The organism is Paenibacillus puldeungensis (genome assembly GCF_042678945.1).
Lineage (GTDB): Bacteria > Bacillota > Bacilli > Paenibacillales > Paenibacillaceae > Fontibacillus > Fontibacillus puldeungensis.
Genome location: NZ_JBHTLM010000011.1, coordinates 115,344 through 173,014 on the forward strand (window position 1 = coordinate 115,344; position 57,671 = coordinate 173,014).

Consider the following 57,671-nt stretch of genomic DNA (forward strand, 5'->3'; position numbering starts at 1 on the left):
CGACATTGACGAGGATGATGTCTGCAGCAGCAACAGGTTCAGGGATTCAGGTGCGTATCGGCACGGAAAATGATCATGAAGCATTCGCCAACTGCAGCCTAATCACTGCGACATATTCACTTGAAGGAGAAGCGGTAGGCACGATCGGCATTTTAGGGCCGACTCGTATGGAATATGCACGGGTTATCCGGATTTTGGAAATTTTATCGAAAGACCTCAGCAAGTTTTTAACCCGATTGAAGTGATAACATGCTTGCCTTCGTGCGTCCGCATGTCAAGGAGGTGAACATCTTGAAGGAATCACAGCCGATTCAAGACAACATCAATCATAGTGTAGAGGAAGATTCTGAGATGAATGATAGTGTAAATCAAGAGCAGAGCCTAGAGCAAGATAACAGGCAGGATGAAGCGCTGCAGCAGGACCCGCAGGATGCGGCTGCTGAAGATAGCACTCCGAAGTCTAGCAGCGAAGACGACGCGTCTATCGGACTGGAGAAGCTCCGGGCCGAGTCGGAGGAATACCATCAGAGGCTGCTTCGGACACAAGCAGATTTCGATAATTTCCGTCGCCGTACGGTGAAGGAAAAGGAAGAATTAGGGAAGTACGCTTCCGCTAAACTGATTACCGAGCTGCTGCCAATCATTGATAACTTCGAACGAGCTCTGAGCTCGGCGGGAGAAAGCACGGACAACTCCTCTTATACCAAAGGAGTGGAAATGATTTTTCGTCAGCTTGAGGGCGTACTGAAGGCAGAAGGGCTGACCCCCATGGAAGTCGTAGGGACGCCGTTTAATCCGGAATACCACCAAGCGATCATGCAGGTGGAAACGGATGAATATGAGGAAGGCATTGTTGTGGAGGTAGTGCAAAAGGGATACCTTTTGAAGGATAAAGTACTACGTCCGGCAATGGTTAAAGTTAGCGGTTAACACACACATAATACGAACACTTATTTAAGGAGGACATATGCAATGAGTAAAGTAATCGGTATTGACCTTGGAACGACCAACTCTTGCGTTGCTGTTATGGAAGGCGGCGAAGCGGTCGTAATTCCAAATCCGGAGGGAGCGCGTACAACACCTTCCGTTGTAGGTTTTAAAAAAGATGGTGAACGGATCGTTGGCGAAACCGCAAAACGTCAAGCCATCACCAATCCGGATCGTACGATCATCTCGATCAAAAGACATATGGGTTCGAATCACAAGGAAACGATTGACGGAAAAGAGTTCACCCCTCAAGAAATTTCCGCAATTATTTTGCAAAAGTTGAAATCCGATGCAGAAGCTTACCTCGGTCAACCGGTAACCCAAGCGGTTATTACGGTTCCAGCTTACTTCAATGACAGCCAGCGCCAAGCTACAAAAGATGCCGGTAAAATCGCCGGTCTGGAAGTGCTGCGGATCGTCAACGAACCGACTGCAGCTGCACTTGCTTATGGTCTTGAAAAAGCAGAGGATCAAACGATTCTAGTGTATGACCTCGGTGGTGGTACGTTTGACGTATCGATTCTTGAACTGGGCGACGGCTTCTTCGAAGTTAAAGCAACTAGTGGTGACAATCGTTTGGGCGGCGATGATTTCGACCAAAAGATCATTGATTATTTGGTAGATCAATTCAAAAAAGAACAAGGCATCGACCTTAGCAAGGATAAAGCAGCTGTTCAACGTTTGAAGGATGCTGCTGAAAAAGCGAAGAAAGAATTGTCCGGCGTACTGACAACGACGATCTCGCTTCCATTCATCACCGTAGTTGACGGCGTACCGCAACACTTGGAAGTAAACTTGACTCGTGCGAAATTTGAAGAATTGACTGCAGATCTCGTGGAACGTACTTTGGGTCCGACTCGTCGTGCACTCAGCGATGCGAACATGACTCCTGCGGATATCGATAAAATCGTTCTTGTCGGCGGATCTACACGGATTCCTGCTGTACAGGAAGCTATCAAGAAATTGACAGGTAAAGAGCCGCATAAAGGCGTAAACCCTGACGAAGTGGTTGCCCTCGGCGCTGCCGTACAAGCGGGCGTGCTGACTGGGGACGTAAAAGACGTCGTTCTGCTCGACGTAACTCCGCTGTCCCTTGGTATCGAAACGGCAGGTGGCGTATTTACTAAAATGATCGATCGTAACACGACGATCCCAACAAGTAAATCGCAAGTTTTCTCCACTTATGCGGATAACCAACCGAGCGTTGAAATCCACGTTCTTCAAGGGGAACGTGAAATGGCTGCAGGCAACAAAACGTTGGGCCGCTTTATGCTCGGTGACATTCCGCTGGCTCCACGCGGTGTACCGCAAATCGAAGTTTCTTTCGATATCGACGCGAACGGGATCGTAAACGTATCGGCTACCGATAAAGGTACCGGTAAGAGTCAAAAAATTACGATCACTTCCTCCAGCGGCTTGAGCGATGACGAAGTGGAACGTATGATGAAGGACGCCGAGCTCCATGCGGAAGAAGACAAGAAGCGCAAAGAGCTTGTTGAAGCTAAGAACAATGGCGACCAACTCATTTACAGCGTAGATAAAACACTGAAAGATTTGGGCGACAAAGTTGACGCTGCTGAAACCGATAAAGCGAACGCAGCGAAAGACGAGCTGAAGAAAGCGCTCGAAAGCGACGATCTGGAACAAATTACAGCCGCTTCGGAAAAACTGACGGAAATCGTGCAACAGCTTTCCGTGAAACTGTATGAACAAGCATCTCAAGCTGCTGACGCGGCTGGTGCAGCTGGTCAAGAAGGTCAAGCTGCCGGCGGAGCAGGGCGCGAAAATGTAGTAGATGCTGACTACGAAGTCGTTGACGAAGACAAAAAGCAAAACTAAGCGATCACAGATCGGCAGAGGTTTGAATAGACTTTGGTGAACTGGGAAGGTCAAAGCGCGGGCTGTCTCCGCCTTTGACTTTCCTTTTGCCGGATTAAGGGATTGGCGGATTGTGCTGATCCATGATGTCTGACGGGGGTGGAAGTGTGGCAGAGAAACGTGATTATTATGAGGTGCTCGGCGTTGGCAAAGACGCGTCCGATGAGGAAATCAAAAAAGCTTATCGCAAGCTGGCTCGACAATATCACCCGGACGTAAACAAAGCGGACGACGCAGAAGCGAAGTTCAAAGAGGTAAAAGAAGCCTACGATGTGCTGAGTGATGCAGGAAAACGCTCGCGCTATGACCAATACGGCCATGTGGATCCGAACCAAGGCATGGGTGGAGGATTTTCCGGCGGCGATTTCGGCGGCTTTGGGGATATTTTTGATATGTTTTTCGGCGGTGGCGGCGGGGGAAGACGCGATCCAAACGCGCCGCAGCGCGGTAATGATTTGCAATATACGATGACGATTGAATTCAAGGAAGCGGTTTTCGGAAAAGAGACCGATATCACCATTCCGCGTACAGAGAACTGTGATACCTGCTTTGGTACCGGCGCTAAGCCGGGGACGAAGCCGCAAACCTGCTCGGTCTGCCATGGCACCGGACAGCAGGAGGTCGTACAAAATACGCCATTCGGCCGTATGGTAAACCGCCGGGCATGCTCGGCTTGCGGTGGTAAAGGACAGATTATTAAGGAAAAATGTTCAACCTGCTCGGGTAGCGGTAAAGTTAAAAAGCAACGCAAAATCCATGTTCGCATCCCGGCCGGGGTCGACGACGGGGCTCAATTGCGGATGGCCGGCGAAGGCGAAGGCGGCTTGCGCGGCGGCCCAGCCGGGGATCTGTATATCGTCATTCGCGTAAAATCTCATGATTTCTTCGAGCGCGAAGGCGATGACATTTATTGCGAGGTGCCGTTAACTTTTGCACAGGCCGCACTTGGCGATGAAATCGAAATCCCGACGTTGACCGAGAAAGTGAAGCTCAAAATTCCTGCGGGAACGCAAACAGGAACGTATTTCCGCCTTAAAGGCAAAGGGGTACCGCGGCTGCGCGGCGTAGGACAGGGCGATCAGCATGTTAAGGTCGTCGTGGTTACTCCTAGTAAGCTGAGCGATGAGCAGAAGGAACTGCTTCGTCAAATCGCTTCCTTGGACGGAGAGCAAACTCACGAGCATGAGCAATCGTTCTTCGATCGTATGAAGCGAGCGTTTCGGGGCGATTAACGGGGATGGTATTTTTAGAGGCGTTAGGACAGCCTCTTTGGCTTGAGGTATACATTTTGGTATGCTAAGATAAAAATAACTAAGGAGCCGGTTCCAGCCGGCCCCTCTGCACAACGTCCGCAATAAGAGCGGTCGGCTTCGGAAAAGCGATCAGAAATAGACCGATTCCAACCAGGGCGGTCTATTTCCTTTTATGGAACGAAAGTATTAACACAACCAATGTCGCAAATGAAATCATTAGCGTCAAAGTTTGGTACACTTCCATGGCATCACCTCCCTTCAGGGAGACTAGCCGACCGCCCTTAAAGCCTTTTAGTTGTACAAACTAAATTATAACAGAAAAAGGACCTATTAGGTCCTTTTCTACTTATCAGAAAGCAACAATTACCTGGGTGTATTAAAGCGTATGTTTAGCACAAAATGAAGAGTTATCGTAGACATGGTCCTCTCTTCAGACCTTGCAGACAATCAGCATAAGCGTTACATGGCGGGTGAAAAATGGGTATCGGCCGGGATGAGTTGACCTTCTCGTAGTCTTTTTCGGGCCTCCTCGCACGGAGTAATTGCATTTTGTATATTTAAACTTTGCCATTGTGGCAGTCTGAGAAATCTAAATGTAAAAAGTGCAGTTAAAAGTGGGGGAGTCGCATCCTCTGCCCGGTTTGGTCCATTTTAGTTGTAGGTTTTGCAATTAAACTCCAGAAATCTGCAATTTGCCCGAAAATAGATGTATTAAATGCATTTAGTGGTGTGGATTTCACACCATATCAGTAATTAGTTGCACTCCAAAAGACCTGACGGTAAATCACCGCCAGGTCTTTGTTAGGTCAATATAAGAGAATCAATACCCTTCTTCCCGGATCACAGCAATAATCTCCTCGTCCAGCTCTAAGGTGATATCCTCTCGAAATACACGCATGCCGTATTCTTTATGAACGTATTGCATGATTGCTTCCATAATGTTCGATTCAACTAAATAGCGACTCCGTCCGTTAACCCAAACTTCCCCGGTGTAACCCGTATCCTCATCCCAGCTTAACTCCACCTGAACCTCCGACAAACGGACGCCAGTCCGGTCAGCGGTATGAAGGCAGATGGCGTTAATAATTTCATCCATACTAAGAACCATCGTTTAATTTCTTCCTCCGCGGCGATAATCGTCATGGCGCGGCTGTCTTTTAAAGCGGCGATACAATGCCATAACGGCAATAACAATAAGATAAATGACGATTAAATTTACTGCGAGTCCTAGCAGATTTCCAAAGAAGCCCATGTTACCGAAGAGACCGCCAAATAACAAACCGGCAAAACCGCCGATCATCAGTCCGCGCATGAAACTTCCACCACTAAAAAATCCACGTTTTGTATTTGTTCCCGTAGTCGCCCCTGGTGATTTGTTTGTCGCAGGGTCTGTTTTTCGATAGTCGGTCGTTGGTTTCTTCGGCGAAGGATTATATGTCCTAGGTCCGGATTTAAAACCTCCTCCACGTTTTGCATCGACTAATTCCGGGGCTGTGAAGGCAATAAGTAAGGTAAATGCCATCACGATCATCATCATTTTCTTCATCATTTTAAAAGGAACCCCTCCTATGAATGTAAGTATGTTCTATTCCTTGGAAAGTAATACGGATGAGCCTGCAGAAGCGTTTCAAATTTTAAATGACAATATTCGTATTCGGCATTCAGCGTTTATCATAATCGCCATCATCGCTTGAATAAAGATTTGGGCAAAATTGCATCCTACTTTTTAATGAACTGCATTAAGTGCTGCTTCATGTATGCTGAACTAAAGGCAGGGATGACGATGGGTGAAAAAAATATTTTGGCCTATTTCAAAAGCCCCGAGGAAGCCGAAGGTGTCGCAATGAAACTAAACGCTTTACGGGCTATTGATGTGTCGATCGATCGTTTCAGTCGTTATCCGGGCGAAGGTTATGATCCCATGAACCCGGTAACAGGAAAAGTGAGCAGCCTAGCTTCGATCACCCAGGATGCCGATATCACAAACCGTTCGGCGGGGATTTTGGCTGCGGCCGATCCGGCGGCCAGCGGACTAAGCCATGGCGGTCAGGGGGGACCGACTGGACATGATATTTTGCTAACTGCGGTCGTAGATGAAGGTGTGCATCATCAGGCTTTACGGATCGTAGAGGAAGCGGGCGGATTGGTGTAAGCCCTATTGCTTATAATTGCGATTTTCACATGGAAAGGAGTTGTAAATGGATGAGTCAACAGGAACGCGGATCGAAAAAAGTCCCGGTTCAAAAAAGTAAGATGCCGATTGGACATAGCAAGGATGTGGAATTTTCCGAGGATATGGCCGATCAGGAGGACTGGGAAGCCCTTGAACGCAGTGAACGAGCGGATGCCCGCCAGCAGGGGCAATTTAAGCTATAGTATGATAATTGAGCAGGGTGGAGAGAACTTACCAAAAAGTTCTCTCCACCCTGTTTTGTCTCAATTTACATTCTATAGTACAATAAAACTTATGCATGAAAGCCAAGGAGGAAAACATACGATGATCTGGAAAGAAATTACTATACATACAACTGAAGAAGCGGTTGAGATGATATCCAACTTCCTGCATGAGGCGGGCGCAGGGGGAGTAACAATTGAGGAGCATGTAGATAATGACAAACCGCGGGACACTTCACTCGGACAGTGGTTTGAAATTCCACCGAATGATATCCCGGAAGGGGAGGCAAAAATCAGCGGCTATTTTCCGGAAGAACTCAACATTGAAGCCGTGATTGAAGAAGTAAAAGGGCGTATTGAGGAGCTCAGAGGGTATGATATCGATCCTGGGAAAGCGGAGCTTTCTGTCAGGGACGTTAGCGAAGACGACTGGGCGAACAACTGGAAACAGTATTTTAAGCCGCTCCGGGTTTCGGACCGTTTAACTATTAAACCGACCTGGGAGGAATATACGCCTCATTCAGCGGATGAGCATATCATCGAGCTCGACCCTGGTATGGCTTTTGGAACGGGAACACACCCTACGACATCCCTTTGCTTACGTACGTTAGAGGGAGTCATTCGCGAGGGCGATGAAGTCATTGATGTCGGGACCGGCTCTGGCATTTTGGCCATTGGAGCTTGCCGTCTGGGCGCTTCACGAGTACTGGCACTCGACCTCGATCCGATAGCAGTGACTAGTGCTACGGAGAATACTCGGCTCAATGGACTGCAGAAGCAGATTCAAGTTGTAGAAAGTGATTTATTGTCCGTACTCAAAAACAATAGCGGAACCGACCTTCAAGTGAAATTGCCGGTGCGCGTCGTAGTTGCGAATATTTTAGCTGAAATCATTATGCTGTTTATCGATGATGTATATCAAGCGTTGCAGCCTGATGGCTACTATATAGCTTCAGGTATTTATAAAAACAAAGAACAAGCCGTTGAGGAAGCGCTGGTTGCCGCGGGATTTGAAATCGAGCAAACAGCCCGGGAAGAAGATTGGGTGGCTTTCGTGGCGAGAAAGAGGTAACTTGAATGGATGTAGTTAATTTTCTAGATAGTATTTTGCGTTATCCGTTAGAGCAGCTCCCGTTCTATTTGATTACTTTGGTAATCGCATTTACGGTTCATGAGTTCTCTCATGCTTATTTTGCAAATAAATTCGGCGACCCTACGGCCAAGTTGCTTGGCCGTGTAACGCTGAACCCGGCCGTTCATTTTGATCTGCTGGGTACGATCCTCCTTGTGATCGCGGGCTTCGGATGGGCGAGACCGGTTCCGGTTAATCGGGACAATTTCAGCAAGCCAAGGCTGATGGGTGTTATCGTTTCGATAGCGGGTCCCCTGAGCAATTTGCTGCTTGGCGTAGTAGGTACTTTAATTTATGTGATGCTGGCACAGCTCGGCGCGCTTGATTCGATCACAAACGATAAGCTGCTGGAAGCCATTTTTCTCTTCTTCAACCTATTTAACATCATGAACTTCTTTTTATTTTTATTTAACCTGATTCCGCTTCCTCCGCTTGACGGGTATCGGATCTTGGAGGATATTGTACCTCGGCGTATGCTGGGCAAGCTGCAGCAAATTGAGCATTGGTCTTTTCTGATTTTTGTTCTTATTTTGATTATTCCCGGTCTGCAAAACTACACGATCAATCCGCTCTATCGCGCAGCTCAAGCCATGTATTATCAGTTTGCTGAATTATTCCTTATGCTTTTTGGAGCTTAGGAAGCAAGAAGTAGTGGAAAGCCAAATTTAAAAGTTGTATGATGTAAAATGGTGATTTTTTGAGCGAGGATGATGTACATGCAACGGTATTTTGTAGAACCGTCTCAGTTCGGGGAACGAGAGGTGACAATATCGGGGGAGGATGCCCGCCATATCGGCAAGGTGATGCGTTCGAAGCCGGGTGACAAGCTAATCGTTAGCGATGGAATTTCTCGTGAAGTTCTCGCTGAAATAACGAAAATTGAGCCGCAGGAAGTAACTGCGGCTATTATAGACGCATTAGTGGATTCCGCAGAGCCATGGCTACAGGTGACAGTGGCCCAAAGCTTGCCGAAAGGCGACAAAATGGAAATTGTTATCCAAAAGTGCACTGAAATCGGCGCGGCGTCTTTTGTTCCTTTTTTATCTGAGCGCACGGTCGTGCAATACGATCAGAAAAAGGAAGAGAAACGTCTTAGTCGCTGGCGAAAAATCGCGAAGGAAGCGGCGGAGCAGGCTCACCGCAGCAAAATACCGACGTTAGAAATACCGAAGACTTGGGACGAGCTATTGTCATCTTTGTCTTCTTATGATTTTGTCTGCTTCTGCTATGAGAAGGAGAATGGTCAGCAACTGAGGGATGCCCTTAAGCCGTTTGTCCAAAATTTAGTGTCTGGAAAACCATATAGGGTAGCTGTTATCGTAGGTCCTGAAGGTGGTTTTACGGAGGAAGAGGTCCATGAAGCCGAAGCCGCCGGTGCGGTATCCGTCGGTTTAGGACGGAGAATATTGCGGACGGAGACGGCTGCCATGGCCGCCCTGACTTGCATCATGTATGAATCTGGAGAAATGGGGGGAGTTTGACAATGCCATCTGTTGCATTTTATACCTTAGGCTGCAAAGTTAATTTTTATGATACCGAAGCAATTTGGCAGTTGTTTAAAAATGAGGGCTACGAGCAGGTCGATTTCGAACAGACCGCCGATGTTTATTTGATTAATACCTGTACAGTAACGAACACAGGAGATAAGAAGAGCCGCCAAATTATCCGGCGGGCTGTCCGCCGTAATCCCGACGCCATAGTAGCGGTAACCGGGTGTTATGCTCAAACGTCTCCAGCTGAAATTTTGGATATCGCCGGCGTAGATTTGGTCATTGGTACACAGGACCGGGACAAAATCATTCCTTATGTCAAACAAATTCAAGCGCAGCGGAAGCCGATCAATGCGGTGCGCAACATTATGAAAACTCGTGAATTCGAGGAACTTGACGTACCGAATTTCGCCGACCATACTCGCGCTTTCCTCAAAATTCAAGAAGGCTGCAACAACTTCTGCACGTTCTGCATTATTCCTTGGTCGCGCGGGCTATCCCGCAGCCGGGATCCGCAAAGCGTAGTTAATCAAGCCCGACAGCTTGTTGCTGCAGGCTATAAAGAGATTGTCCTGACCGGCATTCATACCGGAGGATACGGCGATGACTTGGAAAACTACCGTCTATCCGATTTGTTGTGGGATCTCGACAAGATTGAAGGCCTGGGCCGAATCCGCATCAGTTCGATTGAAGCGAGCCAAATTGACGAGAAGATGCTTGAGGTGCTGAAGGGCTCCTCTAAAATGTGCCGTCATTTCCACATTCCGCTGCAGGCTGGAAGCAACGAGGTACTGAAGCGGATGCGCCGGAAGTACACCATAGAAGAATTCGAGCATAAAATTAAAATGATCCGCGATTTTATGCCGGATGTGGCCATTACAACCGACATCATCGTCGGCTTTCCAGGCGAAACCGATGAACTGTTCCGCGAAGGCTATGAAGCCATCAAACGGATCGGCTTCTCCGAAATGCACGTATTTCCTTACTCCAAACGGACGGGTACTCCGGCCGCGCGGATGGAGGACCAAGTGGATGAGGAAGTCAAACATGAGCGCGTACACCAATTGATCGATTTGTCCGAATCGATGCAGCTTGCTTACGCAGAAAAATTCACCGGTGAAGTGCTCGATGTCATCCCTGAAAAAGATGAAAAGGGAACTGCTGGCGACGGATATTTGACCGGCTTCTCCGATAATTACCTGCAAATCCGTTTTGAGGGCTCCCAGAACTTGGTCGGCCAAATGTGTCGCGTCAAACTGACTAAGCCCGACGTAAATACCAGCGAAGGCCAATTGGTACGCGTCCTTAACGGAGCGTCCCAAGCTTTAGCATAAATAGCTTCGCCCCTCCGGGCAAAACAAGGATTTCACCCCTTCACGGGCTGAAATCCTTGTTGCTACATAGGGCAGCGCAAACCCTAGGCGCATTCCCCGGAGGGGAACAGCACCAAAAGTAAGACGTACCCCAAAGGGGAACAGCCCAGCAGGAGCGCCTCTTCCCCTCCCACGTTAGTTCAGTTTGCGGGTATCCAAAGGGCAGCAGGCCCTTGGGGCCCTCCCTTACGGTAAGGGAGGGTTTGGGAGGGTTGAGAAAAGGAGGTTACACCCAGAATGTCCCACAAAGAAATCTCTGCGGGAGGCGTTGTATATCGCAAGGAAGCCGGTCTTTTGCAAATTCAGCTCATTACGGACCGTTACGGCAAAGTTTCGTTCGCGAAGGGCAAAAGAGAGCCGGGAGAAACGATAGAAGAGACAGCCCTCCGTGAAATACAAGAAGAGACCGGGATTATCGGAAAAATTAATAAGCTCATTGATATTATAGCTTATACCTATAATCACCCTAAACATGGCAGTGTCGATAAAGAAGTACACTATTACTTAGTCGAAAGCCAAGGCGGACAGCTTTGTCCTCAGATTGAAGAGATTCGCAGCGTAGCATGGTATGAACCGGAGATAGCTTGGAAGCTACAGCAGAAATCCGGTTACGACAACAATGATTTTATTTTGGAAAAAGCGCTGAAGCTGTTGGGACTAAAATTTTAGATACAAATGACTAGGGAAACACGAGGGTATCAGTGAAGATTCACAGGCGGTGGCGTTGTTGTCGGGCCGGTCTCTGATTGCTCAAGCCTTGACCAAACAGGCAGATAGCAAATCGGTAAGGCCAACAAGGAGCAAACGACGTTAAAGATGGTTTGGGCATGGGCGATTTGTGCTGAGAGATCAGTGGAAAGCCACGCTGCACTTGCTTCAAGTGCAGGAATGGCTGGTAGAAACAACACCGCCCCAAGCACATTAAGAACGATATGGGACCAGGCTACAAACTGGCCGGAACGACTGCCTCCGATGGAAGCGATCAGCGCGGTGATGCAGGTTCCTACATTGGAGCCGATCACCATGGCAATGCCCAGCTCGATAGGCAGGGCGCCACTAGCAACGAGGCCCATCGTCATAGCGACAACTGCAGCGCTGCTGTGAATGATTGCCGTCAAAATCGCTCCGGCGAGTGCTCCCCATAATACACTGCCAGCGGCATGCTCCAGCAGCCAAGCGATGACGCCTCGCGACTCTAGCGCCGGACCGATAGACTGCATCCACCGGATGGCAATCATCACTAGACTGAAGCCTGCTGCGGCCAAAGCTCCGAACTGCAGAGGCCTCAGCAAGTGAAGCCTGCGGACTACATGGGGAGGCAGCATTTCTTCGCCGAGGATAGCAGCAGCCCAAAGCAAAAGGGAAAGGACAAGCAGCGGGGCGCCGAGCTTGGCAATATTTAGGGCGATGAGCTCCGTCGTTAGACAGGTCCCAATGTTACCTCCGAGAATAATACCCAAAGTACGGGCGTAGGAAAGCAGCCCTGCGTTGACAAGACTGATCGTCATCACAGTTACGGCTGTGCTGCTTTGCAGAATGGCCGTTATCATCGTGCTGGAAAGCATCCCCATCCACGGCGTTCGGGTAGAAGTGTGCAGAAACTGCATCAATTTGGGCCCAGCCCAGGTATGAAGGGCGGATTCCATCACTTTCATTCCAAACAGGAATAGGGCCAGTCCAAATGTGACCGGAAAAATAATGTCATGAAACATACGGCCCTGCCTCCTTTATGAAGATATAAGACAGTTTAAGTATTGGAGCCTCCGCTTCCTTATATCGTAGGATAAATTACCGCTAAAGCGGTTTGGCTCCTTAGAAAGTACGTCGATAGACGTTTTTCTTAACATTATAGAATTTATATAATTTCTGGGGAAAGAATCTTGTTAGCTATGTATGTGGGACGAATAAAAAGCGTATAGTTTAGCCGGAATAGATGAAGTGGGGACAAGCACCGCACTTTCAGACCTTGCAGACGATCAGCAAAAGAGTAATATGGCTAAATGTATTTTCTACAGTTAAATCCTGCCTATCTGGAACCTTTGAGCATTTAAATGCAGAAAGTGCAGCTAAAATCGGCAAAACGAACCTACCAAGGCAAATTGCCTCATTTTAGATGTACGAAATGCAACTAAAAATCCAAATACTTCAATTTATGCGGAAATAGCTGTACAAAATACATCTACTAGCGAAGGGTGAGAGACAAGAATCAAAAGGATGTGACCAAGAGTAAAACTACCACTAGCCTGCGGTTGATCTCCCCTGAAAGCACGCCTATAGATCGGTGGATTTTGCAAAAGCTGCAGGGAGCAAGGAGTAGAACAGAAGAGGGAATGGGTATGGGGTGGAAAGTTTACGGCCCGCCTTTAAAGGCGTGTTCTGACCCTATGATTCGTTCCATAGGAACACGACTTTAACAGCGGGTGAAACCCTATACCCATCCCTCCAATGTAGAAGTCTAAGCTAACTCAAAGGACGACGTCAGGCGTTTTTTTCTTAACAAGTGTACAAGTTACATATATGACGCCGGATAGAGTTCCATGCAACATTCAAGTGGGCCACCAAGAATGCTTGAGGCAAAGTACGGGAAAATTTCCGGCAAAACCGAATTTATGCAAGTGGTTGTGACTATTTGATAAGGAGTGAAGTTACTGTGGCAACGGTTATTTTGCAGCGCAGTCGAAAAAAGCGTCTTGAACAAGGGCATCCTTGGGTGTTCCGCACTGAAATAGATCGAGTTGAAGGTGAAGTAGAGCCAGGGAATCTTGTAGATATTGCCGATCACCGGGGAAGATATCTGGCTACAGGCTATTACAATCCGGCTTCACAAATTACCGTTCGGGTGGTGTCTTACGCTCCGATTACGGATATGGACACAGCTTTTTTTGTTACGCGGATTACGGATTGTCTGAATCACCGCAAACGGTTTGTGCATGAGGAATCTTACCGTCTCGTGTATGGTGAGGCCGACTTTTTGCCGGGACTTATTGTGGACAAGTTTGGAGATGTGCTTGTAGTGCAGCTGCTCACACTAGGTATGGACCGCTGTCGCGACCATATCGTTGCTGCACTTACGGAAGTGCTCAAGCCGATAGGCATATATGAGCGTAGCGATGTTTCTGTGCGCGAAATGGAGGGCTTGGAGCAGGTCAAGGGGCCGATTTACGGCAACCCGCCGCGGTATGTTATTGTTTCGGAGAACGGCTTAAAGATAGAAGTTGACATTGAACAAGGGCAGAAAACCGGTTATTTCTTCGACCAGCGGGAAAACCGCGCATCGATCAAGCCACTGATGACTGGTTGGGGAGACCGAAGCGGAATTTCCTTACAGGAGCTTGCCAATGGAGATGGAGATGTTCGCATAGCGCCAGTAAACCGAAACGGCAAGGAAGTGACGTTTCCGTATTGGGATGGTGCTACCGTGCTGGAATGTTTTTCGCATACGGGAAGCTTTACGCTGCATGCCTGTAAGTATGGGGCCAAGAAGGTAACCTGCCTGGATATTTCCGAGCACGCCATCGAAAGCGCCAAACATAACGTAGAGCTGAACGGATTTGAGGACCGCGTCGAATTTGTGGTAGCCGATGCGTTTGATTACCTTCGCAGTCAGGTTAAAGGTTTGGAAGAACGCGCCCGCAGAGCGGCAGCCGATAGCAAGACGGATACCTCGGTTCCACTGACGGCAGGAGGCGGCCGGACTTGGGACGTAGTTATTTTGGATCCGCCCGCATTTGCCAAGACAAAAGGTGCGGTTAAAGGGGCTTGCCGCGGGTACAAAGACATAAATCTGCACGGCATGAAGCTGGTCAATGAAGGTGGGTATCTGGTTACAGCCAGCTGCTCCTACCATATGCGGCCAGAGCTGTTTTTACAGAATATTCAGGAGGCTGCGGAGGATGCCGGTAAAGTGCTGCGTTTGGTCGAATGGCGTGCGGCGGGGAAGGATCATCCGCAAATTTTAGGCGTTAATGAAGGACATTATTTGAAATTTGCTATTTTCGAGGTGCGAAGTAAATCGCTACTAGTGTAATGCCTTTAGACCAGAATCAATTAAGATAAATTTGGTATATGACGAATTCACTAGATTTAAAATAAAAAATACTATAAAATAGCGCAGGTAGATAGGGTGGAAGAGAATACGGTACGAAAAGGTGAAATGATGACAAAAACGAATGGACTACAGAAGTTAGCGGTCGTCTGTGGATTTATATTTTTGCTTACGGTGGTGTTATCTGGCTGCGGAGGCGGCTCCGGCAAAGATGGTGGCTCAGGCGGTAAGGCGGGCGGTCAATCGGCATCGGAGCCAGTTTCGAGACAATATTATATTTTCGATACGGTTGTTAATATTAAGTTATTTGAGGATCCCAAAGCTGAAGAGCATTTAAACCATATCGATACGATGCTGAAGACCTTGGACGAAGAGCTTAGCCGGACACTGGAAACAAGTCAATTGTATGACGTTAATAAGGAAGCGGGCAAAAAGGCGGTTCAAGTATCGGAGGATACGTTTGATGTTGTCAAACGGTCGCTTGACTATGCCGTAGAATCAAAGGGACTATTCGATCCGACGGTTGGCGGTCTGGTGGATTTGTGGAATATCGGCCATGAAGGGGCCCACGTACCGGATAAGGCTCATTTGGAGAAAGAGAAAAGCCTGGTTGGTTACAAGGACGTTGTGCTGGATGAGAGCAAGCGGACAGTGTATTTGAAACGTCCGGGCATGATTCTTGACCTTGGCGGGATCGGCAAAGGGTATGCCGCAGACCGAGTTGCCGATTATTTGCGCGGCGAAGGCGTTAAGAGCGGCCTGGTGGATTTGGGAGGAAGCAGCATCATCGTCATTGGAAGCAAGCCTAATGGGGAAAAATGGAACGTGGGTCTTCAGGACCCTGACCAAACACGTGGCATTTCTGTCGGTGTGATCCAGCTTGCCGATCAAGTCATTGACACCTCGGGGATTTACGAACGTTATTTTGTAGAAAACGGCGTCATGTACCACCATATTCTCGATCCTAGATCCGGGTACCCTTCGCAAAACGATCTGAAGAGCGTAACGATCCTTGCGGATAATGCGACCGATGCCGATGCCTTGTCGACTTATGTATATATTATGGGAAAAGACGAGGGACTGAAATACATCGAATCCCTTGGAGATAATATTGAAGCGATGTTTATTACGAAGGACGATAAAATATATATTACCCCTGGGTTAAAAGGGAAGTTCCAAGTGGATAGCGACGAGTACCAGCTAATGGAATAGGCCGCTAACGGCCAAATGATTACCGCCTTGCTTCACGATTTATTCGTGGGACAAGGTTTTTTTGCGCTCTGATAATGATTCATACAGAGACTATCCGTGATGAGTGAAATGACGTATTCTTACAGGGAATCTAGGGACACCGTTATGATATACTGGAATGTAACGAGAAAAAACGGAGGTAGCTATTTATGTCGCTGCATTTTGTCATTGGCCGCGCTGGAAGCGGGAAGAGCAGCCTGATTTTACATAGAGTCACTTCTATATTACGAAATAATCCATCGGGTCCCCCGCTCATCATCCTCACCCCGGAGCAAGGGACTTTTCAGATTGAACAGCGCATCGTGACAACGCCTGGCCTTAGCGGAACGGTTCGCACCCAGGTCCTCGGATTCCGCCGTTTAGCGCTGCGGGTGATGCAGGAGACGGGCGGATCCGCACTCGTACCTATTAACGATGAAGGTAAAAAAATGCTGCTCTACAAAATGATGCGAAAATATCGGGAGCAGTTTAAGTTGTTCGGACGTGGGGGAGACCAGCTTGGATTGATCGACAAAATTGCCGGGCTCTACACGGAAATGAAAAAATTCAATGTACATTTCTCCGAGTTAGGGGAGCATTATAAATTTCTTGAATCATCATCGGCAGAAGCCACTCTTTTAAAAGATAAAATGCATGATCTCAGCTTGCTGTTCTCCGAATTTGATAGAGAACTGGCTAAATGGTACATCGATAACGAAGATCATGTGGTCAAGCTAGCGGAAAGAGCAGCCGAATCGTCCTATTTACGAGGGGCCGACATCTGGATCGACGGCTTTCACACGTTTACGCCTCAGGAATATACGGCGATCGGCGCCCTGCTGCGCGTGGCCTCTTCTGTTACCGTGTCACTTACGCTGGACCGTCCTTACGATGATGGTATACCACCTCATGAACTAAATCTTTTTTATACGCCGGCGGTCACTTATATGAAGCTTCGTGCGCTTGCTGAGGAATCCGGCATAGAAGTCACACCGGCGGAGCTCCTTAATGAACGCCCTTTTCCGCGGTTTCAAGCGAGCGAGACTTTATCTTATCTGGAATCGGCCTATGAGCGGCGCACCCCGTGGAATGGAAGCGTTCCGCCAAAAGGTTTTGAGCAATCCTTGTCTCTCCATAAAGCCGGCGGACGCCGGGCTGAAGTGGAAGGCGCCGCTCGGGAAATGGTTCGCCTGGCCAGGGAGGAGGGAGCTCGCTGGAGAGACATGGCGATTTATGTCCGCAAGTTGGAGGATTATGATCACCTCATTGCTCCGATTTTAGAGGAGTACGGAATTCCTCATTTTCTCGACCAAAAGACAAGCATGCTTCATCATCCGCTTATCGAATTTTTGCGGGCGGCGCTGGATGTGGTCATAGGCTATTGGAAATATGAGGACGTCTTTCGCTGTGTAAAAAGCGATTTTCTGCTGCCGCTGGACGGCAGCCTGACTAGGGCGCATATGGACGTGCTCGAAAACTATGTGCTGGCTAGCGGGATTCATGGATACCGCTGGTATGATGGGCGTCCCTGGAAGGCTGCTCCGAGTTTATCATTGGAGCAGAACGAGGAAACGGCTTCCGCCAAGGCCCAGGAGACTCTGCAAACGCTGGAGAAATGCCGGGCAGCGGTGGCTGTTCCCTTGGGAGTTTTTGAGAAGCGGCTTAAAAAAGCAAAAAACGCAGAAGAAATGTGTGCGGCAGTATATCAATTGCTCGAGGATACTTCCGCTGCCCAGCACCTCGAGCTGCTCGCGAATCAGGCGTTTCAGGAAGGTCATCCACAGCGGGCGATGGAGCACCGTCAGTTGTGGGGAGCGGTCTTGGATCTGCTCGACCAAATCGTTGAAATGATGGGCGAGGAGGAGTTGGAGCTGGAGCTGTTCGCCGGTATTTTGGAAACCGGTCTTAAAGATGCAAAGCTTGCACTCGTTCCCCCCTCACTGGATCAGGTCATCGTCGGCAGTATAGACCGGACACGCTCGGGACTCGTCAAGCACTTGTTCCTGCTTGGAATTAATGAGGGAATCATGCCTGCAGGGCTTCAGGAGGAAGGCGTCCTCAGTGACCAGGAGCGGACAAGGCTAGCAGAAATCGGTCTTGAGCTTGCGCCGGGGGTGACCCGTAAAATACTCGACGAGCGGTTTCTCATCTATGGAGCTTTGACAGCTCCCAGCCACTCGCTTTGGCTCAGCTATCCTACCGGGGACGAGGAAGGCGGAACTCTGCTTCCCTCAGAGGTCATTCGGCATATTAAAAAGATCTTTCCGAGCGTATTCGAGCAATCTCTGGGTCAGGATCCTGCTCCGCTCACTTCTGTGACCGCGAATGGACCTGAGCAAGCATCAGGGCAATTGCAATTTGTAACGCGTCCCGCTCCGACGTTATCCACCTTGATTGGACAGCTGCGCAGATGGAAAGCAGGTGAAGCTATTTCTCCTGTCTGGTGGGACGTTCTGGGCTGGTACAAGGATCGGCCTGAATGGGAGGGGAAAACCATTCGGCTGCTTGGCTCGCTGGATTATCGCAACCGGGTGCGCGGGCTTACGTCAGCTACAAGCCGTCGTTTGTACGGAAAAAGGCTCCGTACCAGCGTTTCACGAATGGAGAAATTTTCGGCCTGTCCATTTTCGCATTTTGCATCCCATGGTTTAAAGCTTAAGGAGCGCCAGCTATACCGGCTGAAAGCGCCGGATATTGGCCAATTGTTCCATGCTGCCCTTAGCACGATGGCAATTACCTTTAAAGAGCAAAATCGGAGTTGGGGAAGCCTTACGCCGGAGGAATGTCTTCGTGAAGCCGACGCCGCTGTCGATACGCTAGCCCCGAGACTACAGGGAGAGATCCTGCTGAGCTCCAAGCGTTATGGTTATATCTCCCGAAAGCTGAAAAACATCGTCGGTCGCGCCTCCCTTATTCTGGGCGAGCAATCGCGCCGCGGCAGCTTTGAGCCAGTAGGTCTAGAGCTTGACTTTGGGCCGGGCCGGCCGCTGCCGCCGCTAACCTTCGAGCTGCCGAACGGCTGCGTGATGGAGATCGTCGGCCGGATCGACCGGGTAGATATGGCAGAGGGAGAGAAGGGCTTGCTGCTGCGGGTCATCGACTACAAATCAAGCCAAACCGATCTCAAGCTCCATGAAGTGTATTATGGTCTGTCTTTGCAAATGCTCACCTACCTTGACGTGCTTCTGTCCTCGGCAGAAGCTTGGCTCGGTCGTCCGGCCGTGCCAGCGGGGACGCTGTATTTCCATGTGCATAACCCGCTACTGCAGAGCAGCAATGGGCTTACCGCGGAAGAAGCGCATCAGGAGCTTCTGAAACGCTTCAAGATGAAGGGCTTGCTGCTGGCGGATCGGGATGTCATTGCCAAAATGGACGGACAACTGGAAAAAGGCTATTCCGACATTATCCCGGTAGCGCTCAAAGCGGACGGAGGTTTTTACAGCAGCGCCTCTGTAGCAACGCCGGAGCAGTGGGAAACGCTGCTTGGCTCGGTGCGGCGAACGATTACGGAAATCGGGACGCGAATTACTGAGGGAGACGTACGTATTTCCCCTTACCGGCTCGGTATGGAAACGGCTTGTACGCATTGTATCTACAAACCGGTATGCCGCTTCGAAGAGTCGCTGGAAGGCAGCTCTTATCAAGTGCTGGGAAAACCGGGTAAACAGGAAATATGGCAGTTACTAGATCAAGAGAGTGGAAAGGAGGCGAACCCATCATGACAACCGTAAAACCAAAACCAGCCGGAAGCTATTGGAGTGACGACCAATGGCGAGCGATATCGATGACCGGTGGGGATATGTTGGTTGCAGCGGCGGCAGGGTCGGGGAAGACGGCAGTGCTTGTCGAGCGAATTATCCGTAAGCTGACAGACCGGGAGCAGCCGCTCAGCGTAGATCGGTTGCTTGTCGCAACGTTTACGAAGGCGGCTGCTGCGGAAATGCGTCAGCGCATTACGGAGGCACTCGAGAAGGAACTGGCTAAAGATCCTGATCATGACTACTTGAGCCGTCAGCTGGCTATGTTGGGACGAGCCTCCATTACTACGCTGCACTCCTTCTGTATGGAGGTCATTCAGCGCTACTATACGCTTATTCCGCTAGACCCAGGGTTCCGGATCGCGTCCGAAAGCGAGACTGCTTTGCTGCGGCAGGAAGTACTCGAAACGCTGTTTGAGGAAAAGTATACTTCTGAAACTGCGGACAGCCCCTTTCTGAAGCTGGTCGATCTGTTTGGCGGGGAACGAAGCGACGACGCAGTGCTGGCGCTCATTCAGCGCTTATACGATTTCTCGCGGAGTCACCCTTGGCCGGAGGAATGGCTTAAGCAGGCGGCTTCCGCCTTTATGGCACCGGACATCGAAACGCTTGATAACAGCTCCTGGGTGAACAGCATCCTTGCCGACACGGCCTTAACGCTGAGTGGTGTTGCCGGTCTCTTGGCCCAGGCGATAGCGCTGGCTGGTGCACCTGGCGGGCCAGGACCGTATGTAGTTACGCTCGAGGAGGACTTAAGTGTCATTGAACGATTGCAGTCGGCAGTAGCCTCAAAGGCTTGGTCGACCCTTTATGATGACTTTCAGACGATTGCCTTTGGGAAGCTGAAGCCTTGTAAAAAGGACCAGACCGATCCAGCCATTCAAGAACGGGTTAAGGCACTTCGGGAAGAAGCTAAGAAGACGGTCATGGATTTGCGGACACAGCTCTATGGCCGTCCGGCGGAGGCATTTTTACAGGAGATGCATGATATGGCCCCGCTGCTTGAGGAGCTCGCAGATCTTGTTAACCAGTTCGGAGACCGATACCGGAGGGAAAAGGTAACGAAGGGATGGCTTGACTTTTCTGATCTGGAGCATTATTGCCTGCAGATATTACGCCATCCCGAATCCACGCCGGAGCGGATACAGCCTTCCGAGGCTGCGCTCGAATACCAGCTTCAGTTCGAAGAGGTGCTGCTGGACGAATATCAGGATACGAATACGGTACAGGAGGAAATCGTCCGGCTCATTTCAAGAAACGAGCCTGGTAACCGGTTTATGGTCGGCGATGTGAAGCAGAGTATTTATCGCTTTCGCTTGGCGGAGCCCGGTCTGTTCCTTGAGAAATACCGGACCTATGGAGATGATTTTGCGGGCGGGGCAGGCCTGCGCATCGATTTGGCTCGAAATTTCCGGAGCCGCAAGGAAGTTGTCGATGCCGTCAATTTGCTCTTCCGGCAAATCATGAATGAAAATGTTGCAGAAATCAGTTACGATGCTCGGGCCGAGCTAGTGTATGGGGAAGGTTTTCCTCCAAATGAAGGGGAAGATTATCGGCCGGAGCTGCTGTTGATTGACCGCAATACGGAAGGCGCCGACCCTTCAAACAATGGAGCAAGCCAAGATAGCACCCTAGCCGAAGAGGAAGATGAGTCCGAGCTGCTGGAAGCGGTACGTCTGGAGGCCCGTGCGATCGCTGCACGGATTCGCGGTATGCTGGGGGATAACGGAAACCAGCCGCTTCGCATCTACGACAAACAGCAGAAAGCGATGCGCCCTGTTCAGTATCGGGACATGGTCATTTTGCTTCGCTCCACGTTATCATGGGCTCCGGCGATGATTGAGGAGCTGCGGTTGGAGGGGATTCCGGCGTATGGGGAGCTGAACCAGGGATATTTTCAAGCGTCCGAGGTGGAAACGATGCTCTCGCTGCTGCAGTTGATCGACAATCCGCTGCAGGATATTCCACTGGCGGCAGTGCTCCGCTCACCGCTCTATGGGTTTTCTGAGGAGGAACTAGCCGAGATCCGGCTTGCTTCTCCGAACGGCCGTTTTTATGAGGCGGTTTTAGCATGTGCTGCGAACGAACAAAGCGAGTTGGCAAATCTGCCGAACACGTCGGACAACCCGTCACATGATGAATCGGTCAGCGAGGCGCTGGGCACCCGGTTAGATGCTTTTTTGCGCCAGCTAGAGATTTGGCGGAACCTGGCTAGAGAGGGAGACCTCTGCAGTCTCATTCGGGACATTTACCGGGAAACCGGGTACCTGGATTGGGTCGGCGGGCTGCCTGGAGGAACTCAGCGGCAGGGCAATCTTCTCGCACTGCTCGATCGGGCCAGACAATATGAAGTATCTTCCGCTGCGCCGGGACTGTTTCGCTTTCTTAGATATATCACCCGACTCCAAGAAAATGGCGGCGATTTGGGCGGGGCTGCGGTTTCCGGGGAACAAGGGGATGCGGTCCGCATCATGACGATCCACAAAAGTAAAGGTTTGGAGTTCCCGGTCGTCTTCGTGGCGGGGTTATCCAAAATGTTCAACCGGCAGGATTTGAACGCACCTTTTTTGATGCATAAAGAAATGGGGTTTGGCCCTAAATTTATCGATGGGATTGCCCGTGTGAGCTATCCGACGCTGCCGAATCTAGCGATCCGCCGGCGGGCCCAAATGGAGCTGCTTGCGGAGGAGATGCGCGTGTTATATGTTGCGCTGACCCGTCCAAAGGACAAGCTGATTCTTGTATCCTCGGTCAAAAATCTAACGAAAGCGGTCGAAACCTGGGGCGGAGCACTGGAGGCCCGGGATGAGCAGCTTCCGGACTATATGCTTGCGCGGGGACGATGTTATCTTGATTGGATCGGCCCTTCGCTCATCCGCCACCCTAGCGCGGGCGAGCTGCGCCGTTTTGCCGGACTTTCTGAGACTTCACCGACGATTTTTCACGATGCGTCCGATTGGCATATTGCGTTTGTTTCATCCCGTGCAGTCACTCATTCTGGCGTGGCGGAAGCTGCGGCCATCAAGGAGCTGCCAGCCTCGGAGGTGGAACGTTTAAAAGCACTGCTTGCGGGTGAACGGACATCTCCATCAACTGAGCAAATTGTCGAGGCAGGCTATATGCAGGAAGTAGAGCGCCTGTTGGGCTGGTCATATCCTTACGAGTCCGCCACGCGCTTATCGGCCAAAACATCTGTTACGGAATTGAAGTCGCTTATGTCATTATCTCTGTCCGAAGATACAGGCCAGAATCTGTTTACAGAGAAGGAAATGCGGCAGGAGCTAACGGCCGATTCTCCGTCAGAGTTCAGACTGCACCTGCGACGTCCTAGATTTATGGAGCAGCGCAAGCTCACTCCGACGGAACGAGGAACCGCCTACCATACTTTAATGCAGCATCTGCCTTTTGATGCGGAGCCGAATAAGGACACGGTGTCTTCGACACTTGAACGACTTATAGAGCGTAAAATTATGACGCCAGAGCAGGCGGCGGAGATCGATGCGGCAAAAATCGCCGAGCTGCTGCTTAGCCCCCTTGGAAGCTTGCTTAGAAGAGCGGATTGGCTGAAGCGGGAAATGCCTTTCAGCTACGGCTTGCCGGCTGCCGAAGCGTATCCTCAGCTCATGGAGTGGATTCTCGGAAGCAGCGAAACACCGTCATCCGGTGGTGAAGGCAGAACTTTCGTACAACGTGAGCTGGAAGGGGAAACGGTACTCATCCAGGGGATTGTGGACTGCCTATTTTCCGTAGACGGCAAGGTATACCTGCTCGATTACAAAAGCGACCGGGTGCTTGCGCATCGCGGAGGGATCGAAGCGCTTGTTCAAACGTACCGGTTTCAGCTTGAGCTGTACGCCAAGGCGGTCGAGGAAATTACAGGCGTTCCTGTTGATGAGAAATGGCTTTATTTCTTCGATAGTGGCGATACGGTCAAACTTTAGGTAGTTGAGTGATTTTTTATAGGTCGAACAAAAGGGAGAGTGAGACATGCGTATTTTGCATACGGGAGATTGGCATTTGGGTCGAACGCTAGAGGGACGTAGTCGGCTTCTTGAGCAAGAGAGCTTCTTGGACGAGCTAGTGCTTATGGCGAAGGATCAGCAGGCCGACATGATCCTGATGGCCGGGGACGTGTACGATAGCGTCAACCCGCCCGCTTCAGCGGAGCGGATGTTTTACGAGGCCTCTGCCCGTTTGGCTGAGGACGGCCGACATTTGGCGGTAATTGCGGGAAACCATGACCAGCCCGAGCGGGTGTCCGCTGTTTCTCCTCTCGTAGAGCGAAGAGGAATCTCGCTCGTTGGTTTGCCTACGGCCGAAGCCCTGAAAATTCACGTTCCCCGCACGGGAGAAACCGCGGTCATCGCCGCGCTCCCTTATCCGTCGGAGTCGCGGCTGGCCGAGCTTCTGGCCGGAGACGCCGATGAAGCCGAGCTCCGATTAGCATACAGTGCTAAGGTCGGCAAGCTGATGCGGCAGTTATCGGGTGCTTTTCGTTCCGACACTGTAAATTTGGCAATGAGTCATATTTATGTGTTAGGCGGACTGGAATCCGATTCCGAACGGCCGATTCAGGTCGGCGGCGCATATACTGTCGATCCCTCTGCACTGGATATCGGCGCTCAGTATACGGCGCTTGGCCATTTGCACCGGCCGCAAGCAGTGAAAGGAAATGGCGTGATTCGCTACAGCGGTTCGCCACTTGCCTATTCGTTTTCGGAGGCAGGACAAGCCAAATCCGTTATGATGCTCGACGTTGCTCCAGGCCAAGAGCCAGTCATGGAGGAGTTATATATCAGCAGCGGTAGGCCGCTGGTTCGCTGGTCTTGTCGAGGCGGGCTCGCGGAGGCGCGGCGCTGGCTGGATGAAGGCAGAGATGCGAATGCGTTTATCGATATGGAGATTTATTTGAATGAGGCGATGTCGCTAGGCGATATTCAGTCGCTTCGCAAAGCGCATGAGGGCATCGTGCATATTCGTCCGGTATATCCCGGGCGGGAACTGGAAGCAGAGTTTTCGTCCAGAGCGCAGTTGCCGCTCAATGAGCTATTCCGTAAGTTTTACCAGCGCCAAACCGGCGGAGCTGATCCTGAGGACGAGCTCATCGAGTTGTTCATGTCGCTAGTGTCCGAAGATGATGAATCGGATGAGGCTGATGGAGAGGAGGCCGCCAAATGAAACCGATCACCTTAAAGCTATCCGGGCTGCAGAGCTATCGGGAAATCCAGGAGATCGATTTTGAAGAGCTGTGCGACACTGGCTTGTTCGGGATTTTTGGGCCGACCGGCAGCGGCAAATCTACGATTCTCGATGCGATTACCCTGGCCCTTTACGGAAAAGTCGGACGTGCCTCCGGCGGTACGCAGGGCATCATGAACCATTCGGAGGATACACTTTTCGTTTCGTTTACTTTTGAGCTTACAAGCGCGCAAGGGGTGGAACGCTACAGGGTGGAGCGACGGTTCAAGCGCCAATCGGGCATTTCCGTCAGCAATACGATCAGCCGCTTTATCGAGATGGCGCCCGAAGGGGAGAAGGTCGTTGCCGATAAGCTGGCTGATGTGACCCGGTGCGTTGAGCAGAAAATCGGGCTGAAAATGGACGATTTCACTCGGGCCGTCGTACTGCCGCAGGGCAAGTTCGCCGAGTTTCTGTCGCTAAAGGGTGCGGACCGGCGCGCAATGCTGCAGCGGCTGTTTCATCTGGAGAAATATGGCGATTTGCTCGGTCAAAAGCTCACCCGCAAGGTAAAGGAAACGGAGCAGCGGCGCGGTGAGATTGCAGCAGAGCAGCAAGGCCTCGGCAACGCCTCCGAGGAGGCGGTCAAGGCGGCAGCTGAGGCGGTGCGGGAGGCTGCCGAGCTTGCCGCGCTGCGCCGCCGGGAGCTTGGCAGCGCGCAGCAGCAGTACGACCAGCTCGCCAAGGTGCGCGAGCTGAGTGAGGAGCGCAGCACCCGGGCTGTGCAGCTGACTGCGCTGCGCGAGCAGGGCGCGGGCGTGGCTGCGCTGGAGGCAAAGCTCGCGCTGGGGGCCTCCGCCGAGGCGCTCAGGCCGGGGCTCGCAGCCTGGCGGGAAGCGCAGCAGGCTGCGGCGGAGCGCGAGCGGCTGGCGGCCGCAGCCGCAGCCTCGGCTCAAGCGGCTGCTGCTGCGGCAACGCAGGCCAGCAAAGAGGCTGCTGCTGCGGCCGAGGCGCTCGGGCGCGAGGAGCCAGCGCTGCTGCTGCGGCTGGACCAGCTGGAGCAGGCCCGCAGCCTGCAGGTGGAAGTAGCCCAACTGCTCGCGGAGCAGCGGGCGCTGCAGGCGCAGCATGAGGCTGGCCAGCGCCAGCTGCAGAGCCTGATGGAGCAGACGCAGAAGGAAGAGCAGTTGCTCGCAAAGGCGCAAATCCGGCAGCGGGAGCTGGAGCAGCAGCTGAAGGATAATGAGGTAAAATCCACCGAGCGCCAGCAAATTCAGACCGCCGTTCAGCTTAGCCAACAGCTGGCTCAGTTGAGGGAGCAATTGGTGAAGGCGGAGACAGAGGAAGCGGCTGGACGCGCCCAGAAGCTGGCGGCGGAGCAGCGACTAGAAAGCATTAAGAAAAAGGAACAGATTAAGGATTCCTCACAGCTAATCTTATCGGACCATGCACAGGAAAACTACAGGAAGCTGTCTGTTCTCGAGTCTGCTGTTAAGCGCTTCGGAGAAAGCTTGCTGCAGCAGGAAACGACGCTTCGATTGAAACTGAAAGAACGAGAAAGACAAATTTGGTCCGCTAGGCTAGCAGTGGATTTACAAAGCGAGGAGCCGTGTCCGGTATGCGGCTCGGTGCACCACCCTATGCTGGCTACGCAGGTGGATGGTCCGGCGTTACAAAATGACGCCGAATTGGATGAACTAGCTGGCGTTATATCAGCTGCTCGAGAGATTACGCTTACGGTTGCCCAGGATCTGGAGCTCTGCCGAGGATTAATGAATCTTCTTGGGGGGCCAATACCTGAAGGCGGATTTGGCAGTGACACAGACTCCTATCAAGCCGCCGCGACTGTGGAGGCTCCGGAATCAGTCGACCTAGGGCAGCATGCGACCGTATCTGACTACTTGGCGGAAGCCCGGTGTGAGGCTGAAGTGCTTAAACAGGAGCGTTCCGGCATTCGGCAACGGCTTGAGTTGCTACAGAAGGAGATCCGAGCCGCACAAAGTGAGACGGATATGCTTCGTCCGCAGCGTTCCTCTGCTGAAGCGTCGCTCGCCGCAGTCTCTGGAGTGCTGGAGCAAGCCGCTTTGCGAACCGCTCACATTCGGGAATCGCTTACGACCCTTTTGAAGCAATGGGATATGGAATATCCGGACCTATTGCCGGAGGAGGCCCTTCAAAAACTGGAGGAGTACACGGAGAAAGACCGAAAGTCCGAGGACCTTCGTCAGCGGCTATCGCTTAGTATACCGTTCATCGAGGAGAAATCTGCGAATTTGCAGACGCTGAGCCGGGAAACGGTAGAACTGGAGAAAATGCTGCTCCAGTGGCAAGTTCAAGAGCAGGGGAAGAGGGATCTGCTGCAAGAGAAGCAGGGCCGCTTGTTCGCTTGGGTCGGTGATCGTCCGGTTGATGAGCTGCTTTTGGAGGCATCCAAACAGCTCGATCTTCTACGAAAAACTGCAGAGACGACTCGAACCCGGGAGACGGAAACGATGGCCCGTGGCCATGAGCTGGCCCAAGCCGATGCGTTAGCACGGCAGGCTGTTACGGCTGCCCGTGACCAAGAGACGTCCTTACGCAGCCGGTGGCTGTTGGAGATGGAAACCTCACCATTCGCAGATGAGGAATCTGTGAGGGCGGCTCTGCTTGAAAACGGGCAAGCCGAAAAGCTGAATGAAATCATTCAAAATCACCGGACCCGTGAGCGCGAGCTGGAAATTGCACTTAGTGAGCTTGCTGCAAAGCTTGAAGGCAGAACAGTAAGCGAGGAAGAGTGGCGAGAGTGCAGTTCCAGGCTGATTTTGGCTAAGGAGCAAGATGAAGAAGCACTTCAGCTCAAAGCACGTTCCGAACGGGATTTAGAGGATCTGCAGGCTAGACATGTACGCTGGCAGGAGCTTGAACACAGTCGCGTTCGTCTGGAGCATGAATCGGCTTTGCTTGCTAAGCTGCAGTCTTCTTTGCGGGGGAATGCGTTTGTCGAGTATGTGGCGGAGGAACAGTTAATGAATGTCAGTCAATCGGCTTCCCAGCGGCTGCGTTTTCTCACGAAGCAGCGATATGCCCTGGAAACCGATTCGGGCGGCGGCTTTGTGATTTGTGACGATGCGAACGGGGGAGTCAAACGTCCCGTCGCTACGTTGTCCGGTGGTGAAACTTTTCTAACGTCGCTGGCTCTGGCATTGGCGCTTTCCGCACAAATCCAGCTACGAGGACAATACCCGTTGCAATTTTTCTTTCTGGACGAAGGTTTCGGTACACTTGATCCGGAGCTTTTAGACACCGTAATCACTTCACTGGAGCATCTGCATCATGATCGACTGTCCGTTGGCATCATCAGCCATGTCGCTGAGCTTCGGTCGAGACTCGCTCGTAAGCTTATCATTATTCCGGCTGAAAACGGCGGGGCCGGCTCCAAAATCATGATTGAACGAATGTGACCAGGCCCGCAAACCAAAAGAGCGCCTCCCATGCATAACATGAGAGGACGCTCTTTTTTTAGAAAAAATTATTATTTACGAGCTGCCAGTTTCTCACCAAGCACATATCCATAAGTCAGGCAACGGCCGTGGGAGTTACCGGGCATGTTGATCGGATAGTCAACGGCATTCGAGTTGCCGGAAGCGCTGCCTACGGCATATAACCCTTCGATTGGACGTTGTTCCGAATCCAAACATTGCAAATCGGAATTTATGGACAGCCCACCACAAATCTGCAACAGCGCCGGACCTACTTTGGTTGCGTAGAACGGACCCTTCTGTACAGGTGTCAGGAAAATTCCTGGCTTATGGTAATCTTTATCCTCTCCGGCCGCACACATTTGGTTGTAGCGATTAACCTCGGCCAGGAAATTGCTCTTATTTACCCCGATCTTGTCAGCCAGTTCTTCAAGTGTGTTTGCCTTGAAGGCCAGGCCTTGCTTAATATAGCCGTCAATCGTTTCCTGCTGTGCCTTCGTATCGAATTCGGCTCCGACCGCACGGAAGCTATCCCAGAACATGCCGCCGCCTTTAGGCAGTCCTTTCACCAAATCGGTCAGCCAGTTGGCGTCAAAGATCGAGTAAGCGACATTACCGGATTTTTGCTTCATGATGTTCAAAGATTTGGCTTGTACCCAGGTTGCTTCGTTAAAGAAACGTTTTCCGTCTTTGTTTACGAACATAAACGGTCCATGGAACCAAGCGTAGGCTTGGGGGTGGATCATCGTCGGGAAAGGTCCTTCCTGCATGGCAACTCCGGCCCAAAGTCCCATCTTATGTCCATCACCAGTGTTTACACCTTTAGGGGTGTATTGTGACTCGACGGCTTTCTCAGCGATTGGAGCGTAATAGTGAACCATCTCCGGATCAGCCGCAATATCACCGGTGGCAATAACGACGCCTTTGGATGCAATATAACGCACATAGCCATCTGCGGTTTTGACGATCGCGCCGACCACTTTGTTGCCTTCCTTGACAAGCTGCTGCGCGGGAGCGTTGAACACATAGTTTACTCCGGCCTTAACCGAATCATTGTACAGCAGCGCAACAGGAGCGAAATCGCCCTCTTTAATATGTTTGCCGCCGAAAATCATATGGTAGCCCGGTTCATCAGGGTAAAGATCGCTCTTGGAATAGCCGCCCCAGATCGAAATGTAGCAGCTGTCAGCCTCCGCTTTGTTTAGCAGCCAGTCCATAGCTTCGCCGGAGCGGTTGAAGTACAGCGAGACAAGGGATTCGTCTACACGGCTGCCGCAGGTACGGACCCATTGCCCCTGTGCTTTTGATTTGTCGATCTTAAGACCCATCTTACGCATGAGTTTAGAGTCAGTAACTCCAGCGCCACCGCCGCGTCCGTTCCATCTGCTCGATTTCTCAACGACGGTAACCTTAAGGCCTCTCTCGGCGGCAGAGCATGCGGTAGCGACACCAGAAAAGCCTGCCCCGAGGATCAACACTTCCGTGTCGACCGTTTTGACAATTTTGCTGGCCGTAATCGGAGCCGGCGGCGTCATAAATGACGGCTTTCCGCTTATTCCTGTTCCAGTGGTTCCACTTACGCTTGTAGAGGTAGCATCCGCTTCTGCGGAAGCTTCACCGCTAAAATATGTACCAAGGACGCCCATTGTGGCGATCCCGAGTGCGCCTGCCGCTGCCCCGCGGATAAAGGTTCTTCTGGAGAAGCCTTTACCCTCGAATTCCTCTGCTGGGTCTGCAGCTTCAGAAACATTTTCATCCATATTTTGTTTGGCCTGAGGCTGTTCTTTCGACTGGCGGTCTTTCTTGTTTTCCATGAACGTTTCGCTCCTTTATAAAAGTGTAATTTGTAATACCAATCACCATGTGAGAGCATTTTTTCGGCTCCGCATATATGGGCCTGATACAGGAGTCAAGCCTCGAGCTGCTGCTGCCGGTTCTGTCTACGTACAAAAATCGCTTTGCTAAGCACTACACTGAGCTCGTAAAGGATTACCATCGGTACAGCTACCAGGGTTTGTGATACCACATCTGGAGGCGTTATGATGGCTGCCACCACAAAAATGACTAAAATCGCGGCACCTCGGTTTTTTGTCAGCCATTTCGGCTTCAGTAATCCGAGTCGAGTTAAGGTCATCACCACAACAGGCATTTCAAACACCAGTCCGAACGTCAAAATGGTGGAGGAGATGAAGCCGACATAATTGGCAAAGGAGATCATTGGCTCTATCGATATCCCAGAGGACATGTTCAGAAAAAACTGCAGCATGATAGGAACCATCACATAGTAGGCGAATACTGCACCAAGGGCGAAAAAGGCGAATCCGGAAAGGAGAGCATAGCATATCGCTCTTTTTTCCTGCTTTTTTAGACCTGGACAAATAAATCTCCATATCTCATACACGATTACCGGTGAGGTGAGCACGACGCCACAAATGATAGACAGATAAAAATACTGCATAAACAGCTCGGAAGGAGCAAGGTACACAAACCGAAATCCGTTGCCAAGTGCCATAAGCTGATCGGCTATTTTGCGGACGAATTGAAAGCTGATTGAAGACGTAGCCAAGAAAAAAACCGCAACGATAATCAGGCGCTTGCGAAGCTCGCTCAGATGTTCTACTAGCGACATTTTTACAAGCTGCTCATCGCTATGATCAGGTTTGCTCACAAGAAGTCCTCCCGCCTAATTCTTTTTATCTTCGGATTCCTTTGACTCATCAGATGCGATATCCGACATTCCACGCTTAAAGCCTGAGATCGTCTTGCCTACAGCTTTACCGAGCTGTGGCAGTTTGGTTGGTCCAAAAATCAGCAATGCGATCGATGCTATTACAATAATTTCCATGGTCCCGATTCTTCCCATAGCGAATCCCTCCTTTCCAATAGCCCGGAATGAACCAAGCGAAAGTAGTTAATTTTTTACTTTAGTAAAACGTTTACATTTCAGCGCTCCCAGGGTCTTTCTTGGCGGGTACATCGGCTGCTGACTCCTGAACGGATGCATCCGTGGTAGCCGGCGTTTCCTGTTTCGTATTCTCCAAGTCTTCGGTGATGGTATTGGCGTAATTTTTGATTTGTCCGACCGTTTTGCCAACCATCCGCCCTAATGAAGGCAGACGGGAAGGCCCGAACACAATAAGGGCAATCGCCAAAATCAGAAGCAATTCGCTCATCCCGATTCTCGGCATGCATAAGACCTCCTTTCCGATAGGAGTAGCTAGAAGTAGATGAAATGTGAAAGATATCACAAATATCTATAAAAAAATTTGCTTTAAACAGACCCTATTATATTCCTAGGTGCATTTTTTCACAATAAAAAAATGACCGCGGTCACCCATTTTTTTCGCCTCAAAATTTCAAGTTTATCTGCGACACAATTCCCTTATTGATCGCCGGCTGTATGGTATATTGATAATGACTGTGAGAGGAACGATCACTATAATTTGTTGTTAGATAATGCGGTAGCGAACTAGTGGTGGGGAGAGACTGGAACATGAAAATTCGCGTATTGATTGCAGATGACAATTCGTTTATTCGGGAAGGCATGCGTATTATTTTGAATAGCTTCGAGGAGTTTGAGGTCCTCGAAGCGGTGGATGATGGACAACAAGCGGTAGAATATTGCCGCACACATGAGGTCGACGTTGCCCTGCTGGACGTACGGATGCCGAACATGAACGGCGTTGAGGCAACACGGCTGATAACGGAGGAGCGGCTAGCCAAGCCGCTCATATTGACGACCTTTGATGATGATGAGTACATCCTCGATGCTATTCGCTATGGGGCCAAGGGATATTTGTTGAAAAACAATGATCCCGAGCGTATTAGGGATGCGATCAAAAGTGTGAGCTATGGCCAAAACGTGCTGCAGGACGCCATTTTGGACAAATTAAAGCTGACGCTGGGCGGAGTTCGGGAAAATGCGGGAGCACAAGCCCCAGCAGAAGCAGTGCCAATTATCCCCGAGGAGCCGCCGATTGACCTGCACTTATTTACCGAGAGGGAGCTGGACGTGATGTCCCGCATTGCTCAAGGCCGTTCTAACAAGGAGATCGCCAAGGAAATCTTTATTTCCGAAGGGACTGTCGCCAACTATATTACTTCGATATTAAACAAGACCGGATTAGAGCACCGAACGCAAATAGCTATATACTACCTAACTGGAAGGACTTGCTGAAGCTATGGAGTTATGGACGATCGGCAATAAGATGCTCGTGCTGGGGTTCATCATCGTTATTTCCTACTTCGCGGCATCGCAGCCTTCACCGTGGTTAGTGTTGTACTTTTTGCTATATGTGGCATTAAACCTTACGGCACTTATATTCAAAAGACAGCATCTGAAGCTGGCTACTAGCGGGCTTGTTTTGGTGTACGTCGTGGTCTGTTCCCTGTACGTGCAGCCCGAAATGATTTTGCTACTGCCTCTGACTCTTTCTGAACTGGCGGCTTTTTATATACGGCGTCAGATAGCCGCCTTAGCATTGCTGCTGTTTCCGGTTGTTTTTATCCAGAGGCCGCTATTATTTTTGTACATTTTTTTAGCGGTTGTTAGTATGTTTAACAGTATTCTAGTAAGCCGTTACAGCCAAAAAATTAGTAAACAAGAAAAACTGCTTGATAAAATGCGGGTTGAACAAGAGAAACTGCGGAAGCAGCTTAACGAGAACCAGGAATTCATACGCGTATCGGAGTATACATACAAGCTGGAGGAGCGCAGCCGATTGTCTCAGGAAATTCATGATGGTATTGGACATTCCATGACGGGTGCTCTGATTCAAATGGAGGCGGCTAAACGGCTTTTGCATTCAGACCCGCCTTCGGCGGAAAAGCTGCTACAAAATGCCATTGGCATTGCTAAGGAGTCAATTGAGAAAATTAGGCAAACGCTCAAAAACATCAAGCCTCCCGTGCAGCAGCTTGGTATTCATCGTTTAAAAACGGCGGTTGAGGGATTTGGCACCCGATCGGATTTGCAGGTGTCCGTGGTGCATGGTGGGGATTTGGAGCGGATTACCCCGCTGTATTGGAAAATTATCCATGATAATGTTACGGAGGCGTTGACCAATACGGCTAAATACGCCTCGGCTACTACGGTTCATGTGGAAGTCAGAGTGCTCAGTAAACTGATAAAAGTTGTCGTATCGGATAACGGCCGTGGTCAGGCAAAAATCGTCAAGGGGTTGGGACTGCTTGGCATGGAGGAGCGCACGGCATCAGTCAACGGTACGGTAATTGCCGACGGAACCCAAGGTTTCTCTGTGACTACGCTGATTCCTTGTGGCGGTGACGATTAAGAACCGAGTTAAGGAAGCAAGAGCAGCCGAAGGTGAAGATGTTCACTATCAGAACATGACAGCGTTTGGCTATCCTTATCTCAATTCATGAATTTTCTCATGTTAAAGGATGAACTTATGCACTGACATAAGAGCATCCTTTTTTCTTACAATGGGATCAAGAACAAACAAGGAATGGAGTAGATCACAATGAACGTACTTGATATACGGGGCCTTACGAAAAAATTCGGAGATTTCATTGCGGTAGACAATATGTCTTTATCTGTTAAAGAGGGTGAAATATTCGGATTTCTCGGCTCAAACGGGGCTGGTAAAAGCACGACGATCAATCTGGTGTCTTCCCTGCTTCGGCCGACGAGCGGTGAGATTTTTATTCTGGAGCGCGACATTTTGAAGAACAGTCATTTCGCCAAGATGAACTTGGGTATAGTCCCGCAGGATTTAGCGATATATCAGGATATGACTGCTTTAGAGAATGTGAAGTTTTTCGCAGGACTGTACGGCCTTCGTGGGACGGAGTTAAATGAACGGGCGGAAGAGGCGCTTAAATTTGTTGGTCTTGAGACACAAGCCGGCAGCTATCCGAAAAATTTCTCAGGCGGGATGAAGCGGCGGCTGAACATTGCATGCGCTATCGCACATCGTCCGAAGCTAATCATCATGGATGAACCGACGGTTGGAATCGACCCACAGTCAAGAAACTATATCCTCGCTTCGGTGCGTAAATTGAACGAGATGGGCTGCACCATCATTTATACTAGCCATTACATGGAGGAAGTTGAGGAAATCTGCTCGCGCATCGCCATTGTTGATCATGGCAAAATAATTGCCGACGGGACGAAAGAGCAGCTTATTGCCACGATTACGGATCTCAAGGACATTCGTATCGAACTGAAAAAAGCGGACGAAACCCATATCGAGCTATTGCAAAGCATCCCTGGAGTTCGAAATGCAGCTGCAACGGATAACGTAATTCAGATTCATAGCGACATGGCGATCGACAACCTGGGCGGCATTTTGAAGTGCCTTATCGATAATAATGCGGTCATCCGTTCCGTGGAAGAGCGGGAGCCAAACCTGGAGACGGTGTTCCTGACGCTGACCGGCCGAAATTTAAGGGATTGATCCGCTAGAAACGAGGAGGTAAATACGATGAATACACTATCAATCGCCGTCAAAGAAATCAAAAAGGATCTGAGGGACCGCCGGACACTGGCATTAATGCTTGCCTTTCCCCTTATTCTTATGCTTGTCCTGGGAATGGCGCTCACCAATACATTCGATAATACTGTCAAAGTTGGCGATATCAAAGTCTTGGTGAAGGATAACGGCATGAACTCTGACCTAGCCCAAGGGTTTGAGGCCTTTTCGAAAGAAGCCGCCAAAGCGGGGATGACTTTCGAAAGGCTTAAGCCCCAGGTGAGCGGGAAAGAAGAAGTGGAACAGAACCGCTTCGATGACTACTTGGAGATAGACGATCACAACCTCTCCTTGTATATGAGCAGCCGGAGCGATATCAAGAGCAGTGTTGTACAGGGAATGCTAACGGCTTTTGCCGAAAAATACAACGTTGTCTACGCGATTGTGAAGTCTGCACCGGAGCAAGCGAAAACAACCTTGGCAGCCGCTGATCGGGGGGGCGACTATATCAAGGAAACCTCAATCACTGCGGACCGTCAGCCGGGGGCCGTCGATTATTATGCTTTGGGGATGGCTTCCATGACCGCCCTGTGGGGCTCACTATCTGCAAGCCGCTTAATTTCGGAAGAGGTTAAGGAGGGGACGGCAGTGAGACTCATCGCTGCACCAGTTCGCAAATACGAAATTTTTATCGGGAAAGTGTTGGGAAATCTGGTCGTCAACGTGCTATGCGTGCTTATTATCGTCTTTTTCAGCAAGTATGTCTTAAAGGCGTATTGGGGAACTCATTTGGTCGCTGAACTGATCGTCCTGTTCTCCTCGGTCGTTATGTCCGTCAGCTTGGGTCTGGCCGTTAGCTATATGCTGAAAGAAACGGCTACCCGCAGCGTCATCGTCATCTTCACAAATCTTGCCGCTTTTTTGGGAGGTTCGTATTTTCCGATGAATGGCGACGACAATTTGGGGATGCTGGGTCACATTTCCGGCTTATCTCCCATCCGTTGGACTAATCTGGCCTTGACGAAAATCGTTTACGGAAATCAATTGTCGGCCATTTGGCCGCCCGTGATGTTGAATCTTGTTTTAGCCGTCATCATGTTGGCGGGAGCGGCTCTAATTATGCGGCGCAGGGAGGGAATTTAACATGTTCAAGGATATTTGCTGGCTGGTGTCTTGGAATCTGCGGACGATATTCCGTAAGCGAAGCAATCTGATTTTTTATCTTGGCTTGCCACTCATGGGCGTATTGATTTCATTAATGCTCTACAGCCATTCCGGAGAAACCGAGCTTCGGGTAGGTGTGGTTAACGCGGACGGTCATGAACAGATTGCTGCGGGTACAGTTCAATTTCTGAAGCAATCAGGCAAGATTGAGATTAGCGAGGTTAATGATCAAGAGTTGAAGGATCAGCTAGCGGCAGGCAAGCTTGACAGTGGCCTTGTTATTGGTAACGGCTTTTCTCAAAGCGTCCTGACAGGCCATCCTCAATCGATGACCATTATGTCGGTAAAAGGGGCGCAGGTCACGGCCTCCATGAAATCGATGTTAAACGAATATATTGACAATCTGGTTCTTCTTAGCAAGGCTGCTAATGGCGATCCCCACAAATTTCAACAACTGTATGGGGAATATAAGAAACCGGTGCTGCAAGTAACAAGTCGATCCGTTAACGATGCTTCAGTCAAAAAACAAATGACCTATCAGTCCATTGGCTTTCTGATCATGTTCATGATGATGTCCGCCGTCAACTTATCGGAGCTGATTCTAAAAAATAGGGAGGACCGTACATTTTTTCGATTGATTTCTTCTCCAATCAGTTCCCGGACTTATGTACTATCTAACATCATTGTTAATTTCATTGTGATGCTTGCTCAGGTTGCGATCACCTTATTCTTTATGCAAAAAGTGTTTAACGTGGACCCCGGCTTGCCGCTCAGCTATTTGGCAGGACTGATGATGTTGTTCTCACTGGTGTCCGTTAGCCTGTCACTCGTCATTGTCGCCTTTTCAAAGAACAGCAATGTTTCCGGAGCCCTGCAGAACCTGATTGTGGTGCCGACTTGCCTGCTTGCGGGCTGCTTCTTCCCAGCTGACATCATGCCGTCCGCCGTACGGAAAGTTGCCGATTTCTTACCGCAGCACTGGCTGATACAGTCTATAGAACAGTTGCAAAACGGCGGTGATCTGAGTAATATTTGGTTTAATCTATCCGTTATGGTTGCCTTCGTCGTCGTCTTTTTCCTGATTGCGACTTATAAATTCGGGCGAAATAATGATACAAGAAGCTTTGTATGATGAGTAACTAGGATGGAACAGAGAGCGGATTCTTAAAAAAAGGAATAAAATAACATGATGCACGTGATGTAGATCACAGATACAGTACCACCCCCCTGTTATACTACAGTTAGCCGACATCATATTTGTAAGCACCCCGCCGGACGTATTGGGGACAGAGAAACTAAGGCAAATTTTCGGTCCAATACGTCCGCGCGACCAGCAAACTCTTAATTGAGGTAGCAGGGTGCTTCTTTTTTTTGCCTTTTTTCGGTATGATTAAGCTTGTGAGAGCAGTTTCCCTTACATATCAAATTGTAAATAGCTAGGAGGATGAAAGATGGACAACTGTTTGTTTTGTAAAATCGTAGAGGGATCAATCCCGTCAAAAAAAGTTTACGAGGACGATAAATTTCTCGTATTTCACGATATTCAACCCGCGGCGCCGGTCCATGTGCTGATCATTCCAAAGAAGCATATCGCCTCCATGAACGAAGTTGGCTCAGAGGATTTTGCCCTGATCGGAGAAATGCATCGGATCGCGCAAAATGTCGCCAGAGAACTAGGTATTGCAGAAAACGGCTATCGGCTCATTAACAATTGCGGCCCAGACAGCGGACAGGCCGTGGCGCATATTCACTACCATTTACTTGGAGGAGCGAAGCTCGGTGCTCTGGTACAATCTTCCGATTCTCATGCGGTCTAAATCTTCATAGAGATATTGGAAGAGAAAAAAGCAGGCACTTAGGTTGACACCATATTTCACTTTCCCCTATAATGAAATTTGATGAACCGTGTTAATGCTCTTGGACGGTCTGGTCGGAGGGAGGGAAAACTGGTGTCTGAAACTAAAGTTCGCAAAAACGAGACAATTGATGCTGCACTTCGTCGCTTTAAACGTTCCATCGCAAAGGATGGAGTATTGGCTGAGGTTAAAAAACGTAAGCATTATGAAAAGCCAAGCGTAAAGCGCAAGAAAAAGTCCGAGGCTGCTCGTAAGAGAAAGTTTTAGGGGGATTTAGCTACTATGAATCTTAGCGAGCGATTGAACGAAGATATGAAGCAAGCGATGAAGAGTCAAGACAAGTTCAAGCTCTCCACCATTAGAATGGTACGCGCTACGATGAAAAATCTTGAAATAGATTTGAAAAGAACTTTGAACGATAATGAAGTGCTTGATATCCTAAGTCGTGAAATCAAACAGCGCAAAGATGCCCTCCAAGATTTTGAAAAAGCGGGTCGTGACGATCTTGCCGAACAAGTGAAAGCGGAAGCGGAGATCCTTGCTGAGTACCTTCCCGAACAGCTAAACGAAGAAGAAATTAAAGTCATTGTACAGCAGACCATCCAGGAAACCGGTGCTTCTTCGAAAGCCGATATTGGGAAAGTAATGAGTGCGTTGATGCCTAAAGTTAAAGGACGGGCAGACGGCAAACTTGTAAACCAAGCGGTTCAAAAGCTTTTGCAATAACTCACAGGCCAAACACCTTCTATCATGTTCATTCATGTAGAGGGTGTTTTTTCATTGCTATTAACTGTATTTTTCACCCTGAATTGTTGCACGAAAAACAGTAATCTCAGGAGTGCAAGCCGTTTTGCGTCCAGATTGTTGCATGAAATACAACAATCTGAGCGGAGCTATATGCGGCAAAATGAAGGTACATAAAGGTAACTTATTTTGGTGCTTCTGGTCATGAAAAGAAGTGCTAGGTTCTCCAAGTAGAACAGAAGAGGGAATGGGTATGGGGTGGAACCAATACCCATCCCCATCCTTCCCATCGCTCCAATATAGAAGTCAAAGCCATATCAAAGGACGCCGTTAGGCGTTTTTCTTTTACCCACAAACGGCAAGGATTTCTGCAAAGAGTCCGTTTTTCTTCGTTCTCATAAATCCGGCAGGCCCCGCATAGTTTGTAGAGTAGGGGAAGGAGGATTGCCTCATATGAGCCGGTTTGTCCGCAAAATGCGCAAATGGACGGTCGACGCGCTCGATCTGCCAAGTGACCTTGTATACGATTTGCCCAGGCTCACCTTAATCGGAGGTCAGCAGCTGTATATTGAAAACCACCGAGGGGTTGTCCATTTCTCTTCCGAGGAGCTGCATTTAGCGCTTAGCGAAGGCACTCTGGAGGTAGAGGGCAGCGGTTTAGTAATTAAGGCGATCATGCCGGAAGAAGTCGTTGTCGAAGGACGAATTTCCGGGATTAAATATAGAGGAACGGGGGAGTAACCGTGAAATCACCGGCTTTAACCCATCTTCGCGGTGTTGTAACCATCATAGTGCATGGGGATTCTGTGGAGAAGCTCATAAACAAGCTTTCCGGGGAAGGTATTGAAATTTGGGATGTACAGGCTCTGCCCGGGGGCCAAATGAAAATGAACGTGCAGCTCAACGATTTTTTTCGCTTGCGTCCGTTTTTGCGTGGGACAGGCTGCCGTGTGCGTATTCAACGTCGTGCGGGTGTGCCCTTTTTGCTTGCCCGTTTATGGAACAGGAAAGGATTTTTCGCCGGCTTCGTTTTGTTCGTCGGTTTAATATTCACCTTGTCCTCTATGGTCTGGGATATCGAGGTTAAGGGGAATGATAAAATTGCCACCGAGGATGTATTAAACGTAGCGAAGCAGGAAGGAATTTATCCGTTTCAGTGGATTTTTCGTTTGCCCGAACAGGACAAGCTTTCGGCAACTCTAACGCGCAAGCTGCCGGGCACCTCATGGGTTGGAGTCACACGGACCGGTACGCGAATTACGATACAGGTTGTGGAAGCAACGAAACCAGAGAAGCAGGAGCTGCTAAGTCCAAGACATTTAGTAAGTAAATCAGATGCGGTCGTAACCCATATTTTTGCGGAAAAAGGCCAGCCAGAGGTCGACAAAAATGACCGCGTTAAAAAAGGACAGATCCTTATTTCGGGCATGCAAGGCGGAAAACCTGTTGTCTCAAAAGGAGAGATTCGGGGAATCGTTTGGCATGAATACAACATTGAAGTCCCTATTGTAAAGAAGCAGAAAGTATACACGGGGGAGCAGAAACGAAGGGGGTACCTCTTTTTTGGCCGTACAGCTATTCAATTAACGGGTTATGGTAAAATAAGCTTTATTCAATCGGAAACGTTGACTGAAATGGACCCGCTCACTTGGAGAAGCATAAAGCTACCGATCGGTTGGATGACCGAAAAGGTGCTGGAAACGGCAGAACTCGAATTGAAGCAAACAGATGAGCAGGCGAAGCTTGAGGGTATCGAGCGGGCTAAACGAGATATATTGGCGAAATACGGCGTTGACAGCGTCATAATGAGTCAAAAAATTTTGCATGAGAAGACAGACAATGGTAAAGTTTATATGAAAGTACATTTCGAAGTGGAACAAAACATCGCGGAAGAAGTTCCGATAGTTCAAGATCAAGGAGAATGAGGATATTTGTCTGAACAACTGATGAACATCAAAATACCGCTTCAGAGTGCGGCAGAGGGACTCTCGTTATTCGGTCCCCAAGATGTGTTTCTTAAATTGATTGAAGAGAACTTACAAGCGGGAATCGTGCTGCGGGAATCGGAAATAACGATCCGTGGAGAAGAGCGAGAGGCAGAGAAAGTTCAACAGCTGTTTGAAGTATTACTTGAATTGATCCGAAACGGTTATATCTTAACTGAAAGAGATGTTCTTTACGCCATAGATTTGGCTAAAGACTTCCGTGCAGATCAGCTGCTTGATCTATATAAGGGTGAAATTGCATCGACGTATCGGGGAAAACCGATACGTGTGAAGACGATAGGTCAGAAACATTATGTGACGACGATTAAGAAACGGGATGTTGTTTTCGGGATCGGGCCGGCAGGAACCGGGAAAACCTATTTGGCGGTCGTTTTGGCAATAACCGCGCTGAAGGAGGGCTCAGTTAAACGGATTATTCTAACGCGCCCTGCTGTGGAGGCGGGTGAAAGTTTAGGATTCCTGCCGGGGGACCTGCAAGAGAAGGTTGACCCATATTTGCGTCCGCTATATGATGCCTTGTATGACGTGATGGGGCCGGAGCAGACGGCAAAAGCTTTGGAACGAGGACTCATTGAAATCGCACCGCTTGCGTACATGCGCGGCCGTACGCTGGATGATTCGTTTATTATTTTGGACGAGGCACAGAATACGACACCGGAACAAATGAAGATGTTCCTTACCCGACTTGGTTTCGGTTCGAAAATGGTCATTACCGGGGACGTTACGCAAATCGACCTGCCCAAAGGTAAGAAGTCCGGTTTGGTTGAAGCCAAAACGATTCTGCGTGATATTGAAGAGATCGGATTTGTATATTTTGCAGAATCGGATGTGGTACGTCACTCGCTCGTTCAAAAAATCATCATTGCATATGATCGTGCTGCTGAAAATCAGGATAAATGATCCAGCCCGTGGGGCCTTGCTGTATGGTCCTTCAGGGTTTTACATTTTTCAGGAGGGCTGTCTTCATGACAAATAACGATCAGCAGAGAAAAAGCACAGTGTCGTCCAGAATAGCAGGGTGGAAACATAGCGTAGCGGTACGTTATGTTCTGTTCGTGCTGCTCGTTGTTATGCTCTATATGAGTTTGGCACCAAAGCTGCTGCCGGAAACCTACGATATTGCTGTAGGGCTGCCTAGTGAGAAGGAAATTCTTGCGCCAATGGAAATTCCAAATACGAAAGCTACCCTTAAGGCCCAAGAGGAAGCTGCAGAAAAGGTAGGACAAGTATATACGATTTTACCCCTGCGCAACGAAGCGTTAGTAGCCCAAATGCTCGACCGGATTTTTCGACTGAACCAGGACGATCAGGTATCTACCCAGGACAAAATCAAAATATATCGAGAAGAATTGCCACAGCGCGTCAAGGATCACGTGCAAAATTTTATCATGAATAACCGAAGCAACGGCGTGTATTCGTCTACGCTGTTTCAAGAGGTTACTCAACGGGTCGATGAGCAGCAGTACCATATTTCAGAAGAAACGTTTATCAAAATCCCTCGTCTTACGGCGGAGGATATCAATGAAATGAAGCCAGTCGCAGCGGATATCGTAGCTCGTCTAACTGCAGATCCAATCGTAGAGGCTCAGACGGCTCGGGCGAAGGTTGCTGAAATGGTAAGTACAAGCTCATTAAGTAAACGCGTTTCACGCGAGGTAGTTCAAGAACTGGCCCGCCTATCGATTACAGCTAACAAATTTTACGATGAGGAAGCGACGAAGGCCGCAAAGGTGGAGGCGCGCGAAAACACGCCAACCGTTTATATCAAGCAGGGGGACGTACTCGTTGAAAAGGGCGAGAAAATTACCCAGGAAATGTATACATTGTTGGAGAAAAACGGCCTGCTGAAGGACGAGGTGAATTATTCACCGCAATTTGGTTTGATTTTGCTTTCCTTGCTAATGTCCGCCGGACTCATTATGTTTATGCGGCAATCAGAAGGCGTTAGTCGGTTCAAGTACAATAACGCACAATTTATTATGCTCTTGCTGATTATTTTGATCATGATTGTCTCGATGCATGTGATTGATATTCTTCAGAACGAACAGCGGCCGTATATCGGCTATCTGGCACCCGTAGCGACAGGGGCAATGCTGATTACCCTTTTGTTGGACTTGCCGCTGGCTTATATTTCGTCCATCATGTTTAGTATTTTGGCGAGTATCATACTGAATGTGCATAAAGGACAAATCTTTGATTTTCAATTTGGCTTTTTTACATTCGTCATTTCCTTTGCCGCGATCTTTGCCATACATCGGGCTAGTCAGCGGTCAACGCTGCTTAAAGCGGGGATGATGATTTGTCTTTTTGGTTCCTTGGCTGTATTTACGCTAAATCTTATTAATAATAACGAATGGACCCAGTCGGGGGTTTTATACGATTTAGGCTTTGCTGTTGCGGGTGGTTTACTAACGACGATCCTAGTCATAGGGCTGATGCCATTCTTCGAGGTGACATTCGGCATATTGTCCGCATTGAAGCTGGTTGAACTGTCTAACCCGAATCATCCCCTGCTGCGCAAACTGCTGACCGAAACACCAGGGACTTACCATCACAGTGTCATGGTTGGTAATTTGTCCGAAGCGGCGGCTGAAGCAATAGGCGCCAACGGTCTGCTTTGCCGAGTCGGGTCGTATTATCATGATATTGGCAAGACGAAACGACCTAGTTATTTTATTGAAAATCAAAACAACATGGAGAATCCACATGATTACATCGACCCGAAATTGAGTAAGTCGATCATTATCGCTCATGCCCGGGATGGCGTTGAAATGCTGAAGGAGTATAAGCTGCCAAAACCGATTCGAGATATCGCTGAACAGCACCATGGAACAACGTTCTTGCACTACTTCTATCATAAAGCACTTCGTTTGGCAGAAGAGCAAGGCGTTGAACCGGATTTTACGGAGGATGATTTCCGGTATATGGGGCCAAAAGCTCAATCTAAAGAAGCGGCTGTTGTTGGAATTGCCGACAGCGTGGAGGCTGCCGTGCGCTCGTTGCGTAAGCCTACAGTTGAGCAGGTTGAATCGATGATTGAGAAAATCATCAAAAATCGTCTGGATGATCATCAATTTAATGAATGTGATTTGACGATGCGAGAGCTGGATATTGTCGCACAAACGCTTAAAGAAACAGTCATGGGTATTTTTCATTCTCGGATTGAATATCCAGAAGATATCAAGAAAAGTAAAGAAAACGAGGAGAAGGACAGGGGGCAAGGTGTAAATGGGTCTACAACTGGCTTGGAACAATGAACAGACTAAAATGGAAATCGATCAAACTTTGATAGATCTGCTGGAACGTTTGCTGCAAAAAGCAGGTGAAAGTGAGGGAGTAAACGACGGTGAGGTCGCACTAACATTTGTGGACGATGAAGCAATTCACGAATTAAATCGCGATTATCGTGGAATTGACCGTCCGACCGACGTTTTGTCGTTTGCTATGAATGAGACTTTGGATGAGGAACCGGAGATCATTTATGAACTTGAAGAGGATGAAGAGCTGGACGATTTGACCGATGTGCTGGGAGATATAATTATTTCCGTTGATCGTGCTAAGGCTCAAAGTGAGGAATATGGTCACTCGTTAGAACGGGAAATCGGCTTTTTGTTTGTGCATGGATTCCTGCATCTGCTAGGATATGATCACCAGGATGCGGAAAGTGAAGCGGAAATGATGGGCAAGCAGGAGGCTGTTCTTGCACAAGTAGGGCTGACGCGTTAATGAAGCCGAAGCGGAAATGGGGTGCGGTGTTTAAACATGCTCTGGAAGGAGTTTTCGCATCTTTTAAAACGCAGCGAAATTTACGTGTACACGGTGCAGCGGCCGTCCTCGTTACTGCGGCCGCTCTCTTTTTCCGGCTACCCCCCCGCGATATCGCGCTCCTCATGCTCGTCATCGCGCTTGTAATCTCGCTGGAGCTGGTGAATACGGCAATTGAGGCGACTGTCGATCTTGTTACCCCGGAATGGCACAAACTTGCCAAAATGGCTAAGGATGCGGCTGCCGGGGCTGTGCTGGTTGCTGCCGTGTTTGCGGTTATCATCGGCCTGCTGTTGTTCTACGAGCCGGTCCTTCACTGGCTTGGATTTACATAAAGCTGTATCATCCGAAAATAAGATTTCTTTCCGAGGAGATGATATCAAATATGGATTATACCCAATTGCTGCAGGAAGCCGTTGAGGCTCGTAAATCCGCTTATATCCCTTATTCCGGGTTTGGAGTCGGTGCGGCTTTGTTGGATCAGGATGGACGGGTGCACCACGGCTGTAATATTGAAAATGCTGCATACAGCCCGACCAATTGCGCTGAAAGGACGGCGATTCATCGGGCGATAGCTGATGGCCACCACCCTGGTTCTTTTAAAGCGCTCGCCGTAGTTGGGGATACTGATGGGCCTATAGCGCCATGCGGCGTTTGCCGTCAAGTGATGCTAGAATTGTGCGGACCTGATATGCCGGTCATCCTCGGGAATCTACGGGGCGACATACGTCAGACGACGGTCCGGGAACTGCTTCCTTTCGCTTTCGGCCCCTCTGACCTGGATAACCCAAAATCGAATTCATGAGACGTTGTTCCAAGACAGGAAAGGATACTATACTATGTCAAAAAAGAACTTTAAATCCGGCTTTGTTGCTATTGTAGGGCGCCCAAATGTCGGTAAATCCACGCTGATGAATCACATCATCGGCCAGAAAATCGCCATTATGTCTGATAAGCCTCAGACAACTCGAAATAAAATACACGGAGTGTATACCTCAGAGACGATGCAGATCGTGTTTTTAGATACACCCGGTATTCACAAGCGCCAGTCTAAGCTCGGCGATTACATGAATAACACGGCTCTGAACACCCTAGGTGAAGTCGAGGCGGTGCTGTTTCTGGTAGACGCGTCGGAGGGGCTTGGCGGTGGGGATCGTTTTATTATTGAACGTCTTAAAGACTTGCGCACGCCGGTTATTCTTGTCATGAACAAAATTGATCGTATCGAGCCGGAACAGCTTCTTCCGCTCATCGAGGAGTATCGCAAGCTTCACCATTTTTCCGAAATCGTGCCGATCTCGGCCAAGCTCGGCAACAATGTGAGTACGCTGCTGGAGCAAATCGGTAAATATTTACCGGAGGGGCCACAGTATTATCCAGAGGACCAGGTTACGGATCACCCTGAGCAATTTGTCTGTGCCGAGTTAATTCGGGAGAAGATCCTTCATTTGACGCGGGAGGAAGTGCCACATTCCATTGCCGTAACGATCGAAGACATGCGTGTTCAAGATAATGGCGTGGTCTATATTTCGGCGGTGATTTTTGTGGAACGCGACTCCCAAAAAGGGATTATCATTGGCAAGCAAGGAGCTCTGCTGAAGGAAATCGGCAAGCTCGCCAGAACGGATATCGAGAATTTGCTCGGTTCGAAAATTTTCCTTGAGCTTTGGGTTAAGGTGAAAAAAGACTGGCGCAACCAGGAGCGGATACTGAGGGACCTTGGCTTCCATCGCGATGCTTAAGCTACAGGCTTGGTCAAACTAGTAAAGTGTTATGGGATTCTATACTGGGAGTTATTGCAACGCATAGATCGCGCCTCGGCGTACATCCTATTCTTTGAAGATGCAGGCGTCATTTCCGAAGAAAGGGTGAATACGAATGCGAGATTTTTCGTGGAAGTATTTTGCAATGACTGGAGATGTCGATGCTTACTTGCTGTATAAAGAAGCCGGCGGCAGTTCCGAAGAGGAGGCTGCGGCCGAGGAGCTTATTATGGAGGAAGAAGCTGAATAGAGTCAACATAGATTTAAGATCGGTTTAGGAAGAGGTCGGTGTTTGGGGGAAGAGGCATGCTTTATAGGGTGGAAGGAATCGTCATCCGCAGCATGGACTATGGTGAAGGCAATAAAATCATCACATTATGTACGGAGCAATATGGCAAAGTCGGAGTCCTTGCAAGGGGAGCCAAAAAAATAAAGAGTCGGCACGCAGCGCTAACCCAGCTTTTTACTTACGGGGAATATGTTTTTTTTCGTCAAAACAATGGCTTGGGTACACTCAATTCAGGTGAGATCATAGAATCTCACTCTTCTTTACGTGAAGACCTTTATTTGGCGGCCTATGCTTCCTATGCTTGCGAACTGCTGGATCGAACGCTACAGGACGAGGAAGTGGGCAGCTTTTGGTTTACGCAGCTAAAAGCATGTTTAAGCGGCTTATCCTTAGGTAAAGATCCGCAGATTGTTATGAATTTATTTGAAATGAAGGTGCTGCAGGCTGCTGGCTACGGCCCCTCCTTTACTAGTTGTATCTCCTGTGGAAAGACGGAGGAATCTGTCTATGTCAGCCCGCGGCTGGGAGGTAAGCTTTGCAGCAGCTGCAGACATCACGATCCGGCGGCGCTGAAGGTTTCACCACAGGCGATCAAATTGCTCGCTTTGTTTGAAAAAATGGATCTTCGCCGGCTCGGAAATGTCGAGGTCAAGACCACGACTAAAGCGGAGCTAAAAACCGTCATGCGGGCCTTTATGGATATGCAGCTTGGATTAAAGCTGAAATCCCTGAGTTTTCTCGATCAGCTGGACAAATACGAGATTTGACGAACTTCATAAAATCATTTATTATAAAAAAGAATTTCTCCTTTTGGAGAATCGCGCATTGAACGGGAAGAGTAATAAGATACAGCATTCGAAAGAGCGAGCTGGGGACGGTGCAAGCCCAGACGAATCCTCTTATGAAAAGGCATCCCGGGAGCGTGAACGATCGTGAAAAGAGGATTTGCAAATGAAGTTGTCTTGGCTTCAGCGGCACAAGGCTTCGGTTTGCAAATCAAGTAGGGTGGAACCGCGGGATCTTTACAGCTCTCGTCCCTACGTCTGACAGCAGGCGTAGGAGGCGAGGGCTTTTTTGCTTGCCTCGATACGACCTTAAGCCTATGCAAAGGAGATGTGGTTCATGAATTTCCAACAAATGATCTTGACCCTGCAGCAGTTTTGGGCGGAGCAAAATTGCATCGTTGTCCAGCCATATGACGTAGAGAAGGGCGCCGGTACGCTGAACCCGATGACATTTCTCCGGTCCATCGGACCTGAACCTTGGAACGTAGCTTATGTTGAGCCTTCACGGCGTCCGGCGGACGGACGTTATGGGGAAAACCCAAATCGGCTTTATCAACATCACCAGTTCCAAGTAATTCTCAAGCCGTCTCCGGACAACATTCAGGAAATTTATTTGGAAAGCCTGAAACGGCTTGGTATCAATCCGCTGGAGCATGATATTCGATTTGTCGAAGACAACTGGGAGCACCCTGGGCTAGGGGCTTGGGGCCTCGGCTGGGAAGTATGGCTTGACGGTATGGAAATTACGCAATTTACGTATTTCCAACAGGTCGGCGGTATTGAAGCCAACCCGGTAGCTGTGGAAATAACCTATGGGATGGAGCGGCTCGCCTCTTATATCCAAGACAAAGAAAGTGTATATGATCTTGAGTGGGTTAATGGAACAACCTACGGCGATGTATTTCATCAAGCTGAATTTGAGCATTCCAAATATACCTTCGAGTTGTCGGATGTAAAGATGTTATTTACCTTGTTCAACATGTATGAGCAGGAAGCTGGGAAGGCGATGGATCAGCATCTGGTATTCCCTGCATACGATTACGTGCTGAAGTGCTCCCACACGTTCAACCTGTTAGATGCTAGAGGGGCCATCAGTGTGACGGAACGGACCGGCTATATAACCCGGGTACGGAATCTGGCCCGTCAAGTCGCCGCAACGTATTTGGAGGAGCGCGAGAAGCTCGGCTTCCCGATGCTTCAGAAAGGGGGAGCTGCACGTGGCTAAGGATTTACTGTTTGAAATTGGTTTAGAGGATATGCCGGCACGGTTCATTCGTGGGGCTGTGGAACAATTGAAAGACCGGCTGGTCAAATGGTTGGAGGAATCCGTCATCCCGTACGCAGCGGTGGAAATGTATGCTACGCCACGCCGCCTCGCGGTTTTGATTAAAGATGTTGCTGAGAAGCAGGAAGACGTACATGAGGAAGTAAAAGGCCCTTCCCGTAAAATCGCTTTAGACGATAAGGGTGAATGGAGTAAAGCCGCACTCGGTTTTGCCCGCAGCCAAGGGGTGGAACCCAAACAATTTACGTTTAAGGAAGTTGGCGGCACAGAGTACATTTATGTAAGCAAGAGCCGTACCGGTGTGGAAACGACAAGCATTTTGTCTGAAGGATTGCTCGGCATTTTGCATGCCATGAATTTCCCGAAAAACATGCGCTGGGGCAGCTATGATTTTAAATTCCTACGTCCGATTCGCTGGATGGTCGCTTTGTTCGGCAAGGATGTTATCGATCTCGAAATCACTGGCGTCAAATCCGGTAAAGTGACGAGAGGCCACCGTTTCTTAGGACAGGAAGCCGTAATCGACGAGCCTTCGAAATATGTGGAAACGCTGCGTGCTCAGCATGTCATCGCCGATATCAACGAACGGCAAACGATGATTCAGAACCAAATCGATGCGCTCGCCAAAGAAAAAGGTTGGCATATTGCCGTTAAGGAAGACCTTTTGGAAGAAGTTCTGTTCTTGGTGGAAACACCAACTGTACTCTTCGGAACCTTCGAAGAATCGTTTCTAAATATCCCGCAAGAAGTGCTGATTACCTCCATGCGCGAGCATCAACGGTATTTCCCAGTGCTTGACGAGAAGGGGCATTTGCTGCCTTACTTCGTAACGGTACGCAACGGGAACAACGCGTCACTCGACGTTATTGCTCGAGGCAATGAGAAGGTGCTGCGGGCGCGGTTATCGGATGCGAAGTTCTTCTATGAAGAAGATCAGAAGTTGGCCATTAAAGACGCTTTGTCCAAATTGGAAAGCATCGTCTTCCATGATGAGCTGGGAACGATTGGCGATAAAGTTCGTCGTATTCGTCGTAATACAGAGAAGCTGTCGGCTATGCTTGGTACGGATTCTGGAACAGCTGAAGCGGCTTCACGGACAGCGGAAATTTGCAAATTTGATCTAGTTACGCAAATGGTATATGAATTCCCGGAATTACAGGGTGTGATGGGGGAAGATTATGCCCGTAAAGCCGGAGAGCCAGAAGCGGTCGCAAAAGGGGTTTTCGAGCACTATCAGCCTCGTTTTGCCGATGATGCGGTTCCTGCTTCAACAGTTGGCTCGATCGTCAGCATTGCGGACAAAATCGATACGATTGCAGGCTGTTTCTCCATTGGCATCATACCGACCGGGTCTCAGGATCCTTACGCGCTGCGCCGTCAAGCTGCCGGGATCGTGCAAATCATCCTGGAGCACAAGCTGCCTGTAGGGCTTACCGACATTTTCAAAATGGCTCTCGAAACACATGAGCAATTCCGAGGCCTGAAGCGAAGCAAGGAAGAAATTTTGAAAGACCTTATGGAATTTTTCGGCTTGCGCGTTCGGAAGACTTTGTCTGATAGCCTGCGTTACGATGTAGTGGATGCTGTAATCGCTGCAGGGTACGAGGATGTCGTCTCCGTCGTTGCACGGGGCTTAGCCTTGGCGGAAGCCGTTGAAGGTCGGGAAGACTTCAAACAAATTGTTGAGTCGTTTGGACGGGTAAGCAATCTTGCGGCTAAAGCAACGGGTGAGAAAGTGCGTTCCGATCTACTTGCAGAACCGGCCGAGAAAGAACTTCACGAAGCTTGGCGTAAAGTAACGGACGAATATCTTAAGGCTTTGTCGGAGCGGGATGCGTCTAAGGCTTTGTCCATAGTGAGTGGTCTGAAAGAGGCTATTACAGCGTTTTTCGATGCGGTTATGGTTATGGCAGAGGATGAAGCGATTCGGACAAATCGTTTGGCGCTACTCTCCGCCATTGATAGTGATCTTAAGGCTTTTGCTGATTTCAGTAAGCTGGTTTGGGCATAATAAGGAAGCAGGACGCTCTCAAAGCCTGAGGGCAATAATATGAGTTACTAAACATCTAATGTGTGCGATTGCCATGGGATGGCGTCATCTTTGCTTTTCGCAGGAGGCCTATCCGATGGCTCTCGGCATGCTGGGGTGCAAGGGCTGAAATGACTGTTTCAGATATGCTGCATTGGTTAAATGGTTATACGTACGATAAATTAACAACCATTCTCTTGAGGGGCGGAGGAGACGAACATGCGTATTGTCGTTGATGGGGACTCCTGCCCAGTAAAGAAGGAAATTGCTGAAGCGGCAAACCGTTATGATGTACAGGTACTTATGGTATCCTCCTATGACCACTTGCTTCAGGGGGCTAAGGGGATTACGGTAATTCAAGTTGATCGGAGTGATCAAAGCGCTGATCTATATATAGCGAACCATGTACTGCAGGGTGACATTGTCGTTACTCAAGATTATGGGCTTGCTGCATTAGCTATAGCGAAATCTTGTCACGTTTTGTCGCCTCGTGGCGAGCTGTATCATGCAGGAAATATCGATTATTTGCTGGATCGGCGTCATCTTCATGCCAAAGCGCGTCGCGGAGGCCGTTATGCTAAGGGGCCCAAGCCCTTTACAGATTTGGATCGCGAGCAATTTTTAACGGCATTGTTAAAACTTTTAGAGTGCATGCAGGAGAATGTATAGTTTTAGCGAATTATTATTTACGTGTTATAGAGGAACTTCAAAATATCTTAATTTCTGACATATTGAACTTTCTCTAGCGAAAGATGAAGGTGGTTTGAGATGAGTACCGGACGTGGAAGCATTCCGGAGGAAGTCATCGAGGCAGTCTTGCGGCAGCATGATATCGTCGATACCGTTGGCAAGCACGTTCATCTGACAAAACAGGGCAAGTATATGAAGGGGCTTTGTCCGTTCCATTCGGAGAAAACCCCGTCTTTCACGGTCACCCCCGAACGTCAAATTTTCCACTGCTACGGCTGCGGTAAGGGCGGAAACGCCATCAAATTCAGGATGGAAATCGAAGGATTAACCTTTCCCGAGGCAGTTCGAGTCATGGCGGAAGAAGCGCATATTCCTTTTGAGGATAAAGGGGGAGGCATTGGGGATTCGCCGCGGAGCCGAGAGATGGAGCAACTGCTGCAGGCCCACGAGTGGACTTCCAAGCTGTATCATTTCTTATTGAAAAATACGGAGCATGGTAAACCGGCTATGGATTATTTGAAATCCCGGGGGTTTACCGACAAAGCGATCGACACGTTCCAAATCGGTTATGCACCTGCGCGTTGGGATACACTCGTTCAATTTCTGGACAAGCGCTCTTTTGATCTCTCCGAGATGGAGAAGGGCGGGCTCATTTCCGCGAAGCAGGATGGCACCGGTTATGTTGACCGTTTCCGTGACAGGGTTATCTTTCCATTGTATAACCGGAGCGGAAAAGTTATCGCTTTTGCAGGAAGGGTTCTCGGCGATGGTCAGCCGAAATATTTAAATTCGTCAGAGAGCAAGCTGTTCAGTAAAAGCAGGACACTTTACAATTTGCATCAGGCTAAGACTGAAATACGAAAACTTCGACAAATTGTTTTGTTTGAGGGTTACGGCGATGTCATTAGCGCTTGGGAGGCTGGAGTTCATAACGGCGTAGCAACCATGGGGACTTCCCTTACAGAGAGCCATGCAGCGATCATGCGAGGGTTGGCAGATGAAATTTTGGTTTGCTATGACGGGGACCAAGCCGGACAGGCTGCTGCTCTGAAGAGTATTCCGATCCTCGAGAACGTAGGATTTCAGGTGAAAATTGCACCGCTAACCGAGGGATTGGATCCGGATGAGTTTATCCGGAAGTACGGAGCAGAGCGCTTTCGGCACCAAATTTTGGATGGCGCTGTTTCGTCCGTTAAATTTAGGCTTATATATCTGAAAAAAAACCATATACTGCTAGAAGAAGACGGAAAGGTTTCGTACATTAAAGAAGCGATGCCTATCATCGCATCACTGGGATCTCCCAGTGAGCGTGAGATCTATTTGAAGGAATTGTCGGCTGATTTACAGGTGTCCTTCGATAGCTTGAAACAGGAATGCAACGAATTACGTGCTGCCATGCAAAAAAAGGCAAACGCCGGGGATAATAAGCCTGAAAGGTGGAATAATGGTAGGCATAAAAAAGGGCAGGCATCGATGCCGGCTCTGCTGCCCGCTTATCACGTAGCGGAACGGAGACTGCTTTCTTTTATGCTGCAAGACGATGAAGTAGCCCGTTATGTAGGTGAACGTCTTGGGACCAACTTTAACATCGAAGATCATGTGGCGATTGCTGCTTATCTATACGCTTATTACGCTCAGGGGAAGACCCCGGATGCAAGCCGATTTATCTCGTCGCTTCAGGATGATCGGTTGGAACAGACGGTCATTTCCATCGCTATGATGGATACGCCAGCAGAGTGGAGTACGCAGGAGCTGGATGATTGTATTCGGGAAATTCAAAGAGTCCCCTTGCTCGCACAGATCAAGCAAAAGAAGGATGAAATGGTGTCCGCGGAACGTGCCGGGGATTTTATGCGTGCGGCGCAAATTGCAAGTGAGATTATTGCCCTAGAGAGACAGTAAGACGATGGACTTTCGGTGAGTTTCTAGGGAGGAGGGAGCCAGATATGACAAATGACCAGCATACTGAACTAGAAACTGAATTAACGCTTGATCAGGTAAAAGATCAGTTGATTGAACAAGGCAAGAAGAGATCCTCATTATCTTATAAGGAAATTATGGAGAAGCTCTCGCCTTTCGATCAAGATCCTGAACAGATGGACGAGTTTTTTGAACATCTGGCGGATTTGGGAATTGACATCACGGGTGATGGTGATGAAGAGCGAAGAGGGGATAACTCTAGCGACGGTGATGATTTTAACTTTGACGATGATTTAACACTCCCTCCGGGCATCAAAATCAATGATCCCGTACGGATGTACTTGAAGGAAATCGGCCGTGTTCCCTTGCTTTCGGCAGATGACGAAATGGAACTGGCGAAGCGGATTGAGAACGGAGATGAAGAAGCCAAGCGACGGCTTGCGGAAGCCAACCTTCGGCTTGTAGTCAGTATCGCAAAACGTTATGTTGGCCGTGGTATGCTGTTCCTGGATTTAATTCAGGAAGGGAATATGGGGCTAATCAAAGCCGTAGAAAAGTTTGACCATAAGAAGGGATTCAAATTCAGTACCTACGCAACTTGGTGGATTCGCCAGGCGATCACTCGAGCGATTGCAGACCAAGCACGTACGATTCGAATTCCAGTGCATATGGTGGAGACAATCAACAAGCTGATTCGGGTATCTCGTCAACTGCTGCAGGAGCTTGGTCGTGAACCTACGCCAGAGGAAATCGCAGCCGAAATGGAACTCAGCGTGGAAAAAGTTCGTGAAATCATGAAAATCGCTCAAGAGCCAGTATCGCTGGAAACGCCGATCGGTGAGGAAGACGATTCCCATTTAGGTGACTTTATTGAAGATCAGGAAGCCTTGGCCCCGGCAGATGCCGCGGCATACGAGCTGCTGAAGGAACAGCTCGAGGATGTCCTCGATACGCTCACGGAACGCGAAGAGAACGTGCTTCGGCTTCGCTTCGGACTTGATGACGGACGAACGCGAACACTGGAAGAAGTCGGCAAAGTGTTCGGCGTAACCCGGGAGAGAATTCGTCAAATCGAAGCGAAAGCGCTCCGCAAGCTGCGTCATCCTAGCCGCAGCAAGCGACTTAAGGATTTTCTCGAATAAGCGTACAACTCTGACCTTCTGCAGCCAAGCAGCAAGGTCATTTTTGTTGAAAGAAGGGATATTCCTTTGGACAGAGACAAAAAACAGATTATTCTGGCTGAAATTGAGCATTGGAGAAGGAGCAAACTCCTCCCTGAGCAATACTGTGATTTTCTTCAAAATCTATACAGCGATGAGAAGGCAAAACCTTCACGTAGCCTTAATCCATTAGGATTGATTCAGCAAGGAAATCTGAAAATGTGGTCCCTTTCTTTTGGAATAATTTCCTTCTTTTTCTTTATTGTTTTTTATTTTAGCTCTTTTTCCTGGCCTTTGCAAATGGGGACCGCTTTGCTGCTTAGCTCGGCCTGTTACATCGCTTCGGCCCTATACCGCACGAAAAAACCATTGTTTTCGCTGGCAATGGCGGGGATTGGCAGTTTACTGATGCTCGGTCTCGGAAGCTGGATGATCACGCTTCAAGGCTGGGATAAGGGAGCCGCCATTCCGATGCTCGTTGCCGTTTGCGGCATATTCTGGGTTGCGGTCGGTTTTATGCTGAATTTCGGCATTATAAGCTATTGCGGAATCGCTTGTACCATTTTGCTTTATGCTATGGTGTTCGGTCGGCTGCATCAGGAAGTCTCCTGGAGCCTGCTGCAGGTAGTATGGCTGCCGATCAGTGCAGTATTTTACTGGCTAACCTGGCTAAGTCATCATCGCTTAAAAGAGGCGGCTCGGGTATTTTTTGCGGTATCCTTAACGTTATGGTTTATGCCGGAAGCTGATGCTCTCTTATTGCGGGGTGCTGCGTTTTCCGGAATGCCTTTGCTTATTTTGTTGAAGATCGTATCCGTGTTTCTGATTTTGTTTATATTTAGAAAAAAATGGGTGGTGTGGATCGCTTCATGAAACTATCTGCAAGATTGCAGCTTATCGCTGATCTGCTTCCGGAGAATTGCCGGTTCGCCGATATCGGCTCAGACCATGCGCTATTACCAGTGGCGGCTGTGCGTAGCGGGCAGGCGAGCTTTGCCGTAGCAGGCGAAGTAAATGATGGGCCGCTTGAGGCTGCTCGTCGGCAAGTTGCCGATGCTGGAGAGAGTCAGCGGATTTCTGTTCGAAAAGGAGACGGACTCGCAGTCATCGCTCCAGGTGAGGTGGACACGATCACGATAGCCGGGATGGGCGGCGCGCTGATCGTTTCCATTCTAAACAGTGGACAAGAGAAGCTAGCCGGGGTCCGGCGGCTGGTGCTTCAGCCAAATGTCGGTGAGGAATTTGTACGGCGTTGGCTCGTGGAGAACGGTTGGTTTCTTGCGGAAGAAGCTATTTTAGAGGAAGATGGAAAAATATACGAAGTGCTAATGGCAGAGCCGGCTTCTGAGGCGGCGGTGTTGAATGAACAGTTGTATATGCCTCGCAGACTGCCTGGCGGTGCGCTGCTTACGAATGAACTGCTGTATTTGATGGGGCCTAGACTCACCAAAGATCCTGACGGAGTATTTTACAAAAAGTGGGATTATGAAATCCGTAAATTAGATAAAATTCGGCTGTCGGTTGCATCGTCGGTACAAGAAGCTTCCCGTGAAAAGGAACAGGAGTTCACACGGTTGTCAGAACAGCTTAAGGAGGTGCTAGTATGCTTGCGAAAGGTCAAACCTTAGTGCAATATATGGAGCAACTGGCTCCAAAGCATATCGCCATGGAAGGGGATAAGATCGGACTGCAGCTTGGAAGTTTGCAGAAAGATGTTCAGGGTGTTCTGGTGGCGCTTGATGTTAATGAAGATGTTGTCGAAGAGGCGATTTCGCTCAGGGCCAATCTGATCGTTGCCCATCATGCGATCATATATAGACCGCTTGCCAATCTGCAAAGCGATACCCCGATGGGCAAAGTGTATGAAAAGTTGATCAAAAATGATATTGCTGTATATATCAGCCATACGAATCTTGATGTTGCTGACGGCGGGATGAACGACTGGATGGCTGAGGCTCTGGGGATTGAGTCCGGTGCTCCGCTGGAGGATGTCCACATGGATAGCCTGTACAAGCTGGTCGTCTTTGTGCCGAAGGATCACCATGAGCGAGTTTTAGAAGCAATGCTGGGTGCCGGGGCTGGCCACATCGGCAACTACAGTCACTGCAGTTTCAACCTAGCGGGCTTTGGCACCTTTAAACCCGGCGAAGGGACCGATCCGTTTATCGGGACGCAGGGGAAGCTGGAAAAGGTTGAGGAAAACCGGATTGAAACGGTGGTTCCGCAAAGCCTGCGGAGTAAGGTGATTCAAGCGATGCTGAAGCAGCATCCTTATGAAGAAGTTGCCTATGACCTGTATCCGATGGACTTAAAGGGACGTACCTTTGGTCTGGGCCGTGTCGGCAAATTGAAGGACCCTGTAACTTTGGGAGATTTTGTGGGACGGGTAAAGGAAAAGCTGCAGGTGCCGATGGTAAGAGTTGTCGGAGACTTAAGCAAGCCGATTAGAAAAGCTGCCGTACTTGGAGGCTCTGGAGGCCGTTATTGGAAAAACGCTCAGTTACGCGGTGCGGATGTGATCGTGACCGGCGATGTGGATTATCATACAGCTCAAGATGCCTGGATGGCTGGAATTGCCATCATTGATCCGGGACATAATGCGGAAAAAATCATGAAATCAAAGGTAACTGCATGGCTTACGGAAAAACTGCAGGAGAACAAATACGAGACCAAGGTATACGCCTCTTCTGTAAATACAGAACCGTTTAATTTCGTTTAATTTTATGTCCATAATAAATGTTAAGAATTGATTTGCTACCTTAGAAGCAATTGTCACAATTACCGCTCATTCACTCTTGCCAGTGGCCTGCAATGCCTGTATACTATCTAATGTTGCCTTCGAAAGTTTGACAGACAATCGCCGGCGGCTTAAGGCCGCGGGAGGAAAGTCCGGGCTCCATAGGGCAGGGTGCTGGATAACGTCCAGTCAGCGCGAGCTGAAGGATAGTGCCACAGAAATGGACCGCCGATGGCCGCCGTATGGCGTGCACAGGCAAGGATGGAACCGAGGTGTAAGAGACCCCGAGGAACGCTGGTGACTTCGTTCCTGGTAAACCCCACTTGGAGCAAGACCTAATGGGACGTAGCTTCTTTGGAAGCAGCCTTTGCCCGAGGCGCGTCCGGGTTGGTTGCTGGAGCCGCTCAGTAATGTGCGGCCTAGATAGATGATTGTCGCTCAAGGCGGGAGGGTAGTTCCCGTAATACCGCGAAGAGTACAGAACCCGGCTTACGGCAAACTTTCATCACTTAGGCACAGGTTTTAAAATAATTACGATTAAGCCTCCTTAGCAACTGACAGTCTGTCAGTTGCTAAGGAGGCTTTTGATTTTGTCTATATGAGTTGAAGATATAGTTCAAAAGAAGTATATTACTAATTTAACCGTTGATTTTAAATAGTAATTAGCCGAATGGAATATATTACCTCTTGTTTATATTATCCAAAACATGATATATTCTAATTCCGGCTGATATTGATCAGCGGAACGACAAGATAAATGGTAAGAAATACTACTTGCTATGAAGCTTGTAAAGTGTTATGATATAATTCCTGCTGCTGAGGCAGGGTAAAGAAGTTGATCTTTGAAAACTGAACAACGAGTGAGTAT

The 57,671-nt window shown here is 49.2% G+C and carries 51 protein-coding genes and 1 other RNA gene (1 of these 52 only partly in view); 44 read left to right on the forward strand and 8 right to left on the reverse strand.

What is annotated here, in order from left to right:
* The 4 genes from hrcA to dnaJ all read left to right on the forward strand — a co-directional run.
* A protein-coding gene (hrcA, locus tag ACFQ3W_RS15775) for a heat-inducible transcriptional repressor HrcA (protein ID WP_379320198.1) crosses the window boundary here: on the forward strand, positions 1–245 show its end. The gene continues 787 nt to the left of window position 1, outside the view; 245 of the gene's 1,032 nt are visible here — the last part of the coding sequence; its start codon lies off the left edge, out of view; it ends in the stop codon at positions 243–245.
* A 46-nt stretch (positions 246–291) separates the two neighbouring features.
* A complete protein-coding gene (gene grpE / locus ACFQ3W_RS15780; RefSeq protein ID WP_379320199.1) occupies positions 292–930 on the forward strand; it encodes a nucleotide exchange factor GrpE in 639 nt (212 codons plus the stop codon).
* 42 nt (positions 931–972) lie between these two features.
* On the forward strand, positions 973–2,826 hold the full coding sequence (dnaK, locus tag ACFQ3W_RS15785) for a molecular chaperone DnaK (RefSeq protein ID WP_379320200.1): 1,854 nt from the start codon (positions 973–975) through the stop codon (positions 2,824–2,826).
* Positions 2,827–2,972: 146 nt separating this feature from the next.
* Positions 2,973–4,097, forward strand: a complete 1,125-nt coding sequence (gene dnaJ, locus ACFQ3W_RS15790; RefSeq protein WP_379320201.1) for a molecular chaperone DnaJ — start codon at positions 2,973–2,975, stop codon at positions 4,095–4,097.
* Between the two features lie 181 nt (positions 4,098–4,278).
* Here dnaJ and ACFQ3W_RS15795 read toward each other — a convergent pair whose 3' ends face one another.
* From ACFQ3W_RS15795 to ACFQ3W_RS15805, 3 genes are all read right to left on the reverse strand, one after another.
* Positions 4,279–4,362: a putative holin-like toxin gene (locus ACFQ3W_RS15795; RefSeq protein WP_373887467.1), complete on the reverse strand. Its 84-nt coding sequence runs from the start codon at positions 4,360–4,362 to the stop codon at positions 4,279–4,281.
* A gap of 576 nt (positions 4,363–4,938) precedes the next feature.
* A complete protein-coding gene (locus ACFQ3W_RS15800; protein WP_379320202.1) occupies positions 4,939–5,226 on the reverse strand; it encodes a DUF2653 family protein in 288 nt (95 codons plus the stop codon).
* 3 nt (positions 5,227–5,229) lie between these two features.
* Positions 5,230–5,667: a hypothetical protein gene (locus ACFQ3W_RS15805; RefSeq protein ID WP_379320203.1), complete on the reverse strand. Its 438-nt coding sequence runs from the start codon at positions 5,665–5,667 to the stop codon at positions 5,230–5,232.
* Between the two features lie 234 nt (positions 5,668–5,901).
* On the opposite strand from ACFQ3W_RS15805, the gene ACFQ3W_RS15810 reads away from it, so the two are divergent.
* The 7 genes from ACFQ3W_RS15810 (at position 5,902) to ACFQ3W_RS15840 (ending at position 11,176) form a co-directional block, all read left to right on the forward strand.
* Entirely contained in the window at positions 5,902–6,270 is a 369-nt protein-coding gene (locus ACFQ3W_RS15810; protein WP_379320252.1) for a hypothetical protein, read from the forward strand.
* A gap of 50 nt (positions 6,271–6,320) precedes the next feature.
* A complete protein-coding gene (locus ACFQ3W_RS15815; RefSeq protein WP_379320204.1) occupies positions 6,321–6,494 on the forward strand; it encodes a YfhD family protein in 174 nt (57 codons plus the stop codon).
* Positions 6,495–6,615: 121 nt separating this feature from the next.
* Positions 6,616–7,584: a 50S ribosomal protein L11 methyltransferase gene (gene prmA, locus ACFQ3W_RS15820; RefSeq protein WP_379320205.1), complete on the forward strand. Its 969-nt coding sequence runs from the start codon at positions 6,616–6,618 to the stop codon at positions 7,582–7,584.
* 5 nt (positions 7,585–7,589) lie between these two features.
* On the forward strand, positions 7,590–8,282 hold the full coding sequence (locus tag ACFQ3W_RS15825; RefSeq protein WP_379320206.1) for a site-2 protease family protein: 693 nt from the start codon (positions 7,590–7,592) through the stop codon (positions 8,280–8,282).
* A 78-nt stretch (positions 8,283–8,360) separates the two neighbouring features.
* Positions 8,361–9,125 (forward strand): 16S rRNA (uracil(1498)-N(3))-methyltransferase, encoded by a 765-nt coding sequence (locus tag ACFQ3W_RS15830; protein ID WP_379320207.1) that lies wholly within the window; start codon positions 8,361–8,363, stop codon positions 9,123–9,125.
* A gap of 2 nt (positions 9,126–9,127) precedes the next feature.
* Complete coding sequence (mtaB, locus tag ACFQ3W_RS15835; RefSeq protein ID WP_379320208.1) at positions 9,128–10,468, forward strand: tRNA (N(6)-L-threonylcarbamoyladenosine(37)-C(2))-methylthiotransferase MtaB; 1,341 nt, start codon at positions 9,128–9,130, stop codon at positions 10,466–10,468.
* 276 nt (positions 10,469–10,744) lie between these two features.
* Positions 10,745–11,176 (forward strand): NUDIX hydrolase, encoded by a 432-nt coding sequence (locus ACFQ3W_RS15840; RefSeq protein WP_379320209.1) that lies wholly within the window; start codon positions 10,745–10,747, stop codon positions 11,174–11,176.
* Positions 11,177–11,205: 29 nt separating this feature from the next.
* Here the strand turns inward: ACFQ3W_RS15840 and ACFQ3W_RS15845 are convergent, their stop codons facing one another.
* On the reverse strand, positions 11,206–12,219 hold the full coding sequence (locus tag ACFQ3W_RS15845; RefSeq protein WP_379320210.1) for a Na/Pi cotransporter family protein: 1,014 nt from the start codon (positions 12,217–12,219) through the stop codon (positions 11,206–11,208).
* A gap of 938 nt (positions 12,220–13,157) precedes the next feature.
* On the opposite strand from ACFQ3W_RS15845, the gene ACFQ3W_RS15850 reads away from it, so the two are divergent.
* The 6 genes from ACFQ3W_RS15850 (at position 13,158) to ACFQ3W_RS15875 (ending at position 28,158) form a co-directional block, all read left to right on the forward strand.
* A complete protein-coding gene (locus tag ACFQ3W_RS15850) occupies positions 13,158–14,534 on the forward strand; it encodes a class I SAM-dependent rRNA methyltransferase (protein ID WP_379320211.1) in 1,377 nt (458 codons plus the stop codon).
* A gap of 126 nt (positions 14,535–14,660) precedes the next feature.
* The gene (locus ACFQ3W_RS15855; protein WP_379320212.1) at positions 14,661–15,764 is read left to right on the forward strand and encodes an FAD:protein FMN transferase; all 1,104 of its coding nucleotides are present in this window, start codon (positions 14,661–14,663) and stop codon (positions 15,762–15,764) included.
* A 188-nt stretch (positions 15,765–15,952) separates the two neighbouring features.
* A complete protein-coding gene (gene addB, locus ACFQ3W_RS15860; RefSeq protein WP_379320213.1) occupies positions 15,953–19,504 on the forward strand; it encodes a helicase-exonuclease AddAB subunit AddB in 3,552 nt (1,183 codons plus the stop codon).
* The gene (addA, locus tag ACFQ3W_RS15865; RefSeq protein WP_379320214.1) at positions 19,501–23,481 is read left to right on the forward strand and encodes a helicase-exonuclease AddAB subunit AddA; all 3,981 of its coding nucleotides are present in this window, start codon (positions 19,501–19,503) and stop codon (positions 23,479–23,481) included. The genes addB and addA overlap by 4 nt, the downstream gene beginning before the upstream one ends.
* A gap of 46 nt (positions 23,482–23,527) precedes the next feature.
* A complete protein-coding gene (locus ACFQ3W_RS15870) occupies positions 23,528–24,718 on the forward strand; it encodes an exonuclease SbcCD subunit D (protein ID WP_379320215.1) in 1,191 nt (396 codons plus the stop codon).
* The gene (locus ACFQ3W_RS15875) at positions 24,715–28,158 is read left to right on the forward strand and encodes an AAA family ATPase (protein ID WP_379320216.1); all 3,444 of its coding nucleotides are present in this window, start codon (positions 24,715–24,717) and stop codon (positions 28,156–28,158) included. The genes ACFQ3W_RS15870 and ACFQ3W_RS15875 overlap by 4 nt, the downstream gene beginning before the upstream one ends.
* A gap of 71 nt (positions 28,159–28,229) precedes the next feature.
* On the opposite strand, the gene ACFQ3W_RS15880 is transcribed toward ACFQ3W_RS15875, so the two are convergent.
* The 4 genes from ACFQ3W_RS15880 to tatB form a co-directional block, all read right to left on the reverse strand.
* A complete protein-coding gene (locus ACFQ3W_RS15880; RefSeq protein WP_379320217.1) occupies positions 28,230–29,990 on the reverse strand; it encodes an FAD-dependent oxidoreductase in 1,761 nt (586 codons plus the stop codon).
* Positions 29,991–30,085: 95 nt separating this feature from the next.
* Positions 30,086–30,844 (reverse strand): twin-arginine translocase subunit TatC, encoded by a 759-nt coding sequence (tatC, locus tag ACFQ3W_RS15885; protein WP_379320218.1) that lies wholly within the window; start codon positions 30,842–30,844, stop codon positions 30,086–30,088.
* A 15-nt stretch (positions 30,845–30,859) separates the two neighbouring features.
* Entirely contained in the window at positions 30,860–31,039 is a 180-nt protein-coding gene (locus ACFQ3W_RS15890) for a twin-arginine translocase TatA/TatE family subunit (protein ID WP_379320219.1), read from the reverse strand.
* Between the two features lie 73 nt (positions 31,040–31,112).
* Positions 31,113–31,364, reverse strand: coding sequence for a Sec-independent protein translocase protein TatB (gene tatB, locus ACFQ3W_RS15895; RefSeq protein ID WP_379320220.1), 252 nt, complete (start codon positions 31,362–31,364; stop codon positions 31,113–31,115).
* Positions 31,365–31,669: 305 nt separating this feature from the next.
* On the opposite strand from tatB, the gene ACFQ3W_RS15900 reads away from it, so the two are divergent.
* The 27 genes from ACFQ3W_RS15900 (at position 31,670) to rnpB (ending at position 57,310) form a co-directional block, all read left to right on the forward strand.
* Positions 31,670–32,353 carry a response regulator gene (locus ACFQ3W_RS15900; protein ID WP_379320221.1) on the forward strand — a complete coding sequence of 228 codons (684 nt, stop codon included), beginning with the start codon at positions 31,670–31,672 and terminating at the stop codon, positions 32,351–32,353.
* A gap of 4 nt (positions 32,354–32,357) precedes the next feature.
* The gene (locus ACFQ3W_RS15905; protein ID WP_379320222.1) at positions 32,358–33,470 is read left to right on the forward strand and encodes a sensor histidine kinase; all 1,113 of its coding nucleotides are present in this window, start codon (positions 32,358–32,360) and stop codon (positions 33,468–33,470) included.
* A gap of 189 nt (positions 33,471–33,659) precedes the next feature.
* Positions 33,660–34,595 (forward strand): ABC transporter ATP-binding protein, encoded by a 936-nt coding sequence (locus ACFQ3W_RS15910; protein WP_379320223.1) that lies wholly within the window; start codon positions 33,660–33,662, stop codon positions 34,593–34,595.
* A gap of 27 nt (positions 34,596–34,622) precedes the next feature.
* On the forward strand, positions 34,623–35,753 hold the full coding sequence (locus tag ACFQ3W_RS15915; protein WP_379320224.1) for an ABC transporter permease: 1,131 nt from the start codon (positions 34,623–34,625) through the stop codon (positions 35,751–35,753).
* A gap of 1 nt (position 35,754) precedes the next feature.
* Positions 35,755–36,906 carry an ABC transporter permease gene (locus tag ACFQ3W_RS15920; RefSeq protein ID WP_379320225.1) on the forward strand — a complete coding sequence of 384 codons (1,152 nt, stop codon included), beginning with the start codon at positions 35,755–35,757 and terminating at the stop codon, positions 36,904–36,906.
* Positions 36,907–37,225: 319 nt separating this feature from the next.
* Positions 37,226–37,591, forward strand: a complete 366-nt coding sequence (locus ACFQ3W_RS15925) for a histidine triad nucleotide-binding protein (protein WP_379320226.1) — start codon at positions 37,226–37,228, stop codon at positions 37,589–37,591.
* 132 nt (positions 37,592–37,723) lie between these two features.
* Positions 37,724–37,897, forward strand: a complete 174-nt coding sequence (gene rpsU / locus ACFQ3W_RS15930) for a 30S ribosomal protein S21 (protein WP_005547957.1) — start codon at positions 37,724–37,726, stop codon at positions 37,895–37,897.
* A gap of 15 nt (positions 37,898–37,912) precedes the next feature.
* The gene (locus ACFQ3W_RS15935) at positions 37,913–38,356 is read left to right on the forward strand and encodes a GatB/YqeY domain-containing protein (protein WP_379320227.1); all 444 of its coding nucleotides are present in this window, start codon (positions 37,913–37,915) and stop codon (positions 38,354–38,356) included.
* 471 nt (positions 38,357–38,827) lie between these two features.
* Positions 38,828–39,115, forward strand: coding sequence for a sporulation protein YqfC (gene yqfC, locus ACFQ3W_RS15940; RefSeq protein ID WP_379320228.1), 288 nt, complete (start codon positions 38,828–38,830; stop codon positions 39,113–39,115).
* A 2-nt stretch (positions 39,116–39,117) separates the two neighbouring features.
* Positions 39,118–40,299, forward strand: coding sequence for a sporulation protein YqfD (yqfD, locus tag ACFQ3W_RS15945; protein ID WP_379320229.1), 1,182 nt, complete (start codon positions 39,118–39,120; stop codon positions 40,297–40,299).
* A gap of 21 nt (positions 40,300–40,320) precedes the next feature.
* On the forward strand, positions 40,321–41,280 hold the full coding sequence (locus tag ACFQ3W_RS15950; RefSeq protein WP_379320253.1) for a PhoH family protein: 960 nt from the start codon (positions 40,321–40,323) through the stop codon (positions 41,278–41,280).
* Positions 41,281–41,345: 65 nt separating this feature from the next.
* Complete coding sequence (locus ACFQ3W_RS15955; protein ID WP_379320230.1) at positions 41,346–43,637, forward strand: HD family phosphohydrolase; 2,292 nt, start codon at positions 41,346–41,348, stop codon at positions 43,635–43,637.
* Positions 43,609–44,106 carry an rRNA maturation RNase YbeY gene (ybeY, locus tag ACFQ3W_RS15960; protein ID WP_379320231.1) on the forward strand — a complete coding sequence of 166 codons (498 nt, stop codon included), beginning with the start codon at positions 43,609–43,611 and terminating at the stop codon, positions 44,104–44,106. The genes ACFQ3W_RS15955 and ybeY overlap by 29 nt, the downstream gene beginning before the upstream one ends.
* Before the next feature lie 26 nt (positions 44,107–44,132).
* Positions 44,133–44,480: a diacylglycerol kinase family protein gene (locus ACFQ3W_RS15965; protein WP_379320232.1), complete on the forward strand. Its 348-nt coding sequence runs from the start codon at positions 44,133–44,135 to the stop codon at positions 44,478–44,480.
* A gap of 38 nt (positions 44,481–44,518) precedes the next feature.
* Complete coding sequence (locus ACFQ3W_RS15970) at positions 44,519–44,950, forward strand: cytidine deaminase (protein WP_379320233.1); 432 nt, start codon at positions 44,519–44,521, stop codon at positions 44,948–44,950.
* A 34-nt stretch (positions 44,951–44,984) separates the two neighbouring features.
* Positions 44,985–45,887 (forward strand): GTPase Era, encoded by a 903-nt coding sequence (era, locus tag ACFQ3W_RS15975; protein ID WP_379320234.1) that lies wholly within the window; start codon positions 44,985–44,987, stop codon positions 45,885–45,887.
* Between the two features lie 136 nt (positions 45,888–46,023).
* Positions 46,024–46,158, forward strand: a complete 135-nt coding sequence (locus ACFQ3W_RS15980) for a YqzL family protein (RefSeq protein WP_379320235.1) — start codon at positions 46,024–46,026, stop codon at positions 46,156–46,158.
* 56 nt (positions 46,159–46,214) lie between these two features.
* Complete coding sequence (gene recO, locus ACFQ3W_RS15985) at positions 46,215–46,964, forward strand: DNA repair protein RecO (RefSeq protein WP_379320236.1); 750 nt, start codon at positions 46,215–46,217, stop codon at positions 46,962–46,964.
* A gap of 355 nt (positions 46,965–47,319) precedes the next feature.
* Positions 47,320–48,207 (forward strand): glycine--tRNA ligase subunit alpha, encoded by an 888-nt coding sequence (glyQ, locus tag ACFQ3W_RS15990; protein ID WP_379320237.1) that lies wholly within the window; start codon positions 47,320–47,322, stop codon positions 48,205–48,207.
* A complete protein-coding gene (glyS, locus tag ACFQ3W_RS15995) occupies positions 48,200–50,278 on the forward strand; it encodes a glycine--tRNA ligase subunit beta (protein ID WP_379320238.1) in 2,079 nt (692 codons plus the stop codon). The genes glyQ and glyS overlap by 8 nt, the downstream gene beginning before the upstream one ends.
* 237 nt (positions 50,279–50,515) lie before the next feature.
* On the forward strand, positions 50,516–50,965 hold the full coding sequence (locus ACFQ3W_RS16000; protein WP_379320239.1) for a YaiI/YqxD family protein: 450 nt from the start codon (positions 50,516–50,518) through the stop codon (positions 50,963–50,965).
* 99 nt (positions 50,966–51,064) lie between these two features.
* A complete protein-coding gene (gene dnaG, locus ACFQ3W_RS16005; RefSeq protein ID WP_379320240.1) occupies positions 51,065–52,888 on the forward strand; it encodes a DNA primase in 1,824 nt (607 codons plus the stop codon).
* Between the two features lie 44 nt (positions 52,889–52,932).
* Positions 52,933–54,048: an RNA polymerase sigma factor RpoD gene (gene rpoD, locus ACFQ3W_RS16010; RefSeq protein WP_379320241.1), complete on the forward strand. Its 1,116-nt coding sequence runs from the start codon at positions 52,933–52,935 to the stop codon at positions 54,046–54,048.
* Between the two features lie 66 nt (positions 54,049–54,114).
* Positions 54,115–54,939, forward strand: a complete 825-nt coding sequence (locus ACFQ3W_RS16015) for a hypothetical protein (protein WP_379320242.1) — start codon at positions 54,115–54,117, stop codon at positions 54,937–54,939.
* On the forward strand, positions 54,936–55,694 hold the full coding sequence (locus tag ACFQ3W_RS16020; protein ID WP_379320243.1) for a tRNA (adenine(22)-N(1))-methyltransferase: 759 nt from the start codon (positions 54,936–54,938) through the stop codon (positions 55,692–55,694). Before ACFQ3W_RS16015 ends, ACFQ3W_RS16020 begins: the two co-directional genes overlap by 4 nt.
* On the forward strand, positions 55,670–56,785 hold the full coding sequence (locus ACFQ3W_RS16025) for a Nif3-like dinuclear metal center hexameric protein (RefSeq protein ID WP_379320244.1): 1,116 nt from the start codon (positions 55,670–55,672) through the stop codon (positions 56,783–56,785). Before ACFQ3W_RS16020 ends, ACFQ3W_RS16025 begins: the two co-directional genes overlap by 25 nt.
* 122 nt (positions 56,786–56,907) lie before the next feature.
* Positions 56,908–57,310: RNase P RNA component class A (gene rnpB, locus ACFQ3W_RS16030), an RNA gene on the forward strand.
* Positions 57,311–57,671: the final 361 nt, after the last annotated feature.

What these genes read in the sequence shown, in the direction of transcription:
- rpoD (WP_379320241.1), top strand. Translation starts at nt 52,933, where the DNA reads ATGACAAATGACCAGCATACTGAACTAGAAACTGAATTAACGCTTGAT.
- ACFQ3W_RS15875 (WP_379320216.1), top strand. Translation starts at nt 24,715, where the DNA reads ATGAAACCGATCACCTTAAAGCTATCCGGGCTGCAGAGCTATCGGGAA.
- ACFQ3W_RS16025 (WP_379320244.1), top strand. Translation starts at nt 55,670, where the DNA reads ATGCTTGCGAAAGGTCAAACCTTAGTGCAATATATGGAGCAACTGGCT.
- ACFQ3W_RS15890 (WP_379320219.1), bottom strand. Translation starts at nt 31,039, where the DNA reads ATGGGAAGAATCGGGACCATGGAAATTATTGTAATAGCATCGATCGCA.
- tatB (WP_379320220.1), bottom strand. Translation starts at nt 31,364, where the DNA reads ATGCCGAGAATCGGGATGAGCGAATTGCTTCTGATTTTGGCGATTGCC.
- ACFQ3W_RS15810 (WP_379320252.1), top strand. Translation starts at nt 5,902, where the DNA reads ATGGGTGAAAAAAATATTTTGGCCTATTTCAAAAGCCCCGAGGAAGCC.
- ACFQ3W_RS15955 (WP_379320230.1), top strand. Translation starts at nt 41,346, where the DNA reads ATGACAAATAACGATCAGCAGAGAAAAAGCACAGTGTCGTCCAGAATA.
- recO (WP_379320236.1), top strand. Translation starts at nt 46,215, where the DNA reads ATGCTTTATAGGGTGGAAGGAATCGTCATCCGCAGCATGGACTATGGT.
- ACFQ3W_RS15855 (WP_379320212.1), top strand. Translation starts at nt 14,661, where the DNA reads ATGATGACAAAAACGAATGGACTACAGAAGTTAGCGGTCGTCTGTGGA.
- glyQ (WP_379320237.1), top strand. Translation starts at nt 47,320, where the DNA reads ATGAATTTCCAACAAATGATCTTGACCCTGCAGCAGTTTTGGGCGGAG.
- ACFQ3W_RS15935 (WP_379320227.1), top strand. Translation starts at nt 37,913, where the DNA reads ATGAATCTTAGCGAGCGATTGAACGAAGATATGAAGCAAGCGATGAAG.
- dnaK (WP_379320200.1), top strand. Translation starts at nt 973, where the DNA reads ATGAGTAAAGTAATCGGTATTGACCTTGGAACGACCAACTCTTGCGTT.
- ACFQ3W_RS15980 (WP_379320235.1), top strand. Translation starts at nt 46,024, where the DNA reads ATGCGAGATTTTTCGTGGAAGTATTTTGCAATGACTGGAGATGTCGAT.
- prmA (WP_379320205.1), top strand. Translation starts at nt 6,616, where the DNA reads ATGATCTGGAAAGAAATTACTATACATACAACTGAAGAAGCGGTTGAG.
- ACFQ3W_RS15870 (WP_379320215.1), top strand. Translation starts at nt 23,528, where the DNA reads ATGCGTATTTTGCATACGGGAGATTGGCATTTGGGTCGAACGCTAGAG.
- ybeY (WP_379320231.1), top strand. Translation starts at nt 43,609, where the DNA reads ATGGGTCTACAACTGGCTTGGAACAATGAACAGACTAAAATGGAAATC.
- era (WP_379320234.1), top strand. Translation starts at nt 44,985, where the DNA reads ATGTCAAAAAAGAACTTTAAATCCGGCTTTGTTGCTATTGTAGGGCGC.
- ACFQ3W_RS15970 (WP_379320233.1), top strand. Translation starts at nt 44,519, where the DNA reads ATGATATCAAATATGGATTATACCCAATTGCTGCAGGAAGCCGTTGAG.
- ACFQ3W_RS15915 (WP_379320224.1), top strand. Translation starts at nt 34,623, where the DNA reads ATGAATACACTATCAATCGCCGTCAAAGAAATCAAAAAGGATCTGAGG.
- addB (WP_379320213.1), top strand. Translation starts at nt 15,953, where the DNA reads ATGTCGCTGCATTTTGTCATTGGCCGCGCTGGAAGCGGGAAGAGCAGC.
- ACFQ3W_RS15910 (WP_379320223.1), top strand. Translation starts at nt 33,660, where the DNA reads ATGAACGTACTTGATATACGGGGCCTTACGAAAAAATTCGGAGATTTC.
- mtaB (WP_379320208.1), top strand. Translation starts at nt 9,128, where the DNA reads ATGCCATCTGTTGCATTTTATACCTTAGGCTGCAAAGTTAATTTTTAT.
- ACFQ3W_RS15825 (WP_379320206.1), top strand. Translation starts at nt 7,590, where the DNA reads ATGGATGTAGTTAATTTTCTAGATAGTATTTTGCGTTATCCGTTAGAG.
- ACFQ3W_RS15800 (WP_379320202.1), bottom strand. Translation starts at nt 5,226, where the DNA reads ATGGTTCTTAGTATGGATGAAATTATTAACGCCATCTGCCTTCATACC.
- ACFQ3W_RS15815 (WP_379320204.1), top strand. Translation starts at nt 6,321, where the DNA reads ATGAGTCAACAGGAACGCGGATCGAAAAAAGTCCCGGTTCAAAAAAGT.
- dnaG (WP_379320240.1), top strand. Translation starts at nt 51,065, where the DNA reads ATGAGTACCGGACGTGGAAGCATTCCGGAGGAAGTCATCGAGGCAGTC.
- addA (WP_379320214.1), top strand. Translation starts at nt 19,501, where the DNA reads ATGACAACCGTAAAACCAAAACCAGCCGGAAGCTATTGGAGTGACGAC.
- ACFQ3W_RS15925 (WP_379320226.1), top strand. Translation starts at nt 37,226, where the DNA reads ATGGACAACTGTTTGTTTTGTAAAATCGTAGAGGGATCAATCCCGTCA.
- ACFQ3W_RS15900 (WP_379320221.1), top strand. Translation starts at nt 31,670, where the DNA reads ATGAAAATTCGCGTATTGATTGCAGATGACAATTCGTTTATTCGGGAA.
- yqfC (WP_379320228.1), top strand. Translation starts at nt 38,828, where the DNA reads ATGAGCCGGTTTGTCCGCAAAATGCGCAAATGGACGGTCGACGCGCTC.
- ACFQ3W_RS16020 (WP_379320243.1), top strand. Translation starts at nt 54,936, where the DNA reads ATGAAACTATCTGCAAGATTGCAGCTTATCGCTGATCTGCTTCCGGAG.
- ACFQ3W_RS15950 (WP_379320253.1), top strand. Translation starts at nt 40,321, where the DNA reads ATGAACATCAAAATACCGCTTCAGAGTGCGGCAGAGGGACTCTCGTTA.
- ACFQ3W_RS16000 (WP_379320239.1), top strand. Translation starts at nt 50,516, where the DNA reads ATGCGTATTGTCGTTGATGGGGACTCCTGCCCAGTAAAGAAGGAAATT.
- ACFQ3W_RS15805 (WP_379320203.1), bottom strand. Translation starts at nt 5,667, where the DNA reads ATGATGAAGAAAATGATGATGATCGTGATGGCATTTACCTTACTTATT.
- ACFQ3W_RS15845 (WP_379320210.1), bottom strand. Translation starts at nt 12,219, where the DNA reads ATGTTTCATGACATTATTTTTCCGGTCACATTTGGACTGGCCCTATTC.
- ACFQ3W_RS15880 (WP_379320217.1), bottom strand. Translation starts at nt 29,990, where the DNA reads ATGGAAAACAAGAAAGACCGCCAGTCGAAAGAACAGCCTCAGGCCAAA.
- ACFQ3W_RS15830 (WP_379320207.1), top strand. Translation starts at nt 8,361, where the DNA reads ATGCAACGGTATTTTGTAGAACCGTCTCAGTTCGGGGAACGAGAGGTG.
- ACFQ3W_RS15920 (WP_379320225.1), top strand. Translation starts at nt 35,755, where the DNA reads ATGTTCAAGGATATTTGCTGGCTGGTGTCTTGGAATCTGCGGACGATA.
- ACFQ3W_RS15905 (WP_379320222.1), top strand. Translation starts at nt 32,358, where the DNA reads ATGGAGTTATGGACGATCGGCAATAAGATGCTCGTGCTGGGGTTCATC.
- ACFQ3W_RS15840 (WP_379320209.1), top strand. Translation starts at nt 10,745, where the DNA reads ATGTCCCACAAAGAAATCTCTGCGGGAGGCGTTGTATATCGCAAGGAA.
- ACFQ3W_RS15795 (WP_373887467.1), bottom strand. Translation starts at nt 4,362, where the DNA reads ATGGAAGTGTACCAAACTTTGACGCTAATGATTTCATTTGCGACATTG.